The organism is Aminivibrio pyruvatiphilus, assembly GCF_004366815.1.
Lineage (GTDB): Bacteria > Synergistota > Synergistia > Synergistales > Aminobacteriaceae > Aminivibrio > Aminivibrio pyruvatiphilus.
The window spans coordinates 343934-401450 of record NZ_SORI01000001.1; the positions used below are offsets into that span (position 1 = coordinate 343934).

Genomic DNA, 57517 nt, shown 5'->3' on the forward strand with positions numbered 1-57517 from the left:
TGTCCCTTCGGGGCGGTCAAGGGTCCATTCCTCCCGTTCCTCACACCCATTCGGTGGTGAAGCCGGAAAGGTGGTCCGTCCGATTCAGCGAGAAGAGGGAATAGCCGTGGAGATCATCGTGGACAAGGATGGAGTAGGACGCTGTGTCCATATGGACCTTCCAGAAGTAGGGCGACGCTATGCCGAGGCAACCGGCGAGAAGAGGCTTGATGACCGTTCTGTGGGTGACTGCTGCGAAGGTTCCGCCCCGGTATTTCGCCACTGCCCTGTCGAGGGCCGCCATGGAGCGCCTCATTACTTCGTCCATGGATTCCGCTCCCTCCACGGAGAGCTCCTCGGGATTTTCCAGCCACATTTTCCACTGCTCAGGATAGAGCTCCGCGATTTCCGTCTTGGGACGGCCTTCCCAGATCCCGAGGCAGGTGTTGTTGAAACCATCGTCCTCCTCCACCTGGATGGAACAGGCGGCGGCGATGGCCTGGGCGGTGCTTTTTGCCCGAAGCAGGGGGCTCGTCACCACCGCTTCAGGGCGGAAGGGGCGAAGGGCGGTCCCGAGCTCGGCTGCCTGCCGGAGGCCCCGTTCGTTGAGAGGAAAGTCCACCCTTCCCCGGAAAAGGCCCTCGATATTTCCCCGGCATTCGCCGTGCCGCGCCAGAAGTATGGTGGTTCGTTCAGGTTCTTTCATTCTGCATCCTCCCTTGTCCGGCCGGGAAGCGGCCGGAAAATGGAAAAATCCGTCTGACCAGTCTTGACAATAATATCACGGATTGTTACTCTACCTCTCGGTGGAATCGTGTTGGCACTCATATCGAAAGAGTGCTAACGAGCGGGAGGTGGCGTCATGCTTACCGAGCGGCAGCTCGAAATCGTGCTGTCAGTAGTGTATGAGTATATCCAGACCGGCGAGCCCGCCGGTTCGAGGACCATATCGAAAAAATACCTCCGGGGAAGCAGCCCGGCCACCATCCGCAACGAGATGGCCGACCTGGAGGAGATGGGGTATTTCTACCAGCCCCACACGTCCGCCGGGAGGCTCCCCACGTCGAAGGCCTACCGCCTCTACGTGGACTCCATCATGCAGCGCCGCCGTTCGGCCCCCGCAGAGACGGAAAAATGGAAGAAGGAAATCCGGGAGCGCAGGCAGGGAGTGGACTCCATTCTCGGCTATGTGTCCCAGCTTCTGGGAAAAGCCACTAACTGTGTCGGCGTGGCCGCCCTCTCAGCCCTGGGGGAAGTGCAGATCCAGCGGGTGAATTTCGTCCGGCTCGGGGGAAGCACCGTCCTGGTGCTCATCGTCCTGGAGGGCGGGTTGGTGCATCATGCCAACATCCAGCTTCCCTGCGAGATCTCCCCGGATATTCTGGACGACCTCGCCAGGAAGATTTCCGCCGTGGCGTGCGGCCACCCCTGGGGACAGGTTCGGGACGCCCTCTTCACCTACGTTCTCGACGGCCTGGAGCGGGTCTGGGATACCTGCAGGGAGGCCCTGGTCCAGATGGACGCCATTCTTAACAGGAGGAACTCCCGGCTGTTCGTCGGCGGGGCGCAGCACATCCTGAATCTCCCCGACTTCCAGGACATCGGAAAGTTCCAGACGGTGCTGTCCCTCCTGGAGCAGGAGCAGGCCCTGGCGGACATGGTGGAACGCTACAGTATCAAGCAGGGTGTCTCCGTGACCATAGGAGAGGAAATTTCGGAAGAAATGAAGGAATGTTCCCTGGTCCTCGTCCCCGCGCCAGGATACGGGCGCAGGACCATTCTGGGCCTCATAGGCCCCCTGAGGATGGACTACGAGAAATCCATCTCCATCCTCGAGACCATTGCTGAAGACCTTGACGATTCCCTTGTGAACTGAACCGCCGAAAGGAGAAGGAACCATGAGCAGGAAAGAAAAGGACAGGGCCGCGGAGCGGCCTGAAGATATGCCCCGGGAGGTGCAGGAGGCGGAAACGCTTCTGCCGGAGGGTACCCCGGAGGAGACTGCCACCGAAGATGAGTGCGGCGCTCCGGAGGCTGCGGATTTCCACGCTCTTATAGCAGACCTCGAGGAGCGCAACAGGGAGCTGGCTTCAGCCCTTGCCGCGGCCCGGGCTGACTTCTTCAACTACAGGAAGAGGATCGAGCGGGACCGGCAGAGGGAGCGGGTCATGGCCGGAGAAGAAAAGGCCATGGAATTCCTGCCGGTGCTGGACAACCTCGATCGGGCTCTCGCCGCGGAGGGTGCCGCAGACGGCAGAAGTATCCTTCAGGGGGTGACCATGGTGCGGCGCCAGTTTCTGTCCGTGCTCGAAAGTATGGGCGTGGAGAGGATTCCCACCGTGGGGATGCCCTTCTCTCCCGAGATCCACGAAGCCGTGGCCGCCGAGGAGACGGACGATCCGGAAAAGAACGGCATCATCACCGGGGAGATCCAGCCGGGATACCGCTCCGGGGAACGGGTGCTCCGCCCGGCGAAGGTGAAAGTGGCATCCTGCGCGCAGCAAGTGACCGAATGACCGAATGAGCCTTCGGGCCCGTATTTGATTTTTTACACTTCATGAGGTGAGATGAATGTCGAAAGTAGTAGGAATTGACCTTGGAACAACCAACAGCTGCATCGCCGTTCAGGAGGGTGATGTTACGACCATCATCCCCAGTTCGGAGGGAAACCGCACCACCCCGTCGGTGGTGGCCTTCACGAAGGAAGGGGAACGTCTCGTTGGCCAGCTCGCGAAACGGCAGGCCATCGTAAACGGCGACCGCACCGTCCTTTCCATAAAGAGGGAAATGGGAACGGACCACAAGGTGGAGATCGACGGGAAGAAGTACACCCCCCAGGAGATTTCCTCCATGATCCTGCAGAAGATGAAGAGGGACGCCGAGGACTACCTCGGAGAACCCGTGACCAGGGCGGTGATCACCGTTCCCGCCTACTTCACCGATGCCCAGCGGCAGGCCACCAAGGACGCCGGGTCCATCGCCGGCCTCGAGGTTCTCCGGATCATCAACGAGCCTACGGCCGCCTGCCTCGCCTACGGGGAGAACAAGCAGGGAGAGCACAAGATCCTGGTGTTCGACCTCGGCGGCGGCACCTTCGACGTGTCCATCCTCGACGTGGGGGAGGGCGTGTTCGAGGTGCTCGCCACAGCGGGTGACAACCGTCTGGGCGGCGACGACTGGGACATGCGCATCGTCAACTGGATGGTCGAGGAGTTCAAAAAGAGCGAGGGCATCGACCTCCGGAACGACCGCATGGCCGGGCAGCGTCTCCGGGAAGCGGCCGAGAAGGCCAAGGTGGAGCTTTCCTCCATGCCGGAGACCACCATTTCCCTGCCCTTCATCACCGCCAACGCCTCGGGCCCCAAGCACCTCGAGATGAACCTCTCCAGGGCTAAATTCGAGGAAATGACCGCCGACCTGCTGGAGCGGACGGTGAAGCCCACCCGCCAGGCCCTGCAGGACTCTGGCCTGTCCGCCGGCGAAATCGACAAGATCCTGCTCGTGGGCGGCTCCACCAGGATGCCCATGGTCCAGAGGAAGATAAAGGAACTTCTCGGCAAGGATCCCACCAAGGGAATCAACCCCGACGAATGCGTCGCCGCGGGCGCGGCCATCCAGGGCGCCATCCTCGCCGGAGACCACAAGGATATCGTCCTCGTGGACGTGACGCCCCTCTCCCTGGGCCTCGAGACCCTCGGCGGCGTCTTCACCAAGGTCATCGAGAGAAACACCGCCATCCCCGTGTCCAAGAGCCAGGTCTTCACCACCGCGGGCAACAACCAGACCCAGGTGGAGATCGTGGTGCTCCAGGGAGAGCGGGCCATGGCCGCCGACAACGTGAAGCTCGGCACCTTCGTCCTCGACGGCATTCCTCCGGCACCCCGGGGCATCCCCCAGATCGAGGTGACTTTCAACATCGACGTGAACGGCATCCTGAACGTGGCAGCCAAGGACAAGGGCACCGGCAAGGCCCAGAACATCTCCATCCACTCGTCCAACCTGTCGAAGGACGACATCGAGCGGATGAAGACCGATGCCGAGACCTTCGAGGAAGACGACAAAAAGAAGCGCGAGACGGCCGAGACCCGGAACGAGGCCGACAGCGCAGCCTACGGCGCTGAACGGCTGATGTCAGAGAACGGCGACAAGATGACCCCCGAGGAGAAGGGGGCCATAACCTCGGCCATGGAAGAGGTGCGCCGCCTGCTGTCCGGCGAGGATCTCGACGCCATCCGGTCGGCGAAGTCGAAGCTCGAGAAAGCCGTGCAGGACTTCTCGACCAGGCTCTACTCCCAGGCGTCGGCCCAGGGGGATGGGGGGAACGGCGGGAGCGCGGGCGCCCCGGACGGGGAGACCGTGGACGCTGAATTCAGCGATCAGGGCCAGGCGTAGGAGTGACCGAAGATGTACGGCCGGGGAGAGACCGACGATCTGTACCAGGTGCTCGGGGTTTCGCGGGACGCCTCCGCGGCTGAGATCAAGAAGGCGTACAGGCAGCTGGTGCGGAAGTACCACCCTGACGCCAACCCCGGAAACAAGGAAGCGGAAGAGCATTTCAAGAAGATAAACCAGGCCTATGAAATTCTGAGCGATGCCCAGAAGCGGGCCCAGTACGACCAGTTCGGCACCGTGGGCGACATGCCCGGAGGAAGCCCCTTCGACGGATTCGGCGGAGGTGTGGGCGACATCTTCGGCGATATTTTCGACAATCTCTTCGGGGGCGCGGGAGGCCGGAGAAGGACCAGCCCCAACGCCCCCCGGAGGGGAGCCGACCTCGAGATGGAAACGGAGGTCACCCTCCTCGAAGCAGCAGGGGGCGTGACCAGGGAGTTCCAGATCCCCCGGTGGGAGTCCTGCGGGGAGTGCGGCGGCTCCGGCGCGAAGGCCGGGACCTCTCCCGAGACCTGCCCGGCCTGCGGCGGCAGAGGGCAGGTTGAGACAAAACAGCACACGCCCTTCGGCCAGTTCGTGACGGTAAACGCCTGTCCCCGCTGCAACGGCGCGGGCAGGGTTGTAAAGGAAAAATGCCCGTCCTGCGGCGGCGCAGGGCGTACCCGGAAGACCCACAGGGTGGAGGTGAAAATCCCCGCCGGGGTGGATACGGGCACCAGGCTCCGCATCGCCGGCGAAGGTGAGCCCGGGACCAACGGAGGTTCTTCCGGCGACCTCTTTCTGGTGGTCTCGGTGGAGGAACACCCCGATTTCAAGAGGGACGGCGCGGACCTCCACACCAGGCTGGTCCTCTCCTTCCCCCAGGCGGCCCTGGGATGCACGGTGCCGGTTCCGGTCCTCTCGGGCGAACCGGAGAATCTTTCCATTCCGGCGGGAACCCAGCCCGGAAAGGTTTTCACTCTCCGGGGGAAGGGAATGCCCCGGCTTCGGGGGGCCAGGGGAACGGGGGATCTTCACGTCCACGTCGTGGTGGATGTGCCGAAGAAGCTGACAGACCGGCAGCGGGCCCTCCTCGAGGAGCTGGCCCGGGAGATGCGGGTGGAAGTGGAGGACTCCGGGGTTTTCGGCAAGTTTTTCCGCAACCTCTTCGACTCCTAGGCAACCGGTCCCGGGGGATATCCGTCCCGCCTCCCTGTCAAAACCGCTCCTCATCTGGTACACTTTTTCTGTTTAAGGGAGGCTTAAGCCTCCCTTACTTCATATTCCCGGAGGAGATTTTCCATGACGAATACGACAGACAGCTACTGGTGGTATGTCACCCTGGAAGGAGGCCCCGGGAGTGAGGAAGTGCTCGCATCCCTCGCTGAAATGTCGGGAAGCATCGGGTCGGAGGAGAGCGGGGCAGGCAGCTCAGCCCTCATCAGGGCCTATTACCGCACATCCCAGGACCTGGGGTTCTGGGTTGAGCGGCTGGAAGAAGCCCTCAGCCCCTGGCCGGAGATCAAAATCGCCGACATGGGGAAAATAGAGAACAAACAGTGGCACACCGACTGGAAAGACGCCTTTCCCCCCCTCCCCGTGGGGGAGAGGCTGGTGGTGCTCGCCCCGTGGCACAGGGGTACCGAGCCGGCGGACAGGATGCCCCTGTACATTTACCCCGGCTCCGCCTTCGGCACAGGCTACCACGAGAGCACCCAGATCGTGCTCACCCTGATGGAAAAACTCTCCCTCGAGGATGCGGAGGGTGCCGACATCGGCACCGGGTCGGGCATTCTCGCCATTGCGGCCGTCAAGTTGGGCGCAGCCAGGGTGCGGGCGAGGGACCTGGACCCGGCCGTCCTGTCCGAAGTCCGGCACAACCTGGAACTCAACGGCATCGAGCCCGGCAGGGTGGACCTCGAGGAAGGGAACCTCCTGGACGGCATGGAAGGGCCGGTGAACCTCCTCACGGCGAACATCATCATCGAACCCCTCCTTGACATGCTCCCCTCTGTGCCGGGAATGCTGGCACCAGGCGGCCGGGCGCTCTTCTCCGGACTCCTGGCGAAGGAGCGGGACCGCTTTCTGGCCGCCCTGGAGGAGCAGGGACTGCGGATCGTGGACGAACTGGTGATCAACGACTGGTGGGGAGTTGTGGCTGCACGGAATGATGAACAGCCTGGAAGGTAAGAAAATCTGGATCTGCTCCCTCGGGTGCCGCTCCAACCAGTATGAGGGGGAGGCCCTCGCCAACGCCTTTGCCGACGCCGGCGCCGAGCTCGTGGATTCACCGGAGGGGTGCGACGGGGCGGTGCTGGTGAGCTGCACCGTCACTGCCATGGCGGACAAGAAATGCCGGCAGGCGGTCCGAAGGGCCCGGAGGCTTTCCCGGAATGCCGTGATAGCAGCCTGCGGATGCTGGGCCCAGAAGATCACCAGGGAAGAAGCCGCTTCCCTGGGTATCGCCGTAGTGGTGGGCAACAGGCGCAAGGGCGAGCTGCCGGGTATGCTCGCCGCTGCCCTTGGCGGGGAATCTCCTTCCTTTGCCGAAGACCGGATCGATGTATTGCGGTCGAGGGAATGGGACGATCTTTCCCTCACCCGCCCGCTGCTCCATACCCGGGCCTTCGTGAAGATCCAGGATGGCTGCAACCATTTCTGCTCCTACTGTGCCATCCCCTATGTGCGGGGGTTTCCCGTGAGCCGCGACCCCGGCGATGTCCTCGCCGAAATAGAGCGGATCGCCGCTTCGGGCTGCCCCGAGGTGGTGCTCACGGGAGTCCACCTCGGTCTGTACGGGAAGTACGGCTCCATCTCGCTGGCGGAGCTCGTCCGCCGTGTTGCCTCAGTGGAGGGGGTACGCAGGATCCGGTTCGGTTCTCTCGAACCCTTCGGACTTGACGACGAGCTTCTGGAAACCCTGGCGGCCGCGCCCGGCTTTTGCCGGCACCTCCACCTGCCCCTCCAGAGCGGAAGCGGCACCGTATTGGGACGGATGAAACGGGGCTACGGCCCGGAGGAATTCCTGGCCCTGTCGGAGAAGGCCAGAAACTTCCTTGGCGACGACCTCCACATCAGCACCGACGTTCTCGTGGGGTTTCCCGGTGAGAGCGAAGGGGATTTTGCCGACACCCTTTCCCTGATGAAAGCATGCCGCTTCGGCAAGGTACATGTATTTCCCTTCTCGCCAAGGGAAGGGACGGAGGCATGGTCCTACCCCGGCAGGGTCCCCCGGGACACGGTGCTGCGCAGATCCAGTGAAGCTCTTTCCGCCGCCGATGACCTGCTGGCGCGGTACGCTTTGCGGTGGGTGGGAACCGATGTTGCCGTCCTCGCCGAGGAGACGGCGGGGAACTCCTTCCAGGGACTGACCCCCTCCTTCCTGAGAGTGGTGGCCAAGGGCAGGGCGGAGCGGGGAGAGGAGCTGCCGGTGAGGATCACCCGGATCTCCGGCGATTCCCTGAGAGGGCGGAGGATTCCGTGAAGACCGCCGGCCCGCCCCCCCGGGAAGACGGTCCCGTTCTCGGAATCGACCTCGGAACAAGGTACGCCCTGTGCGCCGTTTTTGACGGCGTCCAGGGACCCGTGGTCGTCCCGAACCGCTGGGGAAAAAGGTCCACTCCATCGGTGACGGCGTGGACGGGAAGCGGATGGACCGCGGGAGAAACCGCCGCGGCGGGGGAGATGAAGCATCCCTCCACCACGTGGTGGGACCTGAAGCGCAAGGTGGGCACACCGTGGAAAGGGCGGTGCGGCCGGGCCTCCGTGTCCGCCGAGGATGCCCTCGTGCCGCTGCTGACCCTTCTCAGGGAGGACGGGGAAGCCTTTCTCGGCGCCTTTGTCGAGGCCTGCGTCCTCGCCGTTCCGGCCTCTTTCAGCTTTGCCGAGAGGTCGGCCATGGCACGGGCCGCCCGCTCGGCCGGCTTTTCACGGTCGAGGATCGTGAACGAACCCACGGCGGCCGCCCTTGCCTTCGGATCGTCAGGGAGATTTCTCATCCTCGACTACGGCGCGGGCACTGTGGACCTGTCGGTGGTGGAGTGCGGCGGCGGGGTCTGGCAGGTTATCGAGAGCAGGGGAACTCCCTCCTGCGGCGGCCGGGATTTCGACGCCGCCCTGGCACTGCTCCTTGCGGAAAAGACAGGCACGAACCCCGGAGGAGCGGATTCGCCCCTTTACCGCCTTCTGCTCTCTGAAGCCGAGGATGTCAAGATCGCCCTCTCGGGATGCCTCTCCCATGAGTGGTCCCCTCCGGCAGCCCCCGGAGCCGCCTCCGTAACGGTCACCCGAAGGGAGTTCGAAGGGCTGGTCAGGCCGTCCCTGGAACGGGTTGTTGCCATGGCGGAATCTCTCTGGAAGGAACACGAACCGTCGAAGCTCCTGCTGGTCGGAGGAGGAAGCAGGATTCCCCTCCTGAGAACCCTTCTCGCCGAACGGGTGGCCAGGCCGGAACACCTCAGCCGGTGCCCCGACGAGGCGGTGGTCATCGGGGCTGCCCTGTACGGCAGCCAGGCCAGGACGGAGCGGCTGCTCCTGGATGTACTGTCGGACAACCTGGGCATTCTCGCCGCCGACGGAACCCCCGTCCCGCTGCTGGAGAAGGGCATGCATCTCCCTGTAAGGGCTGAGAAAAAATTCTCCAGCGTCGGGAGCGGCCCTTTCACCCTCAGGGTTTTCCAGGGGGACCGGGGGAGGGTCATCTCCACCGTGAGGATTTCTGACGCCGGAAAGGGAGAGGTCATCGTCCTCGTCTTCGCCGTCGACTCGGGTGGACTGCTCCGGATCGACATCCGCAGGGAGGACGGGCGCACGGCGGTCATCCCGCCCCTCGAGGTGGGCACCCCCGGCGCCTCCTCCTTCGAGCAGCAGCCCGGGGATCTTCTTGACCTTGAAAAGCGGTTCGCCAGGGTGTCCCCGGTTCTGTCACCGGCACAGCAGGCCAGGGGAGAGGTTCTCTTCCGCACCGTGAAGAGTCTCCGGGACGAGGGATGTTACCCCGAGGGCGCAGAATCCCTGGAACAGATGGTGGCCGAAATGGAGAGGGTGATTCGCTGAAATGGCCGTGCCCCTGGAGATACTGGACTGCTTTGAAATCCTCGGCATACCTCCCGGCGCCCATCCCGGCGAGATCCGGTCCGCCTTCCGCCGCCTTGCTCTCTCGTTCCACCCCGATGTGGCCGGAGCACGGGAGGCGGGCAGGTTCGAGGCCATCGCCGCCGCCTATGCCGTACTGAAATCGGCGAGTCCGGGAGAAGTTGCCGACGCCCTGAAAAAGGGGAGAAAATCCCCGGACGCTGCACCCCGGAAGGAAAGGGAAGGTTCTCCCTTCCGCTGGAGGAGAAAGAGACAGGATCCTCCCCCCCCTTCAGGAAAGAGAAAGGAAGAGGAGGAAAGCTCCGGAAGGGTCCGGGAACTGCTCGTAGAGCGGGCCCTGGTGGAGGCGGAGCTCTCGGTTGCCCGGCTGCTTGAAAGGTCAAGAGCGGGAGAGAGCGCCGGAAATGTTTCCCGCATCGTTATGCGCCTGCTCGGGGCCCACCCCGGAGTGCGGCTTCTTGCCCTGGGGGCCCTGGGCCGGAAGGCCCCGGAAGGGGAAGTGTTTGCCGCCCTCCTGGAGATGGTGCGCCTCTGGCCCGTGGATGAAGACGTACTCGAACACCTTGTCCTGCTGGACTATTCACCGGACCGCAGGAGAAAGATGGCCGAAGCCCTCGCCGCCAGGGCAGGGGCCCTGCCTGAACGGGCAGCCCTGGTCTTTCTCCGGTGGATCTCCCTTCTTCCGGACAGGGGAGATATTCTGGGGAAGATTCTTTCCCACCAGTCCGCCCGTGTTCTTGCCGCGGCCCTTTCTCTCTGGCCTGGGGGCGTTCTTCCGGACGACCTTGCCCTCATCAGGCTCCTGAAGAGGGATGAAGACGGTATTCTCGTTCCCCTCCTGAGAATCCTGAAGTCCCGGGGAGCCCCCCCGTGGGCGGCCCCGAGGCTTGCCGCACTATCGGAAAAACATCCTTCAGCCGCCGTCAGAGTTTGGGCCCGGAGTATTGTGCGGGCCGAAAATCTGGTATAGAATACTGTGAGCTGCGAGGTGGGATTTTTGGACGGAAAGTGTCTGTTCTGTGAAATTTCGGCGGGAAGGATCCCCGCGGATATAGTGTACGGCGACGAAGATGTGATCGTTGTCCGGGATATAGCTCCGCAGGCGCCCGTGCACCTTCTGATTATACCGAGAGAACACGTGGAATCAGCCGCCCATGTCCGAAAGCCCGAAGTGTGGTCGAAAGTCATGGACTGTGCCGTGCAGACGGCCTCCCGTCTCGGGTTTGCCCCGGATGGATACAGGCTTGTGATTAACTGCGGCGAACAGGCCGGGCAGACGATTCCCCACCTTCATATTCACCTGTTGGCGGGACGCAGTTTCCGCTGGCCACCGGGGTAGATGCGGGTGGCGAAGAAAGGGGGGAATGGTGTATGACGACTGTCGTTCGGAGAGAAAACGAATCCCTTGATGACGCTCTCAGACGGTTCAAACGCGAGGTCTCCAAGGTTGGGACCCTGCGCGAGGTGCGCAAGAGAGAGCACTACGAGAAGCCCAGTGAAGCAAAGAAGACGAAGCGGGCCGAGGCCGCGCGGAAGAGGCGGACCAAGTCCAGGGGGTAGAACACGGTGATTGATCTCGAGAAACGGATTTCAGACGATCTCCTTGCCGCCATGAAAGAGAAGAAGGAGATGGAGCTCTCCACCCTCCGGATGCTCAAGGCGGAGTTCCAGCGGGCCAAAACGGAGAAGGGACACGCCGGCGAACTGTCGGAGGACGAGGTCGTTTCCCTGATCCAGCGGCTTGTGAAGCAGCGCCGCGAGGCAGCGGACCAGTACACGGCCGTATCGGCCGGCGACCGCGCAGCCCGGGAACTGAAAGAGGCTTTGTTCCTCGAGACCTATCTTCCGGAACAGCTCAGTGACGAAGAACTCGGGCAGATCGTCGAGGAAGCGGGCGCCCTCGCGAAAGCCGCCGGTCCCAAGGACATGGGCCGGGTCATGGGCAAGGTTATGGCTGCAGTCAAGGGCCGTGCCGACGGGAAACGGGTAAAGACAAAGGTTCAGGAATACCTCCAGTCTCTCGTCGAGTAGCCCTTGCAGCAGAGATCCGTGCATTCAGGCCAGATTGCAGTGAACAGAAAGCCGGGGAGACCCGGCTTTTTTTGTCTTCTTTCCCCCGAACTTTTCCGCTGACATTGTGGACAACGGCCCATAGGCATCGGGACCCAGAGGAATGGGCTTTTTGCCTCTCTGGAAAAACACCATATATCGGGGTATCATTTCCAAGGTTGTACTATATATAGGGAGGTTCGCCCATGAGATGTCCATCGTGCGGAGCCATGGAAACCCGGGTCATCGAGACCCGGACCGCTGACGAAGGCCGGGTGGTCCGCCGGCGGAGGGAGTGTCCCGAATGCTCCAGCCGCTTCACCACTTATGAAAAGGCCGAGGAGAAGCGGACCCTGCGGGTGATCAAGAAGGACGGCAGCAGGGAAACCTTCGGCCGGGACAAAATTATCCGGGGCATAGGCAGAGCCTGCGAAAAGCTCCCTGTCTCCCTCGAGCAGATAGAGGACCTGGCCTCGAAGATAGAGGACGATCTCAAGGCGGAAGGGTACGGGGAGGTTTCCGTGTCGGAGATCGGCCGGAGGGTCATGGAAGGCCTCCGGAAGATCAACCAGGTGGCCTACGTCCGTTTTGCCTCGGTCTACCGGGAGTTCACCGATCTTCAGAGCTTCCAGCACGAAATAGCCCGTCTCATCGGCGAAAAGGAGGTTTCCAGAAATGGCGAAGAAGACTGACGAACAGGTGGCGTTCCTCAGGGGAAGGGAAGAGCCGTCCCCCGGCAGGGACAAGGACATGCCCGGGCGGCAGATGGTCATGTTTGCCCCGGGGAGGGAGTCCACGGACCTTGCCCTCATGGTGGATGCCCTTGCCCACGAGGAAACCCAGCCCTGGCACCCGTCGCGGATCCGGGATGCCCTGGTGAAGGAGGCCGGGGTGGAGCCCGGCCTGGCCGGCGAGATCGCCTCCGAGGTGGAGTCCGACCTTCTCCGGTGGGGGCGGGACCGGGTCACCACGTCCCTGGTCAGGGAGCTCGTCAACGTCAAGCTCTTCCAGCGGGGCCTGGATGCCAAGCTCCAGGACCACAGCCGCATCGGCATACCGGTCCACGACCTGGAGACCATGATGCTGAACCCCAACAGGGAGAACAGCAACACCACCCACAATCCTGAATCCATCAATCTCTCCATCGCGGAGCTTGCGCTGAAGCAGTACGCCCTCACCAAGGTCTTCTCCAGGGACGTGGCGGAAGCCCACCTGTCGGGGACCATACACCTCCATGACCTGGGAATGGTGAACCGGCCCTACTGCTCCGGCCAGAGCATCGCCTACGTGGCGAAATTCGGCCTCAACCTGCCCTCCATCACGAGCATATCCAAGCCGGCGAAGCACCCCGACGTCCTGCTGGCCCACCTGCTGAAGATGACCTCGGTGCTGCAGAACAACTTCGCCGGGGCCATCGGGTGGGATGCGGTGAACACCTTTTTCGCCCCCTATCTCACGGGACTCTCCGAGGAACGCGTCCATCAGCTTGCCCAGATGCTCATCTTCGAGTTCAACCAGCTCGCGGGGGGCAGGGGAGGGCAGGTGGCCTTCACGGACATCAACCTTTACTACGAGATTCCGAAGCACTTCCGGGACGTGCCCGCCATCGGCCCCGGGGGCGTGGAGACGGGAAAGACCTACGGCGACTACGCCGCCGAGGCGAAAAGCTTCCTGAAGGCCCTCTTCCGGGTCTACCTTGAGGGAGACAGCCGGGGACAGCCGTTCTTCTTCCCCAAGCCCCTGCTGCACATCACCGAGGATTTCTTCCGCGAGGAAGGGTGGGAGGAAATGCTCTCCCTCGCCTGCGAACTCTCCGCGGAAAAGGGAAACACCTACTATGTTTTCGACCGGGGGGACGTGGTCAAGCTCTCCGAGTGCTGCCGCCTGAGTTTCGAGCTTGACGACGAGGATCTCCTTGATGCCCGGACCCCGTGGAAGCTCCGGTTCTGCGCCCTGCAGAACGTGACCCTGAACCTCCCCCGCCTCGCCTACCGGAGCGCCGGCGACAGGGAAACCCTGTTCGATCTCGTCGACCATTACATGGAGATGGCGGCGAAGGCTCACGTCCAGAAGAGGAAGTTCCTCGGCGGCATCCTGGCCCAGGGCAAGAAGGGCCCCCTTTCCGTTCTCTGCATGGACCACGACGGAGAAGCCTATCTCCGGCTGGACAAGGCGAAATATCTCATCGGCATCCTCGGGGTGAACGAGATGGTCCAGGTGATGACCGGATTCCAGCTTCACGAATCGAAGGAGGCCCTGGATCTCGCCCTGGCGGTGGTCCAGTACATGAACCTGAAGTGTGAAATGCTCTCCGAGCGGCTGGGCCTCGCCATGGTGCTGGAACAGACTCCCGCCGAGAGCACCGCCTACCGGTTCGCCAAGCTCGACCTCAAGTCCTGGCCTGAAGCGGCGTCGGTGGTCAAGGGCGATCCCGGCACCGGCGAAGTCTACTACACCAACAGCAGCCATATCCCCTATTCGGTCCGGATGGACCCGGCGGACAAGGTCCTCCGGGAAGGGCGCTTCCATCCCATGATCTCGGCGGGGGCCATCACCCACCTGTGGATGGGGGAGCACAAGCCGGACCCGGACGCCCTGGCGTCCTTCATCCGGAAGATCTTCCTTCACTCGGAGAACGCCCAGGTGGCCTTCAGCCCCGAGTTCACCATCTGCAACGGCTGCGGCCGGGTGAGCCGTGGGCTCCGGACGGAATGCGGATGGTGCGGGAGCGGTGATGTGGACGGCATTACGAGGATCACGGGCTATTTCACCCGGACCTCGAGCTGGAACGGCGGCAAGAGGGCTGAACTCCGGGACCGGGTGAGGTCGTCCCTGCAGCCGTCCGGCCTGCGGGAATGATTTCCGGACAGCCGCAGATGGAAAATACTCTTCCTGTATGCGTCTTTTTTGTGTATAATTTCGTGGAAGTCAGTAAACCACATCCGAGGAGGGAAATAACCAAATGAAGCTTCGTAATGTACTGCTTGCGGCAATGCTTGTCCTGATTCTTGCGGGAACCGCGGTTGCGGCCGATACAATCAAGATCGGCGTGTACCTTCCCCTGACGGGAAGGGTGGCGTTCGGCGGCCAGCTCGAGCTCGAGGGCATCCAGATGGCCCACAAGGAACTTCCCGAACTTCTCGGGAAGAATGTGGAACTTGTCGTGGTGGACAACAAGACCGACAAGGTCGAAGCGGCTAACGCCGTGAAGCGTCTCGTGGAGCGCGACAAAGTCGTGGCTGTCATCGGAACCTACGGTTCCTCCCTCGCCATGGCGGGCGGCGAAGTGGCGGAAGCGGCGGGAATTCCCATGATGGGAACCTCCTGCACCAATCCCCTCGTGACCCAGGGAAAGAAGTTCGTCTTCAGGGCCTGCTTCATCGATCCCTACCAGGGCGCCGGCGCGGCCACCTATGCCGTGAAGACCCTCGGCATGAAGAAGGCCGCCCTGCTTGTGGACGTGGCCAACGACTACTGCGTGGGCCTCGCCAATTTCTTCAAGCAGTCCTACAAGAAGCTCGGCGGAGAGATCGTCTCCGAGCTGAAGTACAACTCCGGCGACCAGGACTTCACCGCCCAGCTCACGGAGATCATCAGCAAGAAGCCCGACCTTCTCTTCATCCCCGCCGACTTCGCCGAGGGCGCCATCATCATGAAGCAGGCCAGGGAGCTCGGAGCAGAATTCCAGATCATGGGCGGCGACGCCATGGATAACCCCGAGATAGTGAAGATCGGCGGAGACGCAGTGGAAGGCTTCATCCACACCACATTCCCCTACGATCCTTCCATGACCGATATGAGCGAGATTGCAAAGGTCTTCACCGAAAACTGGAAGAAGGCTCATCCCGACAAGGATCCCAACGTCAACGCCGCTCTCGGCTACGACTCCTACATGCTTGTCGCCAACGCCATCAAGGCTGCCGGTTCTGCCGAACCCGCCGCCATCCGTGATGCCCTTGCCAAGACGAAGGACTTCCCCGGCGTCACCGGCAGCAAGACCATCAACGAAACCCACGATGCGGAGAGCCCTGTGGGAATCGTCCAGATCAAGGACGGAAAGAAACTGTTCATCGGAACCGTCGAGCCTGAGATGTAAGGAATTCCCTTCCTCAAGGTTCGTTTGCGCCTCTTTGTCCGGAGGGTGGGGGAACGCCTCCACCCTCCATTTTCTTGAAGTCAGGGGGAACCTTAATGAGCGGAAGCATGTTTTTCCAGCATCTTTTCAACGCAATAACACTCGGATCTCTCTACGGCCTCATCGCTATCGGATACACCATGGTCTACGGAATTCTCAGGCTCATCAACTTCGCTCACGGAGAAGTCTTCATGCTGGGCGCCTACTTTGTCTTCTTCGCCATAACGCTGCTGAACCTCCCCTGGGGAGTGGCCGCAGTTCTTGCGGTGGCCGCCAGCTCCTTCTGCGGCGTCCTTGTGGACAAAATCGCCTACAAGCCCCTCAGGAACGCTCCCCGCATCTCCGCCCTCATCAGCGCCATCGGCGTGTCCTTCTTCATCCAGAACCTCAGCATCGTAATCTTCACCGGCCTTCCCCGGCCCGTCTCGAGGCCAGACTGGCTCGTGAAAGTCTTTAAAATCGGCGAGATCCGCATTCTGCCTCTTGCCATCGTCGTCCCCGTGGTGACCCTCTTCCTTGTGCTCGGACTCCTCTGGATCGTCTACAGGACCAAGCCCGGGCTTGCCATGAGGGCCATCTCGAAGGACATCGAAACCACGAGGCTCATGGGCGTGTCGGTGAACAGGATCATCGCCATCACCTTCGGCATCGGCTCCGCCCTCGCCGCCGCTTCGGGCATCATGTGGGCCCTGCGCTATCCCCAGATCCACCCCTTCATGGGCCTCTTCCCGGGCCTGAAAGCCTTCATCGCCGCCGTCTTCGGCGGCATCGGCTCCATCCAGGGAGCGGTCATCGGCGGCATGTTTCTCGGCGTCATCGAAATCATGGCGGTCGCCTTTTTCCCCACCCTGTCGGGGTACCGTGACGCCTTTGCCTTCGTACTTCTCATCATCATCCTGCTTATGAAGCCCACGGGACTCATGGGGGAGAAGCTGGAGGACAAGATATGAATACCCGGACGAGAAATCTCATTCTCAACTGCCTGGCCATTGCGGGTCTCGGGGGCTTCATTTACTGGGCCCAGGGGAACCTGGACGGGTACCAGATCCAGGTGCTCAACCTGATCGCAGTGAACGCCATTCTCGCCCTCAGCCTCAACCTTATCTACGGCTTCACCGGCATGTTTTCCCTGGGCCACGCGGGCTTCATGGCCATCGGCGCCTACGTGTGCGCCCTTCTCATTCTGACCCCTGCCCAGAAGACGACCATGTGGATCCTCGAGCCCATTATCTGGCCTCTTTCGGTGATCCAGGCCCCCTTTTTCGTGGCGGTGCTCCTTGCCGGGCTCATAGCGGCCCTCTGCGGCCTGCTCATCGCCATCCCGGTCCTCCGCCTCGGCGGCGATTACCTCGGCATCGCCACCCTGGGCTTCGCCGAGATCATCCGGGTGGTCCTCACGAACCTCAGTTCCATAACCAACGGCGCCCTGGGTATCAAGGGCATTCCCAACTACGCGAACCTCTGGTGGAACTACGGGTGGCTCCTGCTGACCCTCTTCTTCATCGTCAGGCTCGTCAACAGCAACTTCGGCAACGTGCTCAAGGCCATCCGGGACGACGAGATCGCGGCGAAGAACATGGGCATCAACACCTTCTTCTACAGGGTGGTCTCCTTCTCGGTCGGCGCCTTTTTCGCCGGCGTGGGCGGGGCCCTCATGGGCAGCCTCGTAACCACCATCGACCCGAAGATGTTCGTGTTCACCCTGACCTTTAACGTGCTCATGATCACCGTGGCGGGCGGGCTCGGCTCCATCACGGGCAGCCTGATCGGGAGCGTGGTCATCACGGTCCTCCTGGAATGGCTTCGGATCGTGGAAAATCCCCTTGTGATAGGGAATTTTGAAATACCGGGCATTCCGGGGATGAGAATGGTCATCTTCTCCCTTGCGCTCATCCTCATCATCCTCTTCCGGAGCGAGGGCATCATGGGCATGAAGGAAATCAGCTGGAACAGGATGTTCGGCCGTTCTGCCCGGGGAGGTGACGCGAAATGACGAACTCTGCACCTATTCTCCGCACGGAGAACGTCACCATGAAGTTCGGCGGACTCACCGCCGTCAGGGATTTTACCATCGACGTCCCCCGGGGTTCCATCGTGGGGCTTATCGGCCCCAACGGGGCGGGCAAGACCACGGTGTTCAACATCGTCACCGGCTTCTACAACCCCACGGAGGGGAGGGTTCTCTTCGACGGCCAGGACATCACCGGCCTTCCTCCCCACATGGTGTGCCGGGCGGGCATTTCACGGACGTTCCAGAACATACGCCTCTTCTCCAACGAAACAGTTCTCGAGAACGTCATGATCGGATGCCACGTCCGAAGGAAGGCCAAGTGGTGGATGGCACCCCTGGGACTTCCGCTCTTCCGCAGGGAGGAGGAGGAAATCCGGGAAAAATCCATGAATCTTCTCGAAACCGTGGGTCTTGCCAAATACGCCGACGAGAACTCGGCCTCCCTTCCCTACGGGGCCCAGCGGCGGCTGGAAATCGCCAGGGCCCTGGCCACGGACCCGAAGTTTCTTCTCCTGGACGAGCCCGCAGCGGGGATGAACCCCCAGGAATCCCGGGAACTGATGCAGTTCATCCGGAACATCCGGGAAAGGTTCGGCATCACCATCCTTCTCATCGAACACGATATGAAGGTGGTCATGGGAGTCTGCGAATACATCTGGGTTCTCGACTACGGCGTGAAAATCGCCGAAGGCGGCCCCGACGAAATCCAGTCGGACCAGAAGGTCATCGTGGCCTACCTCGGAGAGGAGTACGTGCAATATGCTGAAAATTGAAGACCTCAACGTATACTACGGGGCCATTCATGCCGTCAAGGGAATTTCTCTCTCCATCCCCAGGGGGAGCATCGTCACCCTCATCGGCGCCAATGGGGCGGGAAAGAGCAGCACCATCCGGGCAGTGGCGGGACTGGTGCGGAACGTCAAGGGAAAAATCGTCTACACCCCGCCTGAAGGAGAGCCGGTGAACCTCGTCGGGAAGGCTCCCGAGGAGATGGTGAAGCTTGGTATCGCCATGAGCCCTGAAGGCCGGCGGATCCTGCCCCATCTCACCGTGGAGGAAAACCTCCAGCTCGGCGCATTCATCAGGAATGACAGGGATGGTGTCGAGCGTGACCGGGATCATGTGTACGAACTGTTCCCCCGGCTGAAGGAGCGCTCCTGGCAGAAAGGGGGAACCCTTTCCGGGGGTGAGCAGCAGATGCTCGCCGTAGGCCGGGCCCTCATGAGCCAGCCTCACCTGGTGATGCTCGACGAACCCTCCCTCGGGCTTGCCCCTCTTCTCGTCAAGGAAGTATTCGACATCATCGGGGAGATCAACGCCCTGGGCAAGACCGTCCTGCTGGTGGAGCAGAACGCCTTCGCGGCGCTCAAGATCGCATCCTACGCCTATATCCTGGAGGTCGGATCCATCGTCCTCGAGGGCAGGGGAGAGGATCTGCTCAAGGACAGCAGGGTGAAGGAGGCCTACCTCGGAGGCTGACCGCCTGCAGGAAACGGCGGACCGGAAGCAGCGGCCCGCAGATGGTGTAAACCGCGGGAGTGCCGCCGGCAGAACGAAGACCGGCGGCACTCCCCTTTGCCTGAAGATGGAATGATAGCCCCGGCCAGTTGCCCTTTTGACGTCCCTATACTAGACTGTACGGTGAAAAGCCATTACAAGGAGGGTATGTCCGTGAGGAAGATTACCTGGAATATTCCCAACATATTAAGTCTTCTGAGGGTCTTTCTCGCTCCGCTGGTGCTTATCTTTCTTACCTTCAAGTTTACCTATCCGGTGTATACCGTGGAAGAGCTCGAGCTGAGGGTGACCTTCGGGGACATCCTCGCCGGAACGGTCTTCATCCTTGCCGCTCTCACCGACACAGCCGACGGCTACATCGCCAGGAAAAAAGGCATGGTGACCAACCTGGGCAAGTTCATCGACCCCGTGGCCGACAAGGTCCTCGTCATGGCCGCCCTTATCTCGCTGGTGGAGCTTCAGCGCATTCCGGCGTGGATCGTGGTGGTGATCCTCTCCCGGGATCTCATCGTCACCGGCGTCCGCATGGTCGCCGCCGCCGAAGGGGTCGTCATCGCCGCCTCCAGGGGAGGCAAGCTCAAGACGGTGTTCCAGATCGTGGCCATCTCCATGCTCATTTTCAACCTTCCCTTCGGCATCGAGGTCATGTGGGCCGCCATGATCCTCACCGTGTGGTCCGGCATGGACTATCTCATCAAGGGAAAGAAGCTCTTCACCGACTGAATACCCTTCCGTCCTTTTCCGCCGAAATACTTTGACCCCGTGCACTCCCAGAGCATATAATGTCCGGGTGTGAAGCGCCGTGGAAAAGAACCGCCTCCCCACGGCTGATCTTTCTTTTGAGGTGACGTCATGCTCGATAAACTGAAAAAAGTCCTGGGCCTCGACCCCAACGACCGGGCGCTGAAACGCTACAGGGAAAAGGCGGAGGAAATCAACCTCCTCGAACCCGAAACGTCGGCCCTGACGGACGAAGAACTCAGGAACAGGGGGCCGGAGTTCAGGCGGCGCCTTGAAAACGGAGAGTCCGCCGATGATCTTCTCCCCGAGGTTTTCGCCGTAGTCCGTGAGGTCTCGAAACGGACCATCGGGCTCCGCCACTTCGATGTCCAGCTCATGGGCGGAATGGCCCTCCACGAGGGAAAAATCACGGAGATGAAGACCGGAGAAGGCAAGACCCTGGTGGCCACCCTGGCGGTGGTGCTGAACGCCCTCTCCGGCAAGGGCGTCCACGTAGTCACGGTGAACGACTACCTCGCCCGGCGGGACGCCGAATGGATGGGACCCATATACTCCTTCCTCGGCCTCACGGTGGGTGTCATTTACGCCTACATGGACCAGGAGGAGCGGTTCGCCGCCTACCGGGCCGACATCACCTACGGAACGAACAGCGAGTTCGGCTTCGACTACCTGAGGGACAACATGGCCACCTCGGAGGAGTATCTCGTCCAGCGGGGACATTCCTACTGCATCGTGGACGAGGTGGACTCCATCCTCATCGACGAGGCGAGGACCCCCCTGATCATTTCCGGTCCCTCCGACGACAACGTGGATATGTACACCCTGTCCGACAAAGTAGCCCGGCAGCTCCGGGAAGGGCGGGACTACGAGAAGGACGAGAAGGAACGGAACGTGGCCATGACGGAAGCGGGCATCGCCAGGTGCGAGGAGATCCTGAAGATGCCGGAACTCTTCTCCGACGCCGCCCACTCGGACCTCGCCCACAGGATAGTCCAGGCACTCAAGGCCCACGTCCTCTTCCAGAGGGACGTCCATTACGTGGTGAAGGACGGGGAAATCCTCATCGTCGACGAATTCACCGGCAGGCTCATGGTGGGACGGCGGTATTCCGACGGGCTCCACCAGGCCATCGAGGCCAAGGAAGGAGTCAAGGTGGGCAGGGAGAGCCAGACCCTTGCCACCATCACCCTTCAGAACTACTTCCGCATGTACCGCAAGCTGGCGGGAATGACGGGTACGGCGGCAACCGAGGCCGAGGAATTCAAGGAGATCTACGGTCTCGAAGTCATCGTGGTCCCCACCAACGTGGACATGATAAGGAACGACAACCCCGACGCCATCTACCGCACTGTGACGGAAAAATTCGCCGCCGTGGCCGACGAGATACAGGAGTCCCACACCCGGGGCTGCCCCGTTCTCGTGGGAACCACCTCCATAGAAAATTCCGAGAGGATCAGCAGGCTGCTGAAGGCCCGGAAGATTCCCCACCAGGTGCTGAACGCCAAGCACCACGAGAGAGAAGCCCAGATCGTGGCCCAGGCGGGGCACATGGGTGCCGTCACGGTGGCCACCAACATGGCGGGCCGCGGAACGGACATTCTTCTCGGCGGCAATCCGGAGTTCCTTGCCAGGGAAGCCCTCAGGTCCGATAATCCCGACCCCTCGAAAGAACAGGAAGTGCACGCCTCCCTCCTTGCGAAGTTCCGTGAGCAGTGCCGTGCGGAACGGGACAGGGTAAAGGAACTCGGCGGCCTGAAGATCATCGGCACCGAGCGCCATGAGGCCCGGCGGATCGACAACCAGCTCCGCGGACGGGCGGGCCGCCAGGGAGATCCAGGTTCGAGCCGGTTCTACCTTTCCCTGGAGGATGACCTTCTCCGTCTCTTCGGCTCGGAGAGGATCCAGGGGCTGATGGAGAAGCTGGGAATGGAGGAGGGGGAGTCCATCGAACACCCCCTTCTCACCAAGGCCATCGCCTCCGCCCAGAAAAAGGTGGAGGAGATGCACTTCGACATACGGAAGCAGCTTCTCGCCTACGACAACGTGATGAACCGCCAGCGCGAGGCAGTTTACGCCGAAAGGCAGCAGATCCTGAGTGACGGCAGCATCGTTGACCACGTCTGGGAAGTGATCGACGGCGTGGTGGAGGATATCCTGGAGAAGTACTTCCCCGAAGAAGGGGAGTCCGACCCGGGAAGGGCCCAGGCCAGGCTGAAGGCCATTTTCGGGCCCGGCCTCGAGAACCATCTTGAGGGAGTTGACAACCCCAGGGACATGCTCGGGCGGAAGGACGGCCTGAAGGAGGAGATCCGGGGCCGCTTCCTCCGCAAGGTGGAAACTCTCGGCGAGGAAGAGGGCGGGGCTCTTCTCAGGTTCCTCATCCTCCACACCCTTGACAGCGGCTGGAAGGACCATCTGCTGGCCATGGACGAACTGCGCAGGGGAATCGGCCTCAGGGCCATAGGCCAGAAGGATCCCCTTCTGGAGTACCAGTTTGAATCCTACAACCTGTTCCAGGGAATGATGGAGCGGGTCAGGGAATCGGTGGCCGAGCTCGCCTTCAGGGTCCGTGTGGTGTCCGACACGGGCAGGGGCGGTTCCCCTGAGCGGAGGGAGAGCCGGGAATTTGTCCTTCCCTTCGGGGGGAGTGCTGAACAGCCCGAACCAAGGGGAGAAGGTCCCCGGCAGCCGGTGAAAAAAGGCCCCAAAGTGGGACGGAACGATCCCTGCCCCTGCGGCAGCGGAAAAAAATACAAGCATTGCTGCGGCGCCGGCAAGTAGGTTGGGGCGCGGGGAAGGGGATGGAAGTATGACACAGAAGATCAGAAGAGGCTATCCCGGAGCTGTTCCGTTTTTTGCCGCCCTTCTCCTGGCGGTATTCTTCGCGGGAGGGACTGTTGCCTACGGGGCCGCTCCGGCGCTGAACATCCCCAGGATGATCCAGGAATGCCCCCACTTCTCGGACCACCCCGGGAGCGATGGGGTGATCTGGCTGAAGGACTCCGAGTATTCCCTCGTCGCCGACGGCTCCATGACGAGGAAGACCACCATGGTCATCCTCGCCCGCCGGGGGATCGACGACCGCTGGACCCGCTGGAGCATCCCCGTTCCCGGGGGCGGCACCGCCGAGGTGCTCTCCGCGGCGCTGTACGACCCGGGGTCGGGACGGATTCTGAGCCCGGTTCTTCCGAGGAAGGGCGAAGTGAACGGCATCGCCTTTACCGAGGTTCTTTTCCCGGACATACAGGATGAGTTCATCATCGTCCTTTCCCTGCGGGAAGTCCTCCCGAAGCGGTTCGCCGTGGAGGATTCGCTGTGGATCAACGAATCGCTCCCCCTCTGGGAACAGAAGATCACTGTGAACGTTCCCGCCGGAATGGAGCTTTCAGTGGTCTCCGAAGGAGCGGGCGAGCCCCGCCGGGAGAAGGCCGCCGGGGGCGAGCGGCACACCTGGCAGGTAGTGAACAGCCCGGCATGGAGCGGGCGGACCCTCAAAAGCGACGACCGGGATTTTCTCTCCTTCAGCACACGAAAAGGGACGGAAGCCCTGGCGAGGTACCTGGGCGCCATGGAGACACTTCTTGTGCCCCAGCCTCCTGCGGCGGTCCAAAGTATTATTGATCAAAGCAATAAGCTGAAGGCGGGGCAGGGGCTCATCGACTGGATGAACCGGGCCCCGGGATTCGCCCAGGGATTTCCTCCCTCCTTCGTCCGGCCGGACATCCCCGGAGAAGGCCCCTGGACCGACTGGGAGAAGGTCCTTCTCCTGCACCGGTGGATCCGGAAGGCCGGATGGGAGAGCAGGCTGCACTGGCTGGCCGCCCACCCCTTCGACCAGCTCTCGCCTGCTCCTGAAGCTGCGGTGATCCGTCCCGTGGTGGAGCTCAACATCTCCGGGATTTCCCCCTTCTTCTGCGATCTCGGGCAGGGCAGCAGCCCCAACGAGACGCCGCCGTCCCTCTGGGGCAAGCACATCTACACGGCCTCGGGCAGCGGACTCCAGGGACGGACCGTCTCCGGGAGCACCGCCGCCGAGCACCGGCTCTCCGTGGAGTGGGTGCTTGACCTTGACGTGAACGGGGTTGCCTCGGGGAAGGCGGATATCCTCGTCCGCAACGGATGGGTCGGCTTTTTCTTCCCGGGGGGGACGCCGACGGAACAGTCCATGGGCCGGCTCGCGGCGGAGCTGTTCCCTGGAATGCGCTTCCCGGCCGGGAGCGCATCCTTCACCCCCATCAAGTACGGCTGGAAGGTCACCCTTCCCGCCGAGCCCAGGCAGTCCATCGTGAGCGGAGGGGCCATGCTCGTTCCCTTCCCCGGGGCGACGCCGCCGTGGCTCGGAGACCTGGGGAGATCCTCCGGCGAATACCGGATGCGCTTCCCCTTCGTGGTGGAGCAGAGCTTCACCCTGAAACTCCCCCCGAAATCCGATGTGGTCATGATGCCTTCGTCGGTGAACAGGGCGCTCGACAGGGTAAAATACGAGGAATCCGTGTACCACAACAAGCGGCGGAACACCCTGTCCGCCGGGGCGAAAATCGTCCTCAGCACGGACGCGGTAAACGACAGCGTGGGAAGGGGCCTGGCCGAATCGGTTCAGCGATGGATGGCCTATGCTTCCAAAACCCTTCCCCTGCGGGTTAAATAGTCTCAGAGATTTTGTGGAGGTGTCGGTGTATGGGTGATGTTACGGCAACCCTTCGGCGTATCGTCGAGGGAGCCCTTCGGGAGGTCGCGGAGGAAAAGGGTCTTTCCGTTTCCGGGCTGCCCGAAATAGCGTTCGAGAAACCGAAGCGGGAAAACCAGGGGGATCTTTCCACCAACTGCGCCATGCAGATGAGCAGGCATTTCGGAGAAAAGCCCCTGGCGCTGGCCGAAAAAATAGTGGCACGGCTCTCCTCCGATCCCTACCTGGAAAAGGTCGAGACGGCAGGGCCCGGGTTCATCAACTTTTTCCTCTCGTCCCGGTGGATGGGGGAGGCTCTTGCCGAGATCCTCGGCCGCGGGAAGGTCTACGGTTCGTCAGACCTCGGCGGAGGCAGGCGGGTCCAGGTGGAATTCGTGAGCGCCAACCCCACCGGTCCCCTGCATGTGGGGCACGGACGCGGCGCCGCCGTGGGCGACATCATCGCCAATATCCTGAAGTTCACAGGCTGGGATGTGCAGCGGGAATACTACATCAACGACGCGGGGCTCCAGATGGATATTCTCGGACGTTCCACCCAGTCGCGCTACTTCGAGATCGCCGGCAGTCCGGAGAAGGCCCCCTTCCCGTCGGACGGGTACAAGGGCGGCTACATATACGACATCGCCGGAGCGGTGAGGGAGCGCGAGGGCGACCGTTTTCTTTCCCTTCCCCCCGAGGAGAGCCTTCCCTTCTTCAAGACTTTCGCCGCCGATACCATCCTCACCACCATCAGGAAGGACCTCGCCGACTTCGGGGTGGCCTTCGACGTGTGGTTCTCCGAGAAGAGCCTGTATGAGCGGGATCTCGTCCCCTCGGCCATGGAAACCCTGAAAACCCGCGGCTTCGCTTTCGAGCAGGACGGCGCCCTCTGGTTCAAGTCCACCGACTTCACCGACGAGAAGGACCGGGTGCTCATCCGCAGCAACGGCGTCCCCACCTACTTCGCCTCCGATATCACCTACCACAAGGAAAAATTCGACAGGGGCTTCGACCGGGTCATTGACATCTGGGGCGCGGACCATCACGGCTACGTTCCCAGGATGAAGGCGGGAGTGGAATCCCTCGGAAGGAACTCCGAAGACCTGGACGTCCTTCTGATCCAGTTCGTGAACCTGCTCCGGGACGGTCAGCAGGTGGCCATGTCGACCCGTTCGGGCGAGTTCGTCACTCTCCGTGACGTGATGGACGAGGTCGGCGTCGACGCCACCAGGTTCTTTTTCGTTATGCGCCGGAGCGATTCCCATCTCGACTTCGACCTCGAACTGGCGAAGCAGGCCTCCAACGACAATCCGGTTTATTACGTCCAGTACGCCCACGCCAGGATATGCAGCGTTCTCCGGGAGGCGGAAGCCAGGGGGATCGCCGTGCCTTCAGGAGCGGATGTTCCGGAGGGTATTTTTGCCGCCGACGAGGAGAAAAAACTCCTCTCCAGGCTCGCTGATTTCCCGAAGGAGGCCGAAAAGGCATCGAAGGATCTGGCCCCCCACATCCTGGTGAACTACGTCTCGGACCTTGCCGGGGACTTCCACTCCTTCTACAACGCCCACAGGGTGCTCGGCGAGGAAGAGCAGGTGATGAAGGCCAGGCTGCTCCTGATGCAGGCCGCCGGCACGGTTATTTCCACCGTTCTGGGCCTCCTCGGCGTGGCGGCACCGGAGAGGATGTAATGTGCTCCGGCTCAGGTGGATACTCCTTGCTGCCGTAGTGTCCCTTTTCTCGGCGATCATGGGGACGGCCTACTTCCTGGAATTCCGGAAGATAGGCCGCCTCACGGAGCTGGCGGACGAAAGGATGGCGGTGCTTGTCTCCATGAGCCGGTCGGTCCAGGAGCTCCGGGAAAAGGTGGCCTTTTATAATACCCCCGAGGGGGTGGCCCACCTTGCGCGGGAGCAGTACAACCTTTCCTTTCCGGGAGAGATGGTGTTCAAGATAGAAGTGAAGAAGAATTCCTTGCCTCAGGAGAAGCGATAGGGTATAATTCCGGGGCAAGTTTTTCCCTGCCCTTTCCTCGGGAAGGGGCCAAAAGTCCAAAGGGAGGAGGTGAAGGAACGTGCGGCCATATGAAATGATGGTGCTTGTGAGCGCCGAGATCGAGGATCCGAAGGAAGAGATCGCGAAGATCGAGGAGGTCGTGCGCAATCTTGGCGGAGAGGTGGCCAAGACCGATTTCTGGGGGAAAAGGCGTCTTGCCTATCCCATCGACAAGAAAACGGAAGGATTTTACGCCGTGTGCAATTTTTCGCTCAACCCGGACCAGCTCGTTGAGCTCAACCGTGTTCTTGGACTGCGCCCGAATGTCTATCGTCAGATGACAGTCCGTCTTGACGAAAAATAAGGAGGCAGCGCCGTGGCGAGAGGATTTAACAAGGTCATTCTGATGGGCAACCTTGCCCGGGATCCCGAGATACGCTATTCAGTGGACAAACGGGCCATGGCCCGTTTTGCCGTGGCAGTGAACAATACCTGGAAGGACAGGAACGGCGAACTGCAGGAGAGTGTTGATTTCATTCCCGTGGTCGTCTGGGGACCTGCCGCTGAAAACTGCGAGCGGTATCTCAAGAAGGGCAGCCCCGTTCTCGTGGAAGGCCGGATCCAGGTCCGGAGCTACGAGGCGAAGGATGGCTCCGGAAAACGGTACGCCACAGATGTCGTCGCCTCGGGGGTGACGTTCCTCGGGTCGAAGCGGCAGGATGATTCCCCATCCGGTTCCTTCGGCGACGACGAGGGGTATGGAGACAGCGTCCGCAAGGACCGCCGCTTCGGCTCCCAGGACGAGGACTTCCCCATGGATATTTCCGAGGTGCGGAACGAAGAGGATGCGGACATCCCCTTCTAGCAGAGAGGTTTTTTTGAAGGAGGGCAGTGCACAATGGCTGTGAATGAAGGCAGAGGCGAAGGCAGAGGACCCGGCGGCCCCGGAGGCCGCGGCGGCCGGAGAGGCGGAAAGCGCCGGCCGAAGGTATGTTTCTTCTGCGTGGACAAAATAGAGCACGTGGATTACAAAGATGTTGAAAAGCTCCGCAAGTACGTCAGCGAACGGGGAAAGATCATGCCCCGCCGCGTGACCGGAAACTGCGCGAAGCACCAGCGCCAGCTTACGGAGGCGATCAAGCGGGCAAGATACATGGCCCTTCTCCCCTTCTCCGTGGAGTAAGGCTTCGCAGCGCAACGACGTTCTTTTTCGGGGGAGGAGCCCAGCTTCTCCTCCGAAATTTTTATGTTCCCCGAACCGGCCTTCCGGCTTCAGGGCGATGTGAAAGGAGGCCAAAAGGTGACCCCCACACGAAGCCTGGTGGAATCGTCCCTCCTTGCGGGCCTTGCCGTGATCCTCTTCCTGGCGGCCCATTTTCTCCCCTTCGTCGGGGCGGCGTTCTCCCTGCTCGCCCCCGCACCCCTCGTGATACTCGGCCTGCGCCATGACCTGAAAAAGGCCGCTCTCGGACTGGCCATCGGCACCCTGCTCACCGCCGTTTTTCTCGGTCCTCTTTCGTCCCTCTTCTTTCTTCTCGGGTTCGGCGTCCTGGGCATCGGTCTCGGATTCCTGGCCAGGCGGTGCTCCAGCGGCGTGGAGGTGATGCTCTTCGGCATCCTCCTCTCCCTGGGAAGCAAGCTTCTTCTCATGGTCATCGCCGCGCGGGTGACGGGCATCAACCCCTTCCAGCTCGACGGGCCGGAAATGCAGGCCATGGTGGACAGGATCTTCGGCTTCTACGAATCGGCCGGAATGTCCCGGGAATCCCTGTCTGCGGTCCGGGATCAGTTTTCCCAGGCCATAGGGGTGCTTCCGGTGATTTTTCCCACCATTCTCAGCATGGCTGCGGCCCTGGACTGCTATCTCAGCTACACGGTGAGCGGTTTTGTCCTGAAGCGGATCAGCGGAACCTCCCTTCCCCCCCTGCCTCCCTTCTCGAGGTGGAGATTTCCGAAGAGCGTCTTCGGCGCCCTTCTGGTATCGGTGCTTCTTTCCGTCTTCGGGGCCCGTGAGGGGGAATGGAACCTGGCGATGCGCATCGGCACCAACGTCAGGATGCTCGTGAACTTTCTGTTTCTCTTCCAGGGACTCTCCCTCTACTGGTATTACCTCGGCGGAGGGGACAGCCCCCACCGGGGGGCGGGCCGTTTCTTCAGGACCGTTGCTATAATAATGGCGGTTCTCGTGCCCATGCTTTCCACCGCCACCGTCATGGTCGGCATAGCGGATATGTGGCTTGATTTCCGAACCCGTTTCAGGAGGAATGATGAACGATGAAGGTTATTTTGAAGAAGGACGTAAACAAGATAGGCGCCGCCGGCGAGCTGATCGAGACTTCTGACGGCTACGCCAGGAACTTTCTCTTCCCGAAGGGGCTTGCAGAGGAAGCCACGCCGGAGCGTCTGAAAGAGTGGCAGGAGCGGCAGTCCGCGAAGAAGAAAAAGGACGAGAAGCTGAAGAACGAGGCCCGGGAGCTCCAGAAGCGGCTCTCCGGAAAGGTCGTCCGGATCCGGGCGAGCACCGGCGAGACAGGCAAGCTCTTCGGCAGCGTTACCGCTGCGGCGGTGGCGGAGAACCTGGCGGCCCAGCATTCCGCGTCCGTGGACAAGCGGGATATCAGGATGCCCGACACGGTGAAGCAGACGGGGAACTATACCTTCACCGTCCGCCTCCATCCCGGCGTCGAGGCGGAGATGACCCTCACCGTCGAGAGCGAATGATGGCCGCCCTCCCGTCGTGGGACAGAACGCCCCCCGTCTCCCCCGAGGCGGAGCGCGCAGCTCTCGGCGCATGTCTCATGGACCGGGAGGCGCTCAATATTGTCCTTGAAGTTCTCCAGCCGGAGGACTTTTACGACCTGAACCACCGGGCCGCCTACGAGATCATCTACGAGATGGCCCAGAGGGACAAGCCGGTGGACCCCCTGACATTTCTCGAAGAACTCGCCCGGCAGGGAAAAGGGGAGCGCCTCGGAGGGCAGCCCTTCGTCGCTTCCCTGGTGGACAGCGTCCCCACCACCGCAAACGTGGAATACCATGCGGGCATCGTCCGGGACAAGGCTATCCACAGGCGGCTCATCTCCGCGGGGAACACCATCGTCAAGCTCGGCTATTCCGAGGAGCTGGACGTGGACGAGGTCCTCGAGGAAGCCGAGCGGGCGGTGTTCGAGATCGCCCAGAAGAGGAACACCACCAACTTCCGGCACATCGGCGAGGTCCTCGGCAAAACCTTCCTCCAGATCGAGGAGCAGTACAACCGTTCAGACCAGGACGTGACGGGCTTCAATTCGGGATTCTACGAACTCGACAGGCTCATGGGCGGGTTCCAGCCGGGAAGCCTGAACATCGTGGCCGCCCGTCCCTCCATGGGAAAAACGGCCTTCGCCATCAACATCGCCCAGTTCGGCGGCCAGGGAATGAAGCGCCCTGTGCTCATCTTCAGCCTGGAAATGGGTGCGGAGCAGCTCGTCCAGCGGATGCTCGGCGCAGAGGCCAGGATCAACATCCACGACCTCCGGAACGGCTCCTTTCCCAAGTCTTCCTGGGAGACCCTGGCCGAAGCGGCCGGAAGGCTTGCCGAGGCCCCCGTCTACATTGACGACAGCTCCATGCTCTCCACCCTGGAGCTCCGGGCCCGGTGCCGCCGATTCAAGTCCAGGCACAAGGACCTCGGGCTCGTGGTGGTGGACTACCTGCAGCTCATGAACTCCTCAAGGCGCATCGAGAACAAGCAGCAGGAAGTGGCGGAAATTTCCCGGGGACTGAAGGGGGTGGCCCGGGAACTGGAAGTTCCCGTCATCGCCCTGTCCCAGCTTTCCAGGGCTGTGGAGCAGCGGACGGAAAAGAAGCCCCAGCTCTCCGACCTCCGGGACAGCGGAGCCATCGAGCAGGACGCCGACACGGTCATGCTGCTGTACCGCCCCGGCTACTACGAGGCGGGCGCCCCGGGGGAGGAAGACGACAACAGGGCGTTCATCAACCTGGCCAAGCACAGGAACGGCCCCACAGGGGAGATCTCCCTCGTCTTCCTCAGGGAATACACCCGGTTCGTGAATGCCGACCGTTCCTATTGATTTTCCCTTGATTGGTCGGCGCACAGTAGAGTAGAATGCGTGTGAAGCCTTTTTCTTCGCCCAAGCTTTGGAAACCGGAGGAACGACATGGCGGGAGTCTTGAATTTTTTGAGGAATGACATGGGAAAGGAAAAAGACGCCGGAAAGAATCTTCCGGAGGATGGGCAGGCCAGGCGGCTCACTGAAATACCGGTGGACCTGATCAGCCCAAACCCGACCCAGCCCCGCCGGCATTTCGACGAGGGCGACCTGGACGATCTCGCGGCCTCCATTTCCCAGGTAGGAATCATCCAGCCCGTGGTGGTTCTCGCCGTGGAATCCGGTTACGAACTCGTGGTGGGCGAACGGAGGCTCCGGGCGGCAAAGAAGGCCGGCCTTTCCACCATACCGGCCATAGTCACCGAGGCCGACCCGGGGGAACAGCAGATCCTGGCCCTTGTGGAAAACATCCACAGGAGCAACCTCTCTGCGGTGGAGGAAGCCGCCAGCCTTCAGGCCATCATGGAGCGATCCGGATGGACCCAGACGGAACTCGCAGGAAAGCTGGGCCGTTCCCAGTCCTCCGTGGCGAACAAGCTCCGTCTCCTTCGGCTCGAGGAACCGGTGCAGCGCCTTGTCATGGAGGGAAAACTCGGCGAACGGCAGGCCCGGGCGCTGCTCTCCCTTCCCCCGGAAGACCAGGTCGCCCTCGCCGCGGAAGCCGCAGCGGAGAACATGGCCGCCAGCGAAGTGGAGCAGCGGGTAAAGGATCGCGCCCCGGAGCCGTCGAAGCCGGGGAAGAAAAGGCTGAAAAAGAACCCCCTTTCCTTCGCGGGGCCCGACGGCCCGACGGGTGAGATCCTCCGGGACGTGGCCGCCCTGGTCGAACAGAACAGGAAAAAAGGAATACCCGTGGTCTGGAAGGTGAAGGAACTCGCCCAGCGGGAGCTCGTGGTGGAGCTCGTGGTGGAACTCAAGGGAGATCTCGGGGAGACGGAGGAATGACGCAGAATGAATGAGACGCTGGAAAGCGGATACAGCCTTTCCACTTCGGAAGAACCGGGCTCGCTCCTCCTGCCGGCGGGAATTTTTCCCCTTTTGCTCTTTATCTCCCTCGTGCTCCCGAACCTCGTCTTTTCCGGCCCCTACTTCTATTCCACCCTCCATCTCATGAAATGGGCGGTCGCCCTGGTCCCCGTGGCGCTCTGCGGTCTCCTGGCCGGGCTGTCGGTCACCGTCCGCGGCACGGTCCGCACAGCTTTCACCATTGACGGTTTCGCCGTCATCTGGCTACTGTTGCTTCTCTACGTGACGGCCCAGCCTTTCTGGTCGGGACTCCGCTCTCCCGAAACCTTTTTCCAGGAATGGTTTTTCTTCGCTTCCCTCTGGCTCGTGTATGTGCTTGCGTCACGGCTTGCCGGAAGCGGGCTGCTCAGAGCTCTTTTCTGGGGATGCCTCGTAAACTGCGCCGTGAGCGTCGTCTTCGCCGAACTCCAGGTACGGGAGACACTCAACCTCCCGTTCTTCATTCTTCCCACCCCCGGTCATTACATCGCCAACACGGGACAGCAGAACATGTTCGCCCTCTGGCTCGCCCTCGGCGGCCTGAACGGCGCATTCCTGTTCTTTTCCTCTGAAAAAATCGGAAGGATTGCCCGTACCCTTCTCATGTTTCTCCTCGCCGTGACCTTCTGGGGCCTGATCTCCACCACCAGCCGCTCCGGGATTCTCGCCCTCGTCACTGGTTTTGCCGTGCTTTCCTGCTACTACCTCAGGAACCTCGGCAGGAAGAACCTGCGACACGTCCTCGCCGTGGCCGCCCTCTTCTGCGCCGTGGCGGGTCTCAACCTGGTCCTCAACGAGGGGCGGTGGGGTGTGTTGATGTACAAGATGGAGGACATGCTGGAAAAACCCCTCTCCATCGCCAACCGGGACAGCATCTGGGCCACATCCTGGACCATGTACACTGAGCGTCCCCTGAGAGGGGTGGGGCTCGGGCAGTACAAGTGGCATTACCTGGACGCCCAGAGGGAGATGCTGAAGCGGTGGCCCGGGATGAAATGGCAGTACACCCACTGGGCCCATAATGAATTTCTGCAGTGGTTCGCCGAAACGGGCACCGCCGGCGGACTGCTCATGGTGTTCCTCTGGGGGTGGTGGGCGGTTTCCGCCTTTTCCGCCTTTCTCAGGAAGAAGAAATATTCTCCGGAAGCGTACTGGGGGAGCGCCATGGTCGCCCTTTTCCTCTTCAACGCCCTGTGGACCCGGCCCTTCCACCGCATTGAGAACGTCCTCTGGCTCTCTCTCGCCTTTGCCGCGGCCAATCGGGAGATGCTCCTGCCCCTTTTCGACGCCCCGCCCCCGGAGGACTTCCGGAAAGGCGGCCGTCTCATCGGCGGGGTGACGGCGGCAGTCTGCTTTATCGGTCTCGTGTATTTCGGTTCCGGGGTCCGGGGTGACCGGATGCTCCGCCTCGCATCGGACGCAGATGATCCGGCCCTGCGTGAACAGTATATCTCCAGGGCACTTTCCGCGCCCATGGTCCGGGATCTCGCGGAGAAGGAGCGGGCCTATTTCCTCGTCTCCCTTGGACAGGAGCGGAAAGATCCCGAAATTGTCTCCGAGGGGTTGAACGGCCTCATGGCGTATTTCGGCAAGCAGCCCCACGTCCGGGAGCTCAATTACCTGAAGGAGTGGAGCAGGAGGCTGGAAAACGTTCCGCTCTACGACGAGTTTTCGTCCTACGGGGGGCCCGTGTCGGGGCTGCCGGCGGAAAAATAGAAGAATACAAACAAAGAGCGCGGGGCTTCTGCCCCGCGCTCTTTGTCGTCCGGTTCAGGAAATGGAGAGCAGTTTCGTGTAGGTGGGGTAGGGCCAGATATCCCCGGCCACGAGGGATTCCGCGGTGTCGCAGATCTGACGGATCTGGGCATAGAGAGGGAGACCCTCTTCCGTGATGGCAGCGGCACGCTCCTCCGTGTCCAGGGCGTGCATCTTCTCCCTGAGGGCTTCCAGTTTCTCCGAGGCGGAGATAAGGGACGTTTTGAGGGAGCCCAGCCTGCCGATGCAGGCGCTCCAGGAGCAGGCCTCCTTCCTGGCGTCTTCCGGCAGGGCCGACAGGGCGGAGCTTTCCAGAAGGATCTGCTTCGACAGAGCAGGAAGGATTCCCTCCCAGATCATGGTGCGGAGGACGCCCATCTCGATCTCTACAGTTTTGATGTACTGTTCGAGCCGGATCTCGTAGTAGGCGATCACTTCCCTGTCGGTCATGATGTGAAGCTTCGAGAGCAGCTCCCTGTTCTCCGGCAGGAGGAAGAGGGCCAGCGCCTCCGGTGTGGAATTGACGATGGTAAGACCCCGCTTCTTTGCCTCCTCATGCCACTGGGGGCTGTAGGCGTTCCCCTCGAAGCGGAAGGCCCTGCTCTCGGCGGCGGCGAACTTGATGGCCTCGAGGGCGGCGTCAAGGGCATCCACTTCTCCCACCCTGCTCTCGATCATGTCTCCCACCGTTTCCAGTCCCCAGGCCCACGCCGCGAGCATCATGGTCAGGGGGCCTGCGATGGACTGGGGGGCGCCGGGGGCCCGGAACTCGAACTTGTTGCCCGTGAAGGCCAGGGGAGCCGTGCGGTTCCGGTCCGAGTTGTCCGCCATGACCGAGGGGAGTTTGTTCATTCCAAGGTCGATGAGGGCCTGGGCGGGCATGTCGTCGGGAAGCCCTTTTTCCACGGCCTCGAGAATGCCGGTCAGGGTGGAGCCGAGGTAGGCGCTCATGATGGCCGGTGGAGCCTCGTTCCCGCCGAGCCTGTGCATGTTTCCCGGTGAGGCGATGGCGGCCCGGAGCAGGCTGTGGAACTTTGAGACGCCGAGGAGCAGGGCGCTCAGAAACGTCAGGAACTGGATGTTCTTTCTATGGTTGGACGACGGTTTCAGGAGGTTCCTGCCTTCGCTGTCCATGATGGAGAAGTTCACGTGCTTCCCGCTGCCGTTGAGCCCTGCGAAGGGCTTCTCGTGGAGCAGAAGCTGGAAGTCGTGGCGCCTGGCCATTTTCCGCATCACGTCCATGATCTGCTGGTTCTGGTCGCAGGCGAGGTTGGCGTCGGCGAACTGGGGGGCGAACTCGAACTGGCACGGGGCCACCTCGTTGTGCCGGGTGGTAATGACCACGCCCAGCCGGTACAGATCACGCTCCACGTCCTCCATGAACGAGAGGACCCTGGCGGGGATGGAGCCGAAATAATGGTCCTCCATCTGCTGTCCCTTGGGAGGGGGACAGCCCAGGATGGTCCTGCCGCAGTACCGGATGTCAAGACGGTTTTTTGCCACGGCGCTGTCCACGAGGAAATACTCCTGTTCTGCCCCGACGGTCACGTGGGCCCACTTGATTCCCCTGTTGCCGAAGAGCTTGAGGAGACGCATGGAGCGGGTTTCCACGGCATCCACCGCTTTGAGGAGAGGGGTTTTGAGGTCCAGGGGGGTGCCGTCATAGGAGATGAACACCGAGGGGATGCAGAGGGTTCCGCCTTTCTTGCTCATCATGATGAAGGCCGGGCTCGAAGGGTCCCAGGCGCTGTAGCCCCGGGCCTCGAAAGTGGACCGGATGCCGCCCGAGGGAAGGGAGGAAGCGTCGGGCTCGCTCTGGATGAGTTCTTTTCCCTTGAAGGACTCGATGGGCATCCCGCTTTCATCCTTGGACATGAAGGACATGTGCTTTTCGGCGGTCATTTCCGTCCGGGGGTGGAACCAGTGGGTCCAGTGGGTGGCCCCCTTCGAGAGGGCCCATTCCTTCATGGCCGCAGCCACCATGTCCGCCATGGCCGAGTCGAGCTTCTGTCCTCCTTCGATGGAGGCCATGAGCGCCTCGAAAATATGCTGGGGAAGTCTCTCCTTCATTGCCCGCCTGTCGAAAACGTACATTCCGAAAATTTCCCGTGCCTTGTCGAATTCCACTTCGGTTCAACTCCTTCCGGCTGTTCCCGCAAAATAAAAACGATGCCACTTTATAGCACTGACTCCGGACATTAGTCAAGAGAAAAACCGAAATGTACTGCATAAAAAACATGGAAGGTTGTTTTTGAGGCAAAGCGATAGATTCTAAGCAGGTGTTTGTCTAAAATGCAGTCCATGGAAAAAGAGAAAAAACTCCGGGGCCGCCGAAGAGGCCCCTGTGCACGCCCGGAAGGCTTCCGGCAGCGCCCGGGAGGCGAAAGCCGTTCCTCTTCCGGGGATATGGTGTAAAATCAATCATGGAATGATTCTTGCCCCTGTACTCCGGGCCGGCCTGCACCGGCGACCATTTTTCTCGAAAGGCGGGGATTCCCCATGCTGCTCCGGAAGGAATTCATCTTCGACGCCGCCCACAACCTGGTGGAATATCACGGAAAGTGCGAGCGGCTTCATGGACATACATACAGGCTGGCAGTGGTACTGAAGGGCTCGCCCGACAGGGAGGGAATGATCGCTGATTTCTGCGAGGTTTCCTCCCTTGTGAAGGAGAGGGTCATCTCCAGGCTCGATCATGCCTACCTGAACGACATTCTTCCCCAGCCCACGGCGGAGTACATCGCCCGGTGGGTCTGGGAGCAGGTGGCGGAACCCCTTCGCCGCCCGAACTGCAGGCTCTGGGAAGTGGAGGTCTGGGAGACCGCCACGAGCTGCGCGGTGCTCACAGCCGAGGACATGGACCATGCGTGACGTGCAGAGCGAACGGGACTCCCGCCGGATTCCCATCGACAGGGTGGGGGTCGGCGGCGTGTCATACCCCATCGTGGTCCTGGACCAGAAAGAGAACATCCAGCACACCGTGGCTTCCGTCTCCATGTCCGTCTCTCTTCCCCACGAATACCGGGGCACCCACATGAGCCGGTTCATCGAGGTGCTCCACGAGTTCCAGGGGAAGGTGACCCTGCCTCACATGGAGCAGATTGCCGAGGATCTCCGGACGGTCCTTTCCGCCGAGTGCGCGGAGATCGTCTTTTCCTTCCCCTATTTCATATCGAGAAATGCCCCCGTCTCGGGGCTGAGCAGCTTCACCAGGTACGACGTTTCCTTTACGGCCGTCAAGGGAGAGGACTTCTTCGACCTGGTGACCTCAGTCACCGTCCCGGTCCAGACCCTGTGCCCCTGCTCCCGGGAGATCTCCGAGGCCGGGGCCCACAACCAGCGGGCCTTCGTGACCATCGCCGCCCGGATGAACGGGCTCGTGTGGATCGAAGAACTGGTTGACATTGCCGAGAGAAATGCGTCCGCTCCGGTGTATACTTTATTGAAGCGGGAGGACGAAAAATTCGTCACGGAACAGGCCTACAACACCCCCCGCTTCGTGGAGGACGTTCTGCGGGACGTGGCGGTGGACCTGGAGGCCGAGGACAGGATCACCTGGTACAGCATCCGGGTCGCCAGCAGCGAAAGCATACACAATCACGACGCCTTCGCGTCCCTTGAAAGGGACAAGGAAGGAAAGGGGAAAAAACGGGAGGAACGGAAATGAAGGTTGTGTTTTGGGGAAAGGAATTTTTCCGCCTGAAGGACTCCCTTGACGGTGCCTTCTCAGGTCATGACATTCTCGTCGCCGATCCTGCGGACGACCGGGGAGCCCTGGGGGATGCGGAAATGCTCGTCGTCAGGCCCGTGACGGTGGACGATGCCCTTCTCTCCCGGGCCCCCGCCCTGAAGCTCGTCCAGCAGTGGGGGGCCGGGGCCGAGGGGATCGACCTCGACGCCTGTTCCCGCAGGGGAATCTTCGCCTGCAATGTTCCCTCCATCGGAACGGGGAACGCCGAGGGAGTCGCCGAGGTGGCGTTCCTCCACATGCTGATTCTGGCCAAACGATTTTTCCGTGCCAGGGAGAAGCTTCTCGAAGGAAAGGTCTACACTCCTCCGGGAATGGCCCTGTGGGGGAAAAAGGCCTGCGTCATAGGCCTCGGCAACGTGGGACGGTCCATCACGGTGAGGATGAAGGCTTTCGGTATGAAGGTGACCGGGGTTAACCGCACCCTTCCGGCGGACCATGCCCGCTGGGGAATCGATACCTTCGTTACTCTCACCGATGCCGAAAAGGCGGTGAAGGGGGCGAAATTCGTCGTGACGGCCCTTGCCCTCACCCCGGAGACGGAAAATATCGTGGGCGAGCCCCTTTTTCGGGCCATGGACAGGGATGCCTTCTTCATCAACGTGGCCAGGGGCGGCATAGTGAGCCGGCAAGCCCTGGAACGTGCCCTGGAGGAGGAATGGATCGCCGGCGCCGGGCTCGATGTCCTCTGGGAGGAGCCCCACCGGACGGACGATCCTTTCCTCGCCCATCCGAAGGTGGTGGTGACCCCCCACATCGGCGGTGTGAACGACGCCTCCCTCGAGGGAGTCCTCAGGTTCATTGCAGGCAATGCGGCGCTCCTTGCGGAGGGAAAGAGACCCATGTCGTGTCTCAACGAAAGCGGGACGGGGCGGAAGAAGTCTTGAAAGAAACCCTGTCCGCCCTGTTCCGGAGATTCCTGTATTTTTTTCTGATCCTTGTCATCGCCGTCGGAGTGGTGTACATCTATTTTCTATGGTGGGAACGCAGGGAGTCCCTGAATCCGGAGGTGGTATCCGCCGTTCCCTACACCCATTCCGACAGGATCCCCGCCCGGGCGGTGCTTCTCTGGCGGGAGGAAGTGGTTTCCTCCCGGTGGAGCGGCGCGGTGGCCTTCCCTGCCCCCGGCCCGAGAAGGGTGGCGAAGGGGGAGACCCTCGCGGTGGTCAGCGCGCCCTCCGGAAAGATGGCGGTCAAGGCGGAGAAAACGGGGTATTTCGTTCCCGCCCTTGACGGCGCCGAAGGAGAGTGGACCTACGCCGCCTTCTGGAACGGCATGGCTCCCCTGCCGTCCGCTCCTCCGGCGCAGTTCATAGGACCAGGGACCTTCGTGGAGAAAGGACGGCCGGTGGGGAAGCTCATTTCCCAGCCCCAGGATCTTCGCTGCATCCTCTACGCGGACGTGACGCCGTCCCTTGAGCGGGACATCAGGGCGGGATTCGTCCGGGTGAAGACGAAGGAAACGGAGTGGGCGGCGAAGGCTGAAGTCCGGGTCGCCCGGTTTCTTGATTCGAAAGTGAAGCTCTACCTGACGCTCCCGTTCTTCCCCGCCTCCGCGACGGCTTCCAGGGAGATGGGCCTTCTTCTCGAAGCGGGAGAGCGAAGCGGGGTCTCCGTCCCGGAATCGGCGGTGCTTTTCCGGGAGGGGCGGCTTGGGGTGCTCCTGGTGGACGGAAATATGGTCCATTTCCAGGCAGTCCGGGGAATTCCGGTGGAGGGCGGCAGATTTTTCATCACAGAGGGACTGAGGCCCGGAAATATCGTGGTGCTCCATGCCCAGAACGGAAAGGAAGGGAAAATCCGTTTATGGTAACTTCTATTCGGGACAACCTGGAATCGGTCCGGGACGACATTCGAAAGGCCGCTGCCCTGTGCGGCAGGCGGGAGGAGGAGATTCTTCTCGTTGCCGTGACGAAGACACGTCCGGTGGAGGATGTGGCGGAAGCGGTACGCTGCGGCGTGACGGCCGTGGGGGAGAACAGGGTCCAGGAACTGCTGGAGAAGCGGGCCCTCTGGCCAGGGGGCGTCGAACCGCAGTGGCGGCTCATCGGCCACCTCCAGCGGAACAAAGTCCGGAAGGCTCTTTCCGTTGCCTCCACAGTGGACTCGGTGGACTCCCCGGAACTGGCCGCCGCCCTCTCGAGGATCGCCGCGGAGGAAGGCAGAATCCTTCCCGTGCTTCTCGAGGTGAACACGTCCGGTGAAGCCTCCAAGCACGGGGTTGCCCCGGGGGAAGCGGAAGCCCTGCTTCACCATATTCTCCGGAACTGTCCTTCTCTCCGTCCGGAAGGCTTCATGACCATCGGGCCCCTCACCGGGGGAGAAACGGATGTGCGGAGGGCCTTCGCCCTTCTCCGGACCATCTGCGATTCTGCGCGCGGCAGCACGGGGCTGGCTCTTCCGGAACTTTCCATGGGAATGAGCGGCGATTTCTTCTGGGCGGTGCAGGAAGGAAGCACCATGGTGCGTGTCGGTTCGTCCATATTCGGTGCGCGCCGGTGAAAGACGGGGGTGGAGGAATGCTTGAAAGGCTGATGGCGCTCCTGGGACTGGTGGATCCCGGCGGAGAGTACGATGACGACGGGGAAGAGGATCTTCGCCCGGACCTGGAGGAGCGGGAGGAGCGGGTGATCCGCCCCGCTGCGGGAGAGGCGGACCTCATCATCCTCCGGGGCCCGTCCGGGCCGGACAGAAAGGAAGAACTCGCGGAGGCCCTCAGAAAGGGTAAAATGCTCCTCGTGGACCTGCGGGGGATGGAGCGTGAACCCGGCCAGAGCCTCCTTGACTTTCTCTGCGGGGTCGCCTTCGCGAACAGGGGGACGGTGCTCAGGGTAGCGGGAGGAATTTTTCTCGCTTCGCCGAGAAAAACCATGATAGAGGAATGGGAGGACGAAAACGGTGCCTGATCTTTTGACCGCCCGGGACATCGAAAGCAAGTATTTTTCCAGGGCAATGCGGGGCTACGCGGTCAGCGAGGTGGACGAATTCCTCGACCGGGTGGCGGAAGATATCCAGGAATACTCCCTCCGGTGCGCGGAGCTCGAGCGCCGCATCGACAGGCTTGAAGAACAGATCCGGGAATACGAGAACCTCAAGGAGACCCTCCAGGGAACGCTTCTCATGGCCCAGAAAAGCGCGGAGGCCAAGGAAGAGGCTGCGAGCAGGCAGGCGGAAACCCTGATCAGCGAGGCACGGCTGAAGGCCGAGCAGGTCGTTCTTGACGCCTCGGCGGCGAAGGACAGGGAACGGAGGGAACTCCAGCGTCTCCGGCAGATGAAGCAGGAGTTCAAGGCGGAATTCAGGGCCCTGCTCTCACGGTTCGCCGCCCTCTCCGACGGCGAGGAAGAATCCTTCGCCGAGGAGGAAGAGTCAGCGAGGTGAACGCTCCTGTCCGCAGTCTTTCCGACCCCGTCCGGTTTGTGAAGGGAGTGGGCCCCGCCCGGGAGGCGCTGCTTGCACGGCTCGGGATCCGCTCCGCCGGGGATCTCCTCTTCCTCTTTCCTGCCCGGTACGAGGACAGGCGGAACCTCGCCCCCCTTTCGTCCCTCCGTGGCGGCGAGACCGTGTCGGTGGCAGCGCGGGTGGCGGCCTTCGAACGGCGGAAAACTGCCCGGAAAGGACTTTCCGTCATCACCGCCCTCATCTCCGACGGCATGACCATGGCCAGGGCCGTGTGGTTCAACAGGGTGGGTCTTGAAAAGGTGCTCCTTCCGGGAGTACGGGTCCTTTTCTTCGGCCGGGTCGACGTACGGGGGGGGGCGGTCCAGCTCACGAACCCCGACTTCGAGATCCTGGACGAAGACGGGGACGAAGAAAAATCCCTCGCCATCGTTCCCGTCTACCCCACCACCGCAGGGCTCTCCCAGAAGGCCCTGCGGAGAATGACCGGCTCGGCCCTGGAAGATTTCCTTCCCTCCCTCGGGGAATTCCTTCCCGACGACCTCCGTTCCCGGCTCCGACTGCCCGGCGTGGCAGAATCGGTCCGGCAGCTTCACTATCCCGAATCCCGGGAGAAATGGAAGGCCGCCCGGAACCGGCTTGCCTTCGATGAATTCTTCCTCCTCCAGACGGGACTGGCCGTTCGCCGCAGCCTTGCCGGGGACACGGCTTCTCCGGCTCCCTCCCTCCCTCCCGGGAGGCTTGTGGCGGAATGCCTCGAAAACAGGCTTCCCTTCACCCTCACGGACGGGCAGAAAAAAGCGGTGGAGGACATCTTCGCCGACATGGCGCGGGTCGTACCCATGAACCGCCTGCTCCAGGGGGACGTGGGCTCGGGCAAGACGGTGGTGGCCCTCCTGGGCCTTCTGGCGGCCATGGACGGAGGATGCCAGGGGGCATTTCTCGCCCCCACGGAAATCCTCGCCCGGCAGCACTACCTCCGCCTCGCCCCCATGATCGAAGCCCTCGGCGGCAGATGCGCCCTCCTCACCGGCTCCCTCCCGGCCAGGGAGAAAGCTGAAATCCAAAAAGGCCTGGAATCGGGAGAAATTTCCGTGGCCATAGGGACCCACGCCCTGCTCTCCGAAAAAACGGCCTTTGCCAGGATGGGCATTGCCATCGTGGACGAGCAGCACCGGTTCGGCGTCCTGCAGAAGCATGCCTTCCGGTCCAAGGGCGAGAGCCCCCATGTCCTCGTCATGACGGCCACCCCCATTCCCCGGACGCTTACCCTTACGGTCTACGGCGACCTTGCCGTCTCCGTCATCAACGAGCTGCCACCGGGAAGGAAACCCGTGGAGACCAGGGCGGTCCCTCCGAAGAAGATCCCGGGACTCCTCTCCTTCCTCGGGGAACGGATGAAAGCCGGTGAACGGGTCTACTGGATCTGCCCCCTCATTGAGGAAAGCGAAACCCTTGATCTGGCGGCGGCTGAGGCACGGTTCGCCGAGCTCCGGGAGCGTTTTTCGCCCCTGGGGGCCGGTCTGCTCCACGGCCGCCTTCCCAACGGTGAGAAGGAAAATGTCATGGACGGCTTCCAGCGGGGGGACATTTCCCTCCTCGTATCAACCACCGTCGTGGAGGTGGGAGTGGACGTGCCCGAGGCCACCATCATGGTGGTGGAGGATGCCGTCCGGTTCGGCCTGTCCCAGCTCCACCAGCTTCGGGGAAGGGTGGGGCGGGGAACCGGTGAATCCTGGTGCTTCCTGATATGCTCCCCCTCCTCGCAGGAGGCGAGGGAACGGATCGGGGCGTTCTGCGCCACCTCCGACGGATTCGCCATCGCCGAGGCGGACCTCCGGCTCAGGGGGCCCGGGGAAGTGTGCGGCGTCCGACAGTCGGGAGTCACGGACTTCCGCGTGGCGGACCTGATCAGGGACAGGGATATTCTTGAAACCGCGAGAAGGGAAGCCTTCAGCCTCGTGGCGAAGGACCCGGGACTCCTGTCGTGCCCGGAGCTGAAGGACCGGCTGTACACCACTCTGGGGAGGTCGCTGAACCTTGTGGAAACGGCGTGACAGGGATCTCCCGGCAGGGGAGAAAACGGCCGGCTCCGCCGACCTGGAACGGTATCTTCTGAACCTCCTCTCCAGGGGGATACTTCCCGCTGCGAAGGTCAGGGAAAAGCTCGCAGCCCGGGGAGCGTCCCCTGAAGAAGCCGACGGGCTCATCCTCCGCTTCGAGGAGGGGGGCTTCATCGACGACAGGGCCTATGCCGTCCTGTTCGCCGATTCCCGCCCGGACTGGGGACCCATCCGCCTGAGGGACGAACTGAGGAGGAGAGGCGTATCCTCCTCCTTCATCCGCGAGGCCCTCGAGGACATTGACGAGGAGGCAAGGGCGAAAGCCCTTGCGGAGGAACTGGCTTCAAGGGGGCTGGAGGCGGAGAAGATCATCGGGCGCCTTCTCCGGCGCGGTTTTTCCTTCTCCGTCTGCAGAAAGGTAACGGAAAGGGCTTGTGAGGGTGAAGGCTGACCTGTAAAATAGTACGAAGCACGGAAAACGGGAGACTTCTGTTTTCCCCCTTACCAGTACCTTGAAAATAAAATTGAGGAGTGATTACAGCACCATGAATTTTTTGACAGCAATGGTCGCAATTGTCGTGGGAATTGCCGCCGGAACAGGGGCGGGATTCCTTCTTTCCAAAACCCTCGGGGCGCGAAACCTTGAAAGCGCAAAAGCCCAGGCCAGGAATATCCTGAGAGAGGCCCAGGTGGCAGCGGAACAGAGCAAGCGGGAAAAGCTCACCGAGGCCAAGGAAGAGATCTTCAGGCTCCGCCAGGAGATCGAGAGGGAAGGCAAGGAACGCCGCAACGAACTCCAGAGGGCAGAGCGGCGGCTGGAACAGAAGGAAGAGAACCTTGACCGCAAGCTCGACCGGGTAGCCCACCGGGAGGAAGAGCTCAAAGGAAGGCAGGAGGAGCTGGAAGCCCGCCTGCTCGAAGTCGAGGAGACGAAGCGGAAGCAGATGGAACGCCTCGAGGAAATCGCCGGGATGACCAGGGAAACTGCCCGGGATATCCTTCTCAGGCAGACCGAGGAAGACGCCCAGCACATTCTCGGACTCAGGCTCAAGGAGCTTGAGGAGAAGGCAAAGCGGGAGGCCGAGAGAAAGGCCAGGGAAATCATCGTCACTGCCGTGCAGCGCTGCGCCGTGGAACATACTTCCGAGGCGGCTGTGAGCGTCGTCCATCTTCCCTCCGACGAAATGAAGGGAAGAATCATCGGCAGGGAAGGACGGAACATCAGGACCTTTGAAACCCTCGCCGGCGTTGACCTCATCGTGGACGACACCCCCGAGGCGGTGACCCTCAGCAGCTTCGACCCCGTCCGCAGGGAAATCGCCCGGCTCTCCCTCGAGCGTCTCGTGACCGACGGCAGGATTCACCCTGCCCGCATTGAGGAACTCATCGAAAAGGCCACCAGGGACGTGGAAGAACAGATTGTGGAAGCAGGCGAGAGCGCCCTGCTCGAAACGGGAATCAAGAACATGCATTCCGAGCTCGTCCACACCCTCGGACAGCTCAAGTTCCGGTTCAGCTACGGACAGAATGCTCTCCAGCACAGCCTCGAGGTTGCCTACATTTCCGGCATGATCGCCGCTGAGCTGGGGATTGACGAGGAAATTGCCCGCCGCGCCGGACTTCTGCACGACCTCGGCAAGGCGGTGGATCATCAGATTGAGGGGCCCCATGCCCTCATAGGGGCGGACCTCGCCAGACGGTACAACGAAACGCCCGAAATAGTGAACGCAATCGCTTCCCACCACGAAGACCAGGAGGCGAAGAGCATCTACGACGTCATCGTGGCCGCCGCAGACGCGGTCAGCGCCTCCCGCCCCGGAGCCCGCAGGGAAAGCCTCGACGCTTACGTCAAGCGCCTTGAAAAGCTCGAGGAGCTGGCCAAGGGGTTCAACGGCGTGAGCAAGGCTTATGCCATTCAGGCGGGCAGGGAGGTCCGGGTGGTGGTGTCCCCGAACATATCCGACGACGGCGTGGTCCACAAGATAGCCTTCGACATCGCCCGGAAGATCGAGGAGGAAATGAAGTATCCCGGCCAGATCAAGGTCACCGTCACGCGGGAGACCAGGGCCACGGAATACGCGAAATAGGCGAAAAATGAGGATACTCTTCATCGGAGACATCATGGGAAGCCCCGGGCGCAAAGCGGTTGCCGCGGTGCTTCCCCTCCTCCGGGAGCGGTGCGGCGGTTTTGACTTCGTTATCGCCAACTGCGAGAACGCCGCCGCCGGGAAGGGAATCACCAAAAAAATCGCCGACGAACTCTTCGGCCTCGGAATCGACGGCATGACATCGGGCAACCACATTTGGGACAAGCCCGAAGGGGTTGCCGTCCTGGAGGCGGAGCCCCGGATCGTCCGCCCGGCGAACTACCCGGACGAATGCCCCGGACAGGGAATGACGGTGCTGGAGAAAAACGGCAGGCGCCTCGCCATGGCCAACCTCCAGGGAAGGGTTTTCATGCCCCCCATCGACTGCCCCTTCAGGAAGGCGGACGTTCTTCTCGCCGCTGCGGGGCAGATTCCCCTTTTTCTCGATTTTCACGCCGAGGCCACATCGGAAAAAAAGGCGCTGGCCCATTATCTCGACGGCCGGGCCGCTGTGGTGATCGGAACCCACACCCATGTGCAGACCGCCGACGAAGAAATTCTTCCCGGAGGAACGGCCTGCATTACTGATGCGGGAATGACGGGAGGGCACAGAAGCTCCATCGGAATGAAGATGGAAGGCGTGCTCCCGAAGTTTCTCACCGGCATGCCTTCCAGGTTCGAAGTTTCGGGAGAAGGGCTGGCCCTCAACGGGGTGGCCGTAACCCTGGACGACGAGACGGGACGGGCTGTGGACATCCTCAGAATCAACGAAAAATTATCTCACTAAGAATGAGCGGGGGAGGCTTTTAAGCCTCCCCCGCTCATTCTTAGCCTTTCAGCAGATCCTCGGAAGAATCTCCCCCCAGGGCATATCCACCAGCCGTTCTCCCCCGATGGAGGTCTTCATGGAGACCATCCCCTTCGGCTCGGCGGAGGAGACTCGGCCGATGACGGCGGCGTCCGCGCAGAGAGGGGACTGCCTGAGGATCCGCAGGGCCTCGTCGGCATCGGAAGGGGCCACCGCAAGGGCGGCGCACCCCTCGCAGGCCATGTAGAGAGGGTCGAAGCCGAGAACGTCGCAGAGGGATTGTACCTGGAAACCCACCGGGATGGCGTCTTCGTCGAGGGAGAAATGGAGTCCCGTGGCCTCCGCCCACTCGCAGAGAACAGTGCCCAGCCCGCCTCTGGTGCAGTCCCTCATGCAGCGCAGCCCTTCGAGGTGCAGAAGGGGACTCAGGGCCGGCCACAGGGGGGCGCAGTCGCTCAGCAACCCCTCCACGGGGAGGTCGAACCGGGCGGACGCTATGGCCGCTCCGTGCCGTCCGATGGACGTGGTGACGAGAAGGGTGTCCCCTTCATGAATACCGGTCATGGATAGGGTCCGGGCCGTCCGGATCCTGCCGAAGGCGCAGCCCGTGATGATCATTCCGTCCACCGCCCCCGAGGGAACCACCTTTGTGTCTCCTGCGGCGAGGGTCATGCCTAGACGAGCGCAGGTAGAAGCGGCGCTCTCCATGTACGAAGCAGCCTCTTCGGAAGAAAGTCCCTCCTCGAGGACAAGACTGATGCCGAGGAAATCCGGGCTCGCGCCACGGACGGCCAGATCGTTGGCGCAGCCGCAGACGCACAGGTGCCCGATGTCGCCGCCCGGGAATCTCCGGGGCGACACGGTGAAGCCGTCCAACGTCATGGCGTAGCCTCCGGGAAGAAGGGCGGCGTCTTCCAGTTCGGGGCCGATATTCCGCTTCCTGAAGGAGTCGAGCAGCTGCGAGACGAGCTCTGCGCTCTGCCGCCCGCCGCTTCCGTGTCCCAGGGTGACTGTTGTGTCCTTCATGACCTGTCTCCTTTGAAATACCGGAAGTAAGCTCCGCATGTCCCCTCGCCGGACACCATGCAGGGGCCCACGGGGGACAGGGGAGTACATGCCGAGCGGAACAGGGGGCATTCCGGCGGGATAATCTTTCCTGTCAGCACCTCGCCGCACCGGCAGCCTGCCGGGGGAGTGCCCGGACGGAGAGAGATGCCGAACCGCTTTTCCGCGTCGAAGGATTCATACGGCCTTTTCAGTGCCAGCCCCGAGGCCGGAATGGTCCCGATGCCCCTCCACGCGGTGTCCCGGTGTTCGAAGACTTCCTCAAGCAGTCCGAGGGCTTTCGGGTTCCCTTCCTTTTTCACGGCTTTCCCGTACACCGAACGGAGGGCCGGTGCACCCTGTTCGTGCTGTCTCACGATGTCCGCGAGGCCCAGAAGGATCTGGTCCGGTTCGAAGCCGGCTATCACGCCGGGAAGGCCGTACTTTTCGGGAAGAAAACGGAAGGGATCGTGCCCGAGGATGACGCATACGTGGCCTGGCAGGAGAAAGCCGGAAAGCCGGAGGTCCGGGTCCGCGGCGAGAAGCTCCACTGCGGGCGGCGTCCGCTTGTGGAACGAAAGGACCGAGAGATTGCGGATCCCTCTCCGGGCCGCCTCTGCCACGAGGGCAGCCGTGGCCGGGGCTGTGGTCTCGAAGCCGACGCCGAGAAAGACCACTTCCCGGGAGCTGTATTCTTCCGCGAGGGACAGGACATCCATGGCTCCGGTCACCACCCTGGCGTCAAGACCCCGGGACCGCTTCGACGCCAGGGACCCTCCTTCGCAGGGAACCTTGAACATGTCCCCGTAGGCTGCCACCACAGCTCCCCTGTCGAGAAGAGAAAGGGCGGCTTCGATCTCACCCTGGTCGGTGACGCACACGGGGCAACCCGGGCCGGAGACAAGCCGCAGGGTCGGGGGAAGGACGGACCTGATGCCGGAACGGAATATGGAAACCGTATGGGTTCCGCAGACTTCCATCACCGAAAGTGGTGTCCTGGAGATCTTTCCCAGCAGCTCAGCGACGGAAGGGGCATTAATGGGCATAGGGTTCTCCCGCAAGAGCCCGCAGTTCGTCCCAGAGGCTCTTCAGTTCCTCCGAGTCCTCCGGGGAGAGCTTTTCTATGGCGAATCCGGCATGGACGAGGACCGTATCGCCGGGGACGACATCATCCAGGAGATCGGTGCGGATTTCCGTGCGAACGGCGCCCGCCGAGGCAAGAGCCCGGTTCTCTCCAAGAATTTCCTTGATGGTGTGGGGAACGGCAAGACACATGAAAACTCCTCCTTTTCCGGGCTATTGTACTCCAGAATGACCGGAGAATGAAGAAAATACATTTTCATGGAGTGGAAAGATGGAAGGAGGGTGCTATAATATGCTTCGATTATTCTATATTAAGAAAACACGCGGAATAGTGAAAGGTGGGTGACGCCCGGGAAAGAGCGGTATCGAACAGTATGAACGTGTTCCAACATCTGATCACAGAAAACGAAGGAGGGGTATGGGAATAATGGCACAGGAAGCCCATCGGGAACATTGGGGAAGCAGAATCGGATTTATACTGGCGGCTGCCGGATCGGCGGTCGGACTCGGAAACATCTGGCGTTTTCCGTACGTAACGGGCCAGAACGGCGGAGCGGCGTTCGTCCTTGTTTATCTTGCCATCATTTTTGTCCTCGGCTTCTCCGTCATGCTCGCCGAGATGGCCATAGGCAGAAAGGCCCAGCTCAATGCAGTCGGCTCCTTCGAGAAGCTCAGGGGCGGCGCATGGCCCATCGTGGGCTGGATGGGCGTTGTCGCGGGATTCATGATTCTTTCGTTCTACGCTGTCATCGGAGGCTGGACCATCAAGTATTTCATCTGGTCCTTCGGCGGCCTCATGACCGAAGCTGCCGCAGGCAAGGCGGGAGACGTGTTCGGCGGTTTCGTCACCAACACCCCGCAGGTAATCCTGTACCAGGCGATCTTCATGCTCATGACCATCTGGGTGGTCTACAAGGGAATCGGCGAAGGCATCGAGAAGTACTGCAAGATCCTCATGCCGGCCCTTTTCATCATCCTTCTCATCCTCATCGTCCGCTCCGTGACCCTCGAGGGTGCGGGCAAGGGACTTGAGTTCTACCTCAAGCCCGACTTCTCCAAGATCACCGGAAGTTCCATCGCGGCAGCCCTGGGACAGGCTTTCTTCTCTCTTTCCCTGGGTATGGGCTGCATGATCACCTACGGAAGCTACGTGGACAAGCAGACCGGCCTTCCCGGTTCAGCCATCCAGGTGTGCGTCATTGACACAGCCGTTGCCATCCTCGCGGGACTCGCCATTTTCCCGGCGGTCTTTGCCTTCGGAGTGGACGCAGGCGCCGGTCCCGGCCTGACCTTCGTCACCCTTCCATCGGTCTTTGCCAAGATGGCCGGAGGGACGATCTGGTCAGCCCTGTTCTTCCTGCTTCTCTTCATTGCCGCCCTGACGTCGGCCATCTCCCTTCTCGAAGTGGTGGCGGCCTACTTCATCGACAAGGGATGGAGCAGGCCCAAAGCCGCATGGATCATGGGATTCCTCATCTTCGCCCTCGGCATTCCTTCCGCCATGTCCCTGACCGGAGCGCCGAAGATCGCGGGGAAGGACTTCCTCGACGCCATGGACTTCATTTCATCCAACGTCCTTCTGCCCCTGGGCGGCGTGTTCATTGCCCTCTTCGTGGGCTGGATCTGGACGGCCGACGCACGGAAGGAAGTCACCAACGAAGGAACCCTTTCCTTCGGGATTATGGAGCTGTGGATCTGGGTCTGCCGGGTCATTGCTCCTGCCGCCATCCTCTACATCTTCATCACCGGCCTGAAGTGGTAGCCGGCAACAGCCGTTGTACCGGGGCCCCTGCGGGGGCCCCTATTTTTCCGGAATTCTTATTTTGTTGTTCCATTCACAAAAAGACTTGACTCCTTTTTTTCATTGTGTAAAATAAACATGATCTCCGGATGAACGCCGCAAGAGAGACTTTCCCGCACGAAGGAAAGCGCCGAAGGGGCAAGGCCGGCCGAACAGTGCCGGCGGAAACTCTCAGGCGAAAGGATTGCGGCCGGACGGATCTCTGAAATGAATAGCTCCCCCGATGCGGTTTCCCTCCTCTCCGGGGCTATGCGACAGAGAGTGTCTTACCTATAGGCATAGGGAGGCAGTTGAATGTCCTGTCGCAGGCTTCTTGTTACCAACAATCCCCTTTTGCGGAACACCATCCCGTCCTGCGATTTCGTCGACGGGAACTCTCTGTCTGTTCTCCTGCGGTCGAGAGATTTTGTCCACATGGGCTGGGTTCTGCTGTCCCACCCCCTGTACGGAAATCTCCGCCCCCATCAGCATCCGTACCGCTCCGTCCTCCTGGAGCGTCCCGCCGGTGAACCCCGGCCGCCTCTCGATCTCCAGTCCCTCGAGTATGTGGAAAACGCCCTCGGTGTCTATTCCGCAGAGAAGGAGCGGATTCTCTCGGACAAGGGAATGCCCGGCACGGTCCGGGATGATTATGCCTTTATCGACGCCGAGCTCATGAAGGAAAGCCTTTCCCGCTACGGCCTCTGGCCCCGGGAATCTTTGAAAACAGATCATTGAAAGGAGGTGAAGGATAATGGTTGAATTGACGAAGGAGAATTTTGACGCCGAGGTCAAGGAGAGCGCTCTTCCCGTGCTCGTTGACTTCTGGGGCCCCAAGTGCGGTCCCTGCATGGCGCTGCTCCCCAATGTCCATAAGATGGCTGAGGAGTACGAGGGTAAGGTGAAGTTCTGTTCCGTGGATGTTTCCGAGAACCGGAGAGTTGCCATCGCGAACAAGGTCATGGGCCTTCCCACGTTCCTGTTCTGGAAGGACGGTGCGGAAGTCGCCAGGATCAGCGGCGGAGATGTGACCCTGGAGAAGATCCGGGAAAATGTGGAGGCTCTTCTGAAGTAGCCTTCGCGCCCAAAAGGGGGGAAACAGACAACCATGAGACTCGAGCTGCACAAAGTGAAAATCAACAAGCTGGCCTGGGGAGACAAGACCTTTGCCCGGGGCGGTGTGCTGACGGTGAACAAAGAGGAACTCCTTTCCGTTCTCGCCGGCGATGAACGGCTTGCGAAGGTGGACGTGGACATAGCCCTTCCCGGCGAAAGCGTCCGCATCCTTCCCGTGAAGGACGTAGTGGAGCCCCGCTTCAAGATGGAAGGCCCCGGAGGAGTGTTCCCGGGCATGGTGTCCGACGTGGAAACCGTCGGCGAGGGCAAGACCCTCGTCCTTTCGGGAGCCGCCGTTGTCACCACCGGAAAGATCGTCCGCTTCCAGGAAGGCATTATCGACATGACCGGGCCGGGAGCGGAATACACTCCCTACTCCGGGACCTGCAATGTCGTGGTCATTCTCGAGAACGTCGAGGGAATCGACAAGCACGATTACGAGACCGCCTGCAGGATGGCCGGGCTGAAGGCTGCGGCCTACCTGGCAGAAAAGTGCCTCGGCACGCCCGCCGACGAGGTCGAGACCTACGAGACCCCCTGCCTGAAGGACGCCGTGGCGGCCCATCCGGGACTGCCGAAGGTCGCCTACCTGTACATGCTCCAGTCCCAGGGACTTCTTCACGACACCTACCTCTACGGCGTTGACGTGAAAAAGATCCTTCCCACCTTCCTCAACCCCACGGAAGTCATGGATGGAGCCATCGTTTCGGGCAACTGCGTGTCCGCCTGCGACAAGAACAACACGTACTCCCACCAGAACAACCCGGTGATCCACCACATGTTCAGGCGCCACGGCAAGGACTTCAACTTCCTCGGCTGCATCGTCACCAACGAAAACGTGACCCTTGCCGACAAGAAGAGGTGCTCCTCCTATTCCATCAAGCTGGCGAAGACCCTCGGTGTTGATGGTCTGCTCATCTCCGAGGAAGGTTTCGGCAATCCCGACGCCGACCTGATCATGAACTGCTGGAAGGCGGAGCGGGCCGGGATCAAGACCACCCTCCTCACCGACGAATACGCCGGCCAGGACGGCGCGAGCCAGTCCCTCGCCGACTCCTGCCCCGAGGGAGACGCCTGCGTCACCGCAGGAAACGCCAACGAAGTGATCGTCCTTCCTCCCATGAAGAAGGTCATCGGCGTTCCCGAGGAAGCCAATATCATCGCCGGAGGCTGGCAGGGATCCCTCGCCGCCGACGGAACCATCACCGTGGAGCTCCAGGCCATCCTCGGAGCCACCAGCGAGCTCGGCTTCACGAAGCTCGGAGCCTACACCATCTGATCCGAATGACCGGAGGCTGTTCCGCCATCGGGCGGAAAGGCCCCACTATGACAAGGAGGTGTCACAGCATGGCAAAACTGGCAGGCAAAAAAGTACTGCTGCTCGGTGAGCGCGACGGCGTTCCCGGCCCCGCCATGGAAGCATGCTTAAAGGACAGCGGCGCCGATATCGTCTTCTCGGTGACCGAATGCTTCGTCTGAACCGCCGCAGGAGCCATGGATCTGCAGAACCAGCAGCGCATCAAGGATGCCGCTGAGAAGTACGGCCCGGAAAACGTGGTCGTGATTCTGGGTTCCTCCGATGCCGAAGGCGCTGAAATCTACGCCGAAACGGTAAGCAACGGAGACCCCACCTATGCAGGTCCCCTGGCCGGAGTCCAGTCTGGACTCGCCGTATACCATGTCTTTGAACAGGAGATTCGGGACGAATGCGACGCAAACGCCTGGGAAGAGCAGATCAGCATGATGGAAATGGTGCTCGACCCCGAGAAGCTGTCTGAAGCCGTGAGCGGCATTCGGGCACAGTTCAGCAAGTACGCCCTATAAGAGGGGAGGGAGTAATTGTGTCATACCGGATCATACATTATATAAATCAGTTCTACGCCGGCATCGGCGGCGAAGAGAAGGCTGACGTCACTCCCGAAATCCGGGAGGGAGTCGTCGGGCCGGGAATGGCCCTGAAGGCCGCTCTTGGAACGGATGCCGAGATAGTTGCCACAGTTGTCTGCGGAGACTCCTATTTCGCTTCCAACATGGAGAAGGCGTCCGCCGAAATTCTCGACATGATGAAAAAGTACAAACCCGACGCGGTGGTCGCCGGCCCGGCGTTCAACGCCGGACGGTACGGCACCGCCTGCGGCGCTCTGTGCGAGGCCGTGGTGAAGCAGCTCGGCATTCCCGCGGTTTCCGGAATGTATCCCGAGAACCCCGGCGTGGAGATGTACAAGAAAAGTTTCTACATCGTGGAAACCCCTGACAGCGCCGCCGGCATGAGGAAAGCCGTTCCCGCCATGGCCGGCCTCGTCCTGAAGCTCCTGAAGGGCGAACATATCGGCACCCCTGCGGAGGAAGGCTACATCGAACGGGGCGTCAGGAAGAACAAGTTCTACGACAAGCTCGCCGCCGAGCGGGCGGTGGACATGTTCACCGCCAAGCTCAAGGGAGAGCCCTTCGTCACCGAGTACCCCATGCCCGTTTTCGACCGGGTTGCTCCCAACCCTGCCGTGAAGGACATGAAGAATGCGGTCATCGCCCTGGTCACCTCCGGCGGTATTTGCCCCAAGGGCAACCCCGACCACATCGAGGCCTCCAGCGCCAGCAAGTTCGGCGAGTATGACATCACCGGCGTTATGGACCTCACTTCCGACGGCTACTGCACTGCCCACGGCGGCTACGACGCCACCTACGCAGACCAGGACGCTGACAGGGTCCTTCCCGTGGACGTCCTTCGGGACATGGAAAAAGCGGGTGTCTTCAAGAAACTCCACAACAAGTTCTATACCACCGTGGGCAACGGCACGGCCGTGGCCAGCTCGAAGCGCTTCGCCGAAGAAATTGCCCGCAGGCTCATCGCCGACGGCGTCACCGCCGTCATTCTCACCTCCACCTGAGGCACCTGCACTCGTTGCGGCGCAACGATGGTCAAGGAAATCGAGCGTGCAGGCCTTCCCGTGGTACACATTTGCACCATAGTTCCCATCTCCCTCACCGTGGGAGCGAACAGGATCGTTCCCGCCATAGCCATTCCCCATCCCCTCGGCGACCCCACGAGGACCATGGAAGAAGAGAAGGAGATCCGGCGCCACATGGTGGAAAAAGCCCTGAAGGCGCTTCAGACGGAAATTTCCGATCAGACGGTATTCGCCGACTGACGGACGCCCATGCGGGGGCCCGGAGAGCATCCGGGCCCCGCAGCTCACGAGAGAACAGCACAAGGAGGTTGGACCCCCATGGCCACCGCAGGAATCAAAGGATATGCCTATTGCCTGAACCACGCTCCCGAGACGGGATTCCATTACGGGAACACGCCGTTCATTGAACGAGAGACGAAGGGTGAGACCGAGTTCCTTCGGGAACTGCCGTCCTTCATGCAGAAATACGAGGAAGCCAGGGACTATGCCCCCAACCAGGCCTACATCGGCGGGATGACCCTCGAAGCCCTGGAAAACTCCCCGCAGCCCTGGCACGGCAACAGGATCGCCGGATCGGGCCGCTATGGAGCTTACGGAGAAATCATGCCGGAGGACGAGTTCCTCGGGCTGATGGATATATGCGATGTCTTCGACATCATCTGGCTGGAGACTTCCTTTGCCGCTTCGGTCAGGGAAAAGCTTGCCGCAAGTCCTGTGATGAACGATAAGCTGCTCGCCCGCCTCGAGGCAGGCCATTCCGCCGACGAGATCGCCGGTGAGGTAGCTCACAAAAAGGCCCTCCCCCTGTACTTCAGCGGAAAGGTCGTGGGCTGTGCCCGGAACGGCCACGAAGTGGACGACTGCCTCTTCGCCTACGTGCTTCTCGAGAACCTCGCCTGCAAGGCAGGGGGAGTGCTCTCCCTCCTTCACCTGCTGAAGAACACGGGCATGGCTCCCGAAGAGGTGGATTTCGTCATCGAATGCTCCGAGGAAGGCGCGGGCGACATGAACCAGCGGGCCGGAGGAAACTTCGCCAAGGCCATCGCTGAAATCGCCGGGTGCGTCAACGCCAGCGGCTGCGACGTCCGGAGCTTCTGCGCCGGTCCCGTCAACGCCATGATCGCCGGTGCGACCCAGGTGGCTTCCGGCGCACGGAAAAACTGCGTCGTGCTCGCCGGGGGAGCCATTCCGAAACTCTACATGAACGGACGGGACCACGTGAAGAAGAAAATGCCCGCCCTGGAGGACTGCCTCGGAAACTTTGCCGTTCTTCTTGTTCCCGACGACGGAACGAACCCCGTCATGAGGCTTGACGTCCTCGGCAAGCACACCGTGGGCGCAGGATCGTCTCCCCAGGCCGTCACCACCGCCCTCATCCTCGATCCCCTGGAGCGGGCTGGGCTTTCCTTCATGGACGTGGACAAGTACGCCGCCGAACTGCACATCAACGAGATCACACTCCCTGCGGGAGCGGGCGACGTGCCCCTGGCGAACATCAAGATGACTGCCGCTCTCGCGGTTACAAAGAAAGCCATAGAGAAGGCGGACATGATGACCTTCGTCAAGGAGCGGGGGGTTCCCGGGTTTGCCCACACCCAGGGGCACATCCCCTCGGGAGTGCCCTTCATAGGGCACGCCTGCGAGGCCCTGAAGGCGGGAACCATGAACCGGGCCATGATCATCGGCAAGGGAAGCCTCTTCCTGGCCAGGCTCACGAACCTTGCAGACGGGGCATCTTTCCTGCTCGAGCCTGCTTCCGGAAAAAAGGAGACCGGAGCCGCGGTTTCCAAAGACGACATCAAGGCCCTTCTCCTGGAGGTTCTCTCCGAACTGTCAGGAAAGCTGTAGACGGGAGGAAAGACCATGTCTGACATCAGGAAGCTCATAGGCGAAGCCCTGGCGGAGATCGTATCCGACGCCCGGTCGGGAGGCCCCCGGATTTCCGTGGGTCTCATGGCCATGGGCAGCGAGCTCGGGGCGGAGGAACTCGCCCGGGGAGCCAGGCTGGCCCAGGAAAATTCGTCCCGGATCGGGGTGGTCATGATCGGTCCGAGGATCCCCGGCTTCGGGGACCTGGCGTGGATCGAGACCCCGGACTGCGAGGAGGACGTGGCGAAGGCCATGGAGAAAGCCCTTTCCGACGGAAGGATCGCCGGAGCGGTTGCCCTCCACTATCCCTTCCCCCTGGGTGTCACCACCATAGGAAGGGTTGTGACCCCCGGCAGGGGAAAACCCATGATCCTTGCCTCGTCCACCGGCACCTCCGCAGTGGGCAGGGTGGAGGCCATGGTCAGGAACGCCCTGTACGGCATCGCGGCAGCCAAGTCCATCGGCCTGGAAAACCCCACGGTGGGAATCCTTAACGTGGACGGTGCCCAGCTTGCCTACAAGGCCCTCAATAGCCTGAAGGAAAAGGGATACCCCGTGTCCTTCGGCGCCAGTGTCCGGAAGGACGGCGGAGCGGTCCTCAGGGGGAACGACATCCTCGCCGGAGCCGTCGATGTCTGCGTCACCGACACCCTCACGGGCAACGTGCTCATGAAGATGTTCTCCTCCTTCACCACCGGAGGATCCTACGAATCCCTCGGATGGGGCTACGGCCCCTCGGCGGGGGAGGGGTGGAACAGGATCATTTCCATCATCTCCAGGGCCTCCGGAGCCCCGGTCATCGCAGGCGCCCTGGAGTATACCGCCAGGGCTGCGGCGGGAAAATTGCCGGAAAAGGTGGCGGCGGAGCTTGCCGCGGCGCGGAAGGCAGGCCTGGACGCCGTGCTCGAAGGGCTCGCCCCGAAAGCCCCCTGCACCGACCTGGTGACCGCTCCTCCCGCAGAGCCCACCGACGAGGAGATCCACGGCGTGGACGTCCTGTCCATTGAAGACGGCGTCAAAGTCCTCTGGAAAGAGGGCATTTATGCCGAATCCTCCATGGGATGCACCGGTCCCGTGATCAAGGTGCCAGGGAAACATCTCGGCAAGGCCGAAGACATTCTCAAAGCCGGCGGATATATTTGACATTAGTTGGGGAAGGCTGATTTCGCCTTCCCTTTTCTCTTTTCAGAAGAATGATCTGTGCTATAATTTTTCTGAAAGAATAAACCTATTCGTACATTAAAGGGGGTGAAAGCGGACTCAAACCTGCGCCCTGTTCCAGATTCCACCGTTTTTTCTGTTTTTGAGGCACCCCCTTCCCGGGAGAGTCCGGAGGGGAGGAAGTTTCCGCGCTGAATAACATGAGAGGGGGAATCGCAAGTTATGCAGGAAGTAATGAGGATCAACGGGATTATCAACGGTATCGTATGGGGGCCCTGGATGCTGGCCCTCCTGGTTGGCACCGGCGTTTACCTCACCATCGTTCTCGGTGTGCCCCAGCTTCGTTATTTTGGTCTTATGTTCAAGGAAGTATTCGGCAACCTCGGCAAGAAGAAGGAAGGCGAAGGCGCCATCTCCTCCTTCGCAGCCCTCTCCACCGCTCTCGCCTCCACCGTGGGAACGGGCAACATCGCGGGAGTCGCCACGGCCCTTCACCTCGGCGGTCCCGGAGCCCTCTTCTGGATGCTCGTTTCCGCAGTATTCGGCATGACCACGAAGATGGCAGAAGTCACCCTGGCAGTCAGGTTCCGTGAAAAGGACGAACTGGGCAACTGGCGGGGCGGCACCATGTACATCCTCGACAAGGCCGCCGGTCAGAAATGGCTCGCCTGGCTCTTCGCCCTCTTCGGATTCCTCGCCTCCTTCGGCATCGGCTGCGCTGTCCAGGCCAACTCCACCGCTGAAGGCTTCAACCTCGGCTTCGGCATCCCCAACATCTATACCGGCGTGGCGGTTGCCGTGCTCACCGCTCTCGTCATCATCGGCGGCCTGAAACGGATCTCCGAGGTCACCACCTACCTTGTGCCCTTCATGGCCATCTTCTACATCGTAGGCGCCATCCTCGTGGTTGCCACCCACACCGAACAGATCGTGCCGGCCTTCAGCAATGCCGTGAAGTATGCCTTCAGCGATCCCATGGCCATGCCCGGCGCCATCGCCGGCTGGGCGGTCAAGGCGGCCAT

General features: G+C 61.5%; 56 protein-coding genes and 1 riboswitch (1 of these 57 only partly in view). Of the genes, 51 read left to right on the top strand and 5 right to left on the bottom strand.

Annotation, left to right across the window (positions count from 1 at the left end; genetic code table 11):
- Positions 1 to 40: 40 nt before the first annotated feature.
- Entirely contained in the window at positions 41 to 685 is a 645-nt protein-coding gene (locus C8D99_RS01540; RefSeq protein WP_133955618.1) for a histidine phosphatase family protein, read from the bottom strand.
- Between the two features lie 156 nt (positions 686 to 841).
- Here C8D99_RS01540 and hrcA point away from each other — a divergent pair, with 156 nt between their 5' ends.
- The 31 genes from hrcA to C8D99_RS01695 all read left to right on the top strand — a co-directional run bounded on the left by hrcA (position 842) and on the right by C8D99_RS01695 (position 33389).
- Positions 842 to 1855, top strand: a complete 1014-nt coding sequence (gene hrcA, locus C8D99_RS01545; protein WP_133955620.1) for a heat-inducible transcriptional repressor HrcA — start codon at positions 842 to 844, stop codon at positions 1853 to 1855.
- Positions 1856 to 1877: 22 nt separating this feature from the next.
- Positions 1878 to 2495, top strand: a complete 618-nt coding sequence (locus C8D99_RS01550; RefSeq protein ID WP_133955622.1) for a nucleotide exchange factor GrpE — start codon at positions 1878 to 1880, stop codon at positions 2493 to 2495.
- A 55-nt stretch (positions 2496 to 2550) separates the two neighbouring features.
- On the top strand, positions 2551 to 4371 hold the full coding sequence (gene dnaK / locus C8D99_RS01555; protein ID WP_133955624.1) for a molecular chaperone DnaK: 1821 nt from the start codon (positions 2551 to 2553) through the stop codon (positions 4369 to 4371).
- Positions 4372 to 4383: 12 nt separating this feature from the next.
- Positions 4384 to 5529 carry a molecular chaperone DnaJ gene (dnaJ, locus tag C8D99_RS01560; RefSeq protein ID WP_133955626.1) on the top strand — a complete coding sequence of 382 codons (1146 nt, stop codon included), beginning with the start codon at positions 4384 to 4386 and terminating at the stop codon, positions 5527 to 5529.
- A 123-nt stretch (positions 5530 to 5652) separates the two neighbouring features.
- Positions 5653 to 6540 (top strand): 50S ribosomal protein L11 methyltransferase, encoded by an 888-nt coding sequence (locus tag C8D99_RS01565; RefSeq protein ID WP_133955628.1) that lies wholly within the window; start codon positions 5653 to 5655, stop codon positions 6538 to 6540.
- Positions 6518 to 7834, top strand: coding sequence for a MiaB/RimO family radical SAM methylthiotransferase (locus tag C8D99_RS01570; RefSeq protein ID WP_133955630.1), 1317 nt, complete (start codon positions 6518 to 6520; stop codon positions 7832 to 7834). Before C8D99_RS01565 ends, C8D99_RS01570 begins: the two co-directional genes overlap by 23 nt.
- Positions 7831 to 9405: an Hsp70 family protein gene (locus C8D99_RS01575; protein ID WP_133955632.1), complete on the top strand. Its 1575-nt coding sequence runs from the start codon at positions 7831 to 7833 to the stop codon at positions 9403 to 9405. The genes C8D99_RS01570 and C8D99_RS01575 overlap by 4 nt, the downstream gene beginning before the upstream one ends.
- Before the next feature lies 1 nt (position 9406).
- The gene (locus C8D99_RS01580) at positions 9407 to 10414 is read left to right on the top strand and encodes a J domain-containing protein (protein ID WP_133955634.1); all 1008 of its coding nucleotides are present in this window, start codon (positions 9407 to 9409) and stop codon (positions 10412 to 10414) included.
- Positions 10415 to 10441: 27 nt separating this feature from the next.
- The gene (locus C8D99_RS01585; protein ID WP_133955636.1) at positions 10442 to 10783 is read left to right on the top strand and encodes a histidine triad nucleotide-binding protein; all 342 of its coding nucleotides are present in this window, start codon (positions 10442 to 10444) and stop codon (positions 10781 to 10783) included.
- A 32-nt stretch (positions 10784 to 10815) separates the two neighbouring features.
- A complete protein-coding gene (rpsU, locus tag C8D99_RS01590) occupies positions 10816 to 11004 on the top strand; it encodes a 30S ribosomal protein S21 (RefSeq protein ID WP_133955639.1) in 189 nt (62 codons plus the stop codon).
- Positions 11005 to 11010: 6 nt separating this feature from the next.
- Positions 11011 to 11475: a GatB/YqeY domain-containing protein gene (locus tag C8D99_RS01595; protein WP_133955641.1), complete on the top strand. Its 465-nt coding sequence runs from the start codon at positions 11011 to 11013 to the stop codon at positions 11473 to 11475.
- 224 nt (positions 11476 to 11699) lie between these two features.
- The gene (gene nrdR / locus C8D99_RS01600; protein WP_133955643.1) at positions 11700 to 12185 is read left to right on the top strand and encodes a transcriptional regulator NrdR; all 486 of its coding nucleotides are present in this window, start codon (positions 11700 to 11702) and stop codon (positions 12183 to 12185) included.
- A gap of 58 nt (positions 12186 to 12243) precedes the next feature.
- Positions 12244 to 14352, top strand: a complete 2109-nt coding sequence (gene nrdD / locus C8D99_RS01605) for an anaerobic ribonucleoside-triphosphate reductase (protein ID WP_133955781.1) — start codon at positions 12244 to 12246, stop codon at positions 14350 to 14352.
- A gap of 103 nt (positions 14353 to 14455) precedes the next feature.
- Complete coding sequence (locus C8D99_RS01610) at positions 14456 to 15589, top strand: ABC transporter substrate-binding protein (RefSeq protein WP_133955645.1); 1134 nt, start codon at positions 14456 to 14458, stop codon at positions 15587 to 15589.
- A gap of 95 nt (positions 15590 to 15684) precedes the next feature.
- On the top strand, positions 15685 to 16578 hold the full coding sequence (locus tag C8D99_RS01615; protein WP_133955647.1) for a branched-chain amino acid ABC transporter permease: 894 nt from the start codon (positions 15685 to 15687) through the stop codon (positions 16576 to 16578).
- Positions 16575 to 17621, top strand: coding sequence for a branched-chain amino acid ABC transporter permease (locus tag C8D99_RS01620; RefSeq protein ID WP_133955649.1), 1047 nt, complete (start codon positions 16575 to 16577; stop codon positions 17619 to 17621). Before C8D99_RS01615 ends, C8D99_RS01620 begins: the two co-directional genes overlap by 4 nt.
- The gene (locus C8D99_RS01625; RefSeq protein WP_133955652.1) at positions 17618 to 18412 is read left to right on the top strand and encodes an ABC transporter ATP-binding protein; all 795 of its coding nucleotides are present in this window, start codon (positions 17618 to 17620) and stop codon (positions 18410 to 18412) included. The genes C8D99_RS01620 and C8D99_RS01625 overlap by 4 nt, the downstream gene beginning before the upstream one ends.
- Complete coding sequence (locus C8D99_RS01630; protein ID WP_133955654.1) at positions 18399 to 19118, top strand: ABC transporter ATP-binding protein; 720 nt, start codon at positions 18399 to 18401, stop codon at positions 19116 to 19118. Before C8D99_RS01625 ends, C8D99_RS01630 begins: the two co-directional genes overlap by 14 nt.
- A gap of 192 nt (positions 19119 to 19310) precedes the next feature.
- The gene (pgsA, locus tag C8D99_RS01635) at positions 19311 to 19880 is read left to right on the top strand and encodes a CDP-diacylglycerol--glycerol-3-phosphate 3-phosphatidyltransferase (protein WP_243833798.1); all 570 of its coding nucleotides are present in this window, start codon (positions 19311 to 19313) and stop codon (positions 19878 to 19880) included.
- Between the two features lie 129 nt (positions 19881 to 20009).
- A complete protein-coding gene (secA, locus tag C8D99_RS01640) occupies positions 20010 to 22679 on the top strand; it encodes a preprotein translocase subunit SecA (RefSeq protein ID WP_133955658.1) in 2670 nt (889 codons plus the stop codon).
- 28 nt (positions 22680 to 22707) lie between these two features.
- Positions 22708 to 24546, top strand: coding sequence for a hypothetical protein (locus tag C8D99_RS01645; RefSeq protein ID WP_133955660.1), 1839 nt, complete (start codon positions 22708 to 22710; stop codon positions 24544 to 24546).
- Between the two features lie 29 nt (positions 24547 to 24575).
- Entirely contained in the window at positions 24576 to 26252 is a 1677-nt protein-coding gene (argS, locus tag C8D99_RS01650; protein ID WP_133955661.1) for an arginine--tRNA ligase, read from the top strand.
- Position 26253: 1 nt separating this feature from the next.
- Positions 26254 to 26556 carry a septum formation initiator gene (locus tag C8D99_RS01655; protein ID WP_133955663.1) on the top strand — a complete coding sequence of 101 codons (303 nt, stop codon included), beginning with the start codon at positions 26254 to 26256 and terminating at the stop codon, positions 26554 to 26556.
- A 79-nt stretch (positions 26557 to 26635) separates the two neighbouring features.
- Positions 26636 to 26920, top strand: coding sequence for a 30S ribosomal protein S6 (gene rpsF / locus C8D99_RS01660; RefSeq protein ID WP_133955664.1), 285 nt, complete (start codon positions 26636 to 26638; stop codon positions 26918 to 26920).
- A 12-nt stretch (positions 26921 to 26932) separates the two neighbouring features.
- On the top strand, positions 26933 to 27421 hold the full coding sequence (locus tag C8D99_RS01665; protein ID WP_133955666.1) for a single-stranded DNA-binding protein: 489 nt from the start codon (positions 26933 to 26935) through the stop codon (positions 27419 to 27421).
- Between the two features lie 33 nt (positions 27422 to 27454).
- Positions 27455 to 27739, top strand: a complete 285-nt coding sequence (gene rpsR / locus C8D99_RS01670; protein WP_133955668.1) for a 30S ribosomal protein S18 — start codon at positions 27455 to 27457, stop codon at positions 27737 to 27739.
- A 117-nt stretch (positions 27740 to 27856) separates the two neighbouring features.
- Positions 27857 to 28834, top strand: a complete 978-nt coding sequence (locus C8D99_RS01675; protein ID WP_133955670.1) for a YybS family protein — start codon at positions 27857 to 27859, stop codon at positions 28832 to 28834.
- Positions 28831 to 29277: a 50S ribosomal protein L9 gene (rplI, locus tag C8D99_RS01680; protein WP_133955672.1), complete on the top strand. Its 447-nt coding sequence runs from the start codon at positions 28831 to 28833 to the stop codon at positions 29275 to 29277. The genes C8D99_RS01675 and rplI overlap by 4 nt, the downstream gene beginning before the upstream one ends.
- Positions 29274 to 30629: a replicative DNA helicase gene (gene dnaB / locus C8D99_RS01685; RefSeq protein WP_243833799.1), complete on the top strand. Its 1356-nt coding sequence runs from the start codon at positions 29274 to 29276 to the stop codon at positions 30627 to 30629. The genes rplI and dnaB overlap by 4 nt, the downstream gene beginning before the upstream one ends.
- A gap of 120 nt (positions 30630 to 30749) precedes the next feature.
- Positions 30750 to 31613, top strand: coding sequence for a ParB/RepB/Spo0J family partition protein (locus C8D99_RS01690; RefSeq protein ID WP_208321033.1), 864 nt, complete (start codon positions 30750 to 30752; stop codon positions 31611 to 31613).
- A gap of 6 nt (positions 31614 to 31619) precedes the next feature.
- Positions 31620 to 33389, top strand: coding sequence for an O-antigen ligase family protein (locus C8D99_RS01695; protein WP_133955678.1), 1770 nt, complete (start codon positions 31620 to 31622; stop codon positions 33387 to 33389).
- A gap of 54 nt (positions 33390 to 33443) precedes the next feature.
- On the opposite strand, the gene C8D99_RS01700 is transcribed toward C8D99_RS01695, so the two are convergent.
- Entirely contained in the window at positions 33444 to 35555 is a 2112-nt protein-coding gene (locus C8D99_RS01700) for a glutamine synthetase III family protein (RefSeq protein ID WP_274542656.1), read from the bottom strand.
- Between the two features lie 372 nt (positions 35556 to 35927).
- On the opposite strand from C8D99_RS01700, the gene queD reads away from it, so the two are divergent.
- From queD to C8D99_RS01755, 11 genes are all read left to right on the top strand, one after another.
- The gene (gene queD, locus C8D99_RS01705; RefSeq protein ID WP_133955679.1) at positions 35928 to 36299 is read left to right on the top strand and encodes a 6-carboxytetrahydropterin synthase QueD; all 372 of its coding nucleotides are present in this window, start codon (positions 35928 to 35930) and stop codon (positions 36297 to 36299) included.
- The gene (folE2, locus tag C8D99_RS01710; RefSeq protein ID WP_133955681.1) at positions 36292 to 37095 is read left to right on the top strand and encodes a GTP cyclohydrolase FolE2; all 804 of its coding nucleotides are present in this window, start codon (positions 36292 to 36294) and stop codon (positions 37093 to 37095) included. The genes queD and folE2 overlap by 8 nt, the downstream gene beginning before the upstream one ends.
- Positions 37092 to 38063: an NAD(P)-dependent oxidoreductase gene (locus tag C8D99_RS01715; RefSeq protein ID WP_133955683.1), complete on the top strand. Its 972-nt coding sequence runs from the start codon at positions 37092 to 37094 to the stop codon at positions 38061 to 38063. Before folE2 ends, C8D99_RS01715 begins: the two co-directional genes overlap by 4 nt.
- Complete coding sequence (locus tag C8D99_RS01720) at positions 38060 to 38989, top strand: efflux RND transporter periplasmic adaptor subunit (RefSeq protein ID WP_133955685.1); 930 nt, start codon at positions 38060 to 38062, stop codon at positions 38987 to 38989. Before C8D99_RS01715 ends, C8D99_RS01720 begins: the two co-directional genes overlap by 4 nt.
- A complete protein-coding gene (locus C8D99_RS01725) occupies positions 38983 to 39678 on the top strand; it encodes a YggS family pyridoxal phosphate-dependent enzyme (RefSeq protein ID WP_133955687.1) in 696 nt (231 codons plus the stop codon). The genes C8D99_RS01720 and C8D99_RS01725 overlap by 7 nt, the downstream gene beginning before the upstream one ends.
- A 17-nt stretch (positions 39679 to 39695) precedes the next feature.
- Positions 39696 to 40082 (top strand): cell division protein SepF, encoded by a 387-nt coding sequence (gene sepF, locus C8D99_RS01730; RefSeq protein ID WP_133955689.1) that lies wholly within the window; start codon positions 39696 to 39698, stop codon positions 40080 to 40082.
- Positions 40075 to 40557, top strand: coding sequence for a DivIVA domain-containing protein (locus C8D99_RS01735; RefSeq protein WP_133955691.1), 483 nt, complete (start codon positions 40075 to 40077; stop codon positions 40555 to 40557). Before sepF ends, C8D99_RS01735 begins: the two co-directional genes overlap by 8 nt.
- Positions 40554 to 42632 carry an ATP-dependent DNA helicase RecG gene (gene recG / locus C8D99_RS01740; RefSeq protein ID WP_133955693.1) on the top strand — a complete coding sequence of 693 codons (2079 nt, stop codon included), beginning with the start codon at positions 40554 to 40556 and terminating at the stop codon, positions 42630 to 42632. The genes C8D99_RS01735 and recG overlap by 4 nt, the downstream gene beginning before the upstream one ends.
- Complete coding sequence (locus C8D99_RS01745) at positions 42616 to 43089, top strand: regulatory protein RecX (RefSeq protein WP_133955695.1); 474 nt, start codon at positions 42616 to 42618, stop codon at positions 43087 to 43089. Before recG ends, C8D99_RS01745 begins: the two co-directional genes overlap by 17 nt.
- 112 nt (positions 43090 to 43201) lie before the next feature.
- Entirely contained in the window at positions 43202 to 44725 is a 1524-nt protein-coding gene (gene rny, locus C8D99_RS01750) for a ribonuclease Y (protein WP_243833800.1), read from the top strand.
- A gap of 7 nt (positions 44726 to 44732) precedes the next feature.
- The gene (locus tag C8D99_RS01755) at positions 44733 to 45512 is read left to right on the top strand and encodes a TIGR00282 family metallophosphoesterase (protein ID WP_133955699.1); all 780 of its coding nucleotides are present in this window, start codon (positions 44733 to 44735) and stop codon (positions 45510 to 45512) included.
- 48 nt (positions 45513 to 45560) lie between these two features.
- On the opposite strand, the gene hypE is transcribed toward C8D99_RS01755, so the two are convergent.
- Genes hypE through C8D99_RS01770 form a run of 3 tightly spaced genes read right to left on the bottom strand, consistent with a single transcriptional unit; the run spans position 45561 to position 47852 of the window.
- Entirely contained in the window at positions 45561 to 46559 is a 999-nt protein-coding gene (hypE, locus tag C8D99_RS01760; protein ID WP_133955701.1) for a hydrogenase expression/formation protein HypE, read from the bottom strand.
- Positions 46556 to 47623: a hydrogenase formation protein HypD gene (hypD, locus tag C8D99_RS01765; RefSeq protein WP_133955703.1), complete on the bottom strand. Its 1068-nt coding sequence runs from the start codon at positions 47621 to 47623 to the stop codon at positions 46556 to 46558. The genes hypE and hypD overlap by 4 nt, the downstream gene beginning before the upstream one ends.
- Complete coding sequence (locus C8D99_RS01770; protein WP_133955705.1) at positions 47613 to 47852, bottom strand: HypC/HybG/HupF family hydrogenase formation chaperone; 240 nt, start codon at positions 47850 to 47852, stop codon at positions 47613 to 47615. The genes hypD and C8D99_RS01770 overlap by 11 nt, the downstream gene beginning before the upstream one ends.
- 235 nt (positions 47853 to 48087) lie before the next feature.
- Between C8D99_RS01770 and C8D99_RS01775 the strand changes: the two genes are divergently transcribed.
- The 9 genes from C8D99_RS01775 to C8D99_RS01815 all read left to right on the top strand — a co-directional run.
- Positions 48088 to 49422 (top strand): sodium-dependent transporter, encoded by a 1335-nt coding sequence (locus C8D99_RS01775; RefSeq protein ID WP_133955707.1) that lies wholly within the window; start codon positions 48088 to 48090, stop codon positions 49420 to 49422.
- 128 nt (positions 49423 to 49550) lie between these two features.
- A riboswitch (glycine riboswitch) is annotated at positions 49551 to 49658 on the top strand.
- Positions 49659 to 49755: 97 nt separating this feature from the next.
- Positions 49756 to 50178, top strand: a complete 423-nt coding sequence (locus C8D99_RS01780) for a GrdX family protein (RefSeq protein WP_208321034.1) — start codon at positions 49756 to 49758, stop codon at positions 50176 to 50178.
- Between the two features lie 16 nt (positions 50179 to 50194).
- A complete protein-coding gene (locus tag C8D99_RS01785) occupies positions 50195 to 50515 on the top strand; it encodes a thioredoxin family protein (protein WP_133955709.1) in 321 nt (106 codons plus the stop codon).
- A gap of 33 nt (positions 50516 to 50548) precedes the next feature.
- Complete coding sequence (locus C8D99_RS01790) at positions 50549 to 51835, top strand: glycine/sarcosine/betaine reductase component B subunit (RefSeq protein WP_133955711.1); 1287 nt, start codon at positions 50549 to 50551, stop codon at positions 51833 to 51835.
- A 68-nt stretch (positions 51836 to 51903) separates the two neighbouring features.
- Positions 51904 to 52380: a glycine/sarcosine/betaine reductase complex selenoprotein A gene (gene grdA / locus C8D99_RS01795; protein WP_133955713.1), complete on the top strand. Its 477-nt coding sequence runs from the start codon at positions 51904 to 51906 to the stop codon at positions 52378 to 52380.
- A gap of 17 nt (positions 52381 to 52397) precedes the next feature.
- On the top strand, positions 52398 to 53705 hold the full coding sequence (gene grdB, locus C8D99_RS01800) for a glycine reductase complex selenoprotein B (protein WP_133955715.1): 1308 nt from the start codon (positions 52398 to 52400) through the stop codon (positions 53703 to 53705).
- 78 nt (positions 53706 to 53783) lie between these two features.
- Complete coding sequence (grdC, locus tag C8D99_RS01805; RefSeq protein ID WP_133955717.1) at positions 53784 to 55313, top strand: glycine/sarcosine/betaine reductase complex component C subunit beta; 1530 nt, start codon at positions 53784 to 53786, stop codon at positions 55311 to 55313.
- A gap of 15 nt (positions 55314 to 55328) precedes the next feature.
- The gene (gene grdD, locus C8D99_RS01810) at positions 55329 to 56477 is read left to right on the top strand and encodes a glycine/sarcosine/betaine reductase complex component C subunit alpha (protein ID WP_133955719.1); all 1149 of its coding nucleotides are present in this window, start codon (positions 55329 to 55331) and stop codon (positions 56475 to 56477) included.
- Between the two features lie 240 nt (positions 56478 to 56717).
- Positions 56718 to 57517, top strand: partial view of an alanine/glycine:cation symporter family protein gene (locus C8D99_RS01815; protein WP_133955721.1) — the 5' portion only. The gene runs 595 nt beyond the window's last position; the window shows 800 of its 1395 coding nt (coding positions 1-800); the start codon lies at positions 56718 to 56720; the stop codon falls past the right edge of the window.

Bases quoted from the DNA above. Each gene is read 5' to 3' on its own strand.
- C8D99_RS01540 (WP_133955618.1), bottom strand. From the start codon at position 685: ATGAAAGAACCTGAACGAACCACCATACTTCTGGCGCGGCACGGCGAA.
- hrcA (WP_133955620.1), top strand. From the start codon at position 842: ATGCTTACCGAGCGGCAGCTCGAAATCGTGCTGTCAGTAGTGTATGAG.
- C8D99_RS01550 (WP_133955622.1), top strand. From the start codon at position 1,878: ATGAGCAGGAAAGAAAAGGACAGGGCCGCGGAGCGGCCTGAAGATATG.
- dnaK (WP_133955624.1), top strand. From the start codon at position 2,551: ATGTCGAAAGTAGTAGGAATTGACCTTGGAACAACCAACAGCTGCATC.
- dnaJ (WP_133955626.1), top strand. From the start codon at position 4,384: ATGTACGGCCGGGGAGAGACCGACGATCTGTACCAGGTGCTCGGGGTT.
- C8D99_RS01565 (WP_133955628.1), top strand. From the start codon at position 5,653: ATGACGAATACGACAGACAGCTACTGGTGGTATGTCACCCTGGAAGGA.
- C8D99_RS01570 (WP_133955630.1), top strand. From the start codon at position 6,518: ATGATGAACAGCCTGGAAGGTAAGAAAATCTGGATCTGCTCCCTCGGG.
- C8D99_RS01580 (WP_133955634.1), top strand. From the start codon at position 9,407: ATGGCCGTGCCCCTGGAGATACTGGACTGCTTTGAAATCCTCGGCATA.
- rpsU (WP_133955639.1), top strand. From the start codon at position 10,816: ATGACGACTGTCGTTCGGAGAGAAAACGAATCCCTTGATGACGCTCTC.
- nrdR (WP_133955643.1), top strand. From the start codon at position 11,700: ATGAGATGTCCATCGTGCGGAGCCATGGAAACCCGGGTCATCGAGACC.
- nrdD (WP_133955781.1), top strand. From the start codon at position 12,244: ATGCCCGGGCGGCAGATGGTCATGTTTGCCCCGGGGAGGGAGTCCACG.
- C8D99_RS01610 (WP_133955645.1), top strand. From the start codon at position 14,456: ATGAAGCTTCGTAATGTACTGCTTGCGGCAATGCTTGTCCTGATTCTT.
- C8D99_RS01615 (WP_133955647.1), top strand. From the start codon at position 15,685: ATGAGCGGAAGCATGTTTTTCCAGCATCTTTTCAACGCAATAACACTC.
- C8D99_RS01620 (WP_133955649.1), top strand. From the start codon at position 16,575: ATGAATACCCGGACGAGAAATCTCATTCTCAACTGCCTGGCCATTGCG.
- C8D99_RS01625 (WP_133955652.1), top strand. From the start codon at position 17,618: ATGACGAACTCTGCACCTATTCTCCGCACGGAGAACGTCACCATGAAG.
- C8D99_RS01630 (WP_133955654.1), top strand. From the start codon at position 18,399: ATGCTGAAAATTGAAGACCTCAACGTATACTACGGGGCCATTCATGCC.
- secA (WP_133955658.1), top strand. From the start codon at position 20,010: ATGCTCGATAAACTGAAAAAAGTCCTGGGCCTCGACCCCAACGACCGG.
- C8D99_RS01645 (WP_133955660.1), top strand. From the start codon at position 22,708: ATGACACAGAAGATCAGAAGAGGCTATCCCGGAGCTGTTCCGTTTTTT.
- argS (WP_133955661.1), top strand. From the start codon at position 24,576: ATGGGTGATGTTACGGCAACCCTTCGGCGTATCGTCGAGGGAGCCCTT.
- rpsR (WP_133955668.1), top strand. From the start codon at position 27,455: ATGGCTGTGAATGAAGGCAGAGGCGAAGGCAGAGGACCCGGCGGCCCC.
- rplI (WP_133955672.1), top strand. From the start codon at position 28,831: ATGAAGGTTATTTTGAAGAAGGACGTAAACAAGATAGGCGCCGCCGGC.
- dnaB (WP_243833799.1), top strand. From the start codon at position 29,274: ATGATGGCCGCCCTCCCGTCGTGGGACAGAACGCCCCCCGTCTCCCCC.
- C8D99_RS01690 (WP_208321033.1), top strand. From the start codon at position 30,750: ATGGGAAAGGAAAAAGACGCCGGAAAGAATCTTCCGGAGGATGGGCAG.
- C8D99_RS01695 (WP_133955678.1), top strand. From the start codon at position 31,620: ATGAATGAGACGCTGGAAAGCGGATACAGCCTTTCCACTTCGGAAGAA.
- queD (WP_133955679.1), top strand. From the start codon at position 35,928: ATGCTGCTCCGGAAGGAATTCATCTTCGACGCCGCCCACAACCTGGTG.
- folE2 (WP_133955681.1), top strand. From the start codon at position 36,292: ATGCGTGACGTGCAGAGCGAACGGGACTCCCGCCGGATTCCCATCGAC.
- C8D99_RS01715 (WP_133955683.1), top strand. From the start codon at position 37,092: ATGAAGGTTGTGTTTTGGGGAAAGGAATTTTTCCGCCTGAAGGACTCC.
- C8D99_RS01725 (WP_133955687.1), top strand. From the start codon at position 38,983: ATGGTAACTTCTATTCGGGACAACCTGGAATCGGTCCGGGACGACATT.
- sepF (WP_133955689.1), top strand. From the start codon at position 39,696: ATGCTTGAAAGGCTGATGGCGCTCCTGGGACTGGTGGATCCCGGCGGA.
- rny (WP_243833800.1), top strand. From the start codon at position 43,202: ATGGTCGCAATTGTCGTGGGAATTGCCGCCGGAACAGGGGCGGGATTC.
- C8D99_RS01755 (WP_133955699.1), top strand. From the start codon at position 44,733: ATGAGGATACTCTTCATCGGAGACATCATGGGAAGCCCCGGGCGCAAA.
- hypE (WP_133955701.1), bottom strand. From the start codon at position 46,559: ATGAAGGACACAACAGTCACCCTGGGACACGGAAGCGGCGGGCGGCAG.
- hypD (WP_133955703.1), bottom strand. From the start codon at position 47,623: ATGCCCATTAATGCCCCTTCCGTCGCTGAGCTGCTGGGAAAGATCTCC.
- C8D99_RS01770 (WP_133955705.1), bottom strand. From the start codon at position 47,852: ATGTGTCTTGCCGTTCCCCACACCATCAAGGAAATTCTTGGAGAGAAC.
- C8D99_RS01775 (WP_133955707.1), top strand. From the start codon at position 48,088: ATGGCACAGGAAGCCCATCGGGAACATTGGGGAAGCAGAATCGGATTT.
- C8D99_RS01780 (WP_208321034.1), top strand. From the start codon at position 49,756: ATGTCCTGTCGCAGGCTTCTTGTTACCAACAATCCCCTTTTGCGGAAC.
- C8D99_RS01785 (WP_133955709.1), top strand. From the start codon at position 50,195: ATGGTTGAATTGACGAAGGAGAATTTTGACGCCGAGGTCAAGGAGAGC.
- C8D99_RS01790 (WP_133955711.1), top strand. From the start codon at position 50,549: ATGAGACTCGAGCTGCACAAAGTGAAAATCAACAAGCTGGCCTGGGGA.
- grdC (WP_133955717.1), top strand. From the start codon at position 53,784: ATGGCCACCGCAGGAATCAAAGGATATGCCTATTGCCTGAACCACGCT.
- grdD (WP_133955719.1), top strand. From the start codon at position 55,329: ATGTCTGACATCAGGAAGCTCATAGGCGAAGCCCTGGCGGAGATCGTA.